We start from the raw sequence: 57,291 nt of genomic DNA, 5'->3' as shown, positions 1-57,291 counted from the left end.
AACAGCCTGACTTCACTCCAGCATCTCAACCGAACAGACGCCATACACAGCCAGTACCGCTCGGCCTCGTCCGTGGAATTATAGGCCCTTGGCGTGGTATCATTGCGCTTCAATCGTGAAGAACCTCACACCATTCTTTGAAACACCTGAAGCAACGTTAGCGCCCCGGTCACCGAGGACGCCGCTACAATTCGGTTTCGTTCCTTCTTTCGTAGCAGGTCACAGCCGCCGACGAGTAACGCCCGTCGCCGGAGAAGTTAATTCGTTTCAGGTCATTTTTTTTCGTCCTAAACGCCAACCACCTGCCAGATACCGCATAAGTAGCTGTGCCATGAAGAACACCGAAGAGCCCATCACACCGAAGCAAATCGAAGACATTCTGCAAGTTTCAAAAATCCAACACCGCCACTGGGAGAGGCTGTTGGGCCTGAAGCCATTGCAGCCCAGTTACGGCAAGGGTCTTACAACGCTCTACAGCCGGGAGAACCTCTTCTGCCTGCTGTTACTTCAGAGGCTGTTTCAGAAGTTCAGATTCACACTTCCGGCTGCTGTGGGGTTGGTGAAGCGGCTCCTGAACGAGGTTGGACTGGAGAGATTGCAGAGGCTGCCTTCGGTTACGGTCACGGTCTTCGCAACAGAAGAGACAAAGCAGTCAGTCACCAAGCCCGCATCAAAACCATCGGTTCTCGTCCGTGGAATTATAAGTCCAAGGCGTGGTACAATTGCGTCTTCAATCGTCGGAAGGCTGACGATTCCCCTAAAAGACTTGAAGGAGGCTGCGTATGGGTCCGTAACCTAAGACGACCGCTACAGGTGTATTCAATCTAACCGTTTTAACCCGTTTTCCAACAAGAGAGCCGCTTAGGAGGACTCCAAGGGAAAGCCACAACAAGAACAAATACAGGTGATGTTATGACTGCAAGTTTTGAAATCGAAGACCATTTGGATGAGTGCCGTAACGATGAGGGTGACGGTGACGGTGGTGACGGTGTTTTCGCAAACCTCTGGGAAGCTGCTCAGAGATACCGTGAACTGGGATACAGGACGTTCCCTGTTCCTCGTCGTAGTAAGGGCGCTGTAGAGTCGTGGAAGAAGTATCAGACTGAAGATCCAGATTCTGAAACCTTTGAAGGTTGGTTCAAGGACACCACCACCAACATCGGACTCCTGACCGGAGAAGCGAGTGGTGGAGTGGTGGATGTGGATTTGGATTGTTTGGAAGCTGTTTACCTAGCTCCCCACTTCCTTCCAGAGACAGGAATGATCCATGGAAGAGAAGGAAATCCAGAGAGTCACCACTACTTCAAAGTCTCTTCTGTACCTTCATATAAAGCGTACAAAGATGAAGATGGAAAGATGCTCATGGAACGTAGAGGAGACAAACACTACACCATAGTTCCTCCGAGTATCCATGAGGACACAGGAGAACAGATCACTTGGGTTTCTGATTCTGCCGTCACCAGCGTCACCACCGTCACCACTCAAGAGCTAGAAGAAGCAACGAACAATTTGGCTGCCTGTACCATTCTTTCAAGAGCGTGGCCCGCAAAAGGCTCCCGACACGACTTTGCTCTAGCTGTTGCAGGGTCGCTTTTGAGGGCAGGCAAGGACGAAGAGTTTATAAAGAAGATGATTCGTCTGGCAGCAGAGACCGCTGACGATGAAGAGGTAGAGGACAGGATCAGAGCCGTTGAAACTACAGCACAGTCGTTGAAGACAAACTCTCCAACGACCGGCTACACTACTTTGGTATCGCTGATGGGCCAGAAGAGAGCAGAGAAGTTCGCCGATTGGCTGGGTATGGAAACCACTTCCAATAAGACCAGCAGCAAGAGAGAAACCGCTGCAAACCAAGCAGAAGATCTACTACGACTGGTTGAAGACAAAGGCGTAGAACTCTTCCACAACCAGCAGCACGTTCCATATGCCAGCTATCAAAGTGCAAAAGGCTGGGAAACGTCACGGATTTCCGATGCCAGTTTCAGTCGCTGGCTAGGGCACGTCTTCTACAACTCCACAAACACCATCCCCAACACTGATGCTGTCAAGAAAGCCATTGCAACATTGGAAGGGATGTCTCTCTACGAAGGTGAAACGAAGAAGGTGTTCATCAGAGTCGGAGAGCATGATGGCAAGGTCTATCTAGATCTGGCCGATGAAACGGGACGTGTAGTCGAAGTAGATGCAGCGGGTTGGACCGTTCTCGATACAGCACCCATCAAATTTGAACGTCCGTTGGGAATGCTACCTCTGCCTGAACCCGAGCGTGGTGGTTCGGTAGAACTTCTTGGCGAGTGTCTCAACATCTGGGATGAAGTTTCTTTCAAACTGACTGTGGGCTGGCTTCTCGGCGCACTATCTCCCACGGGTCCGTATCCAATTGCGGTCTTCAGAGGGGAACACGGATCAGGGAAAAGCTGCAATACGAAGTTCACACGCAGACTGATCGATCCGTGCAGTCCTGATCTAGTCCCGGCTCCTAAGAACGAGCACAACCTGATGATCCAAGCGAGAAATTCCCACGTTCTTTGTTTCGACAATCTCTCCCGTATCACACCAGAAGTTTCTGACTTCCTGTGTCGTCTCTCAACGGGCGGCGGGTATCGGTCGAGAACGCTATACAAAGACGATCAAGAGTCATTGATTGACGCTACCCGGCCACAGATCCTGAACGGAATTGACGACATCGCTCGCCGTGGAGACCTCGTGGATCGCTGTATCGTCTTCGATCTTCCCCGGATTGAGGAACGGAAGACCGAGAAGGAACTGGAAGCAACGTTTCAGGCGATTCACGGGCCAGTGCTTGGTGCCTTACTGGATGCGGTCAGCGGCATCTTGGCCTGCGAAGATGACCCCGTGATTCCTGACATTCCACGCATGGCAGACTTCGTTACATGGGTATCCAAGGCAGAGGAAACACTCGGCTGGGAACCGGGATCGTTCGTAGAAGCGTACAGGGCCAACTCTTCAGCGGCGAACGATGCGGTTATCGAGGATTCCAATGTTGCGGCTGCGGTTCTTTGGTTCATGCAACTTCGCAAGCGGTCTTGGACAGGAACCTGTTCCGAACTACTGGATATCTTCAAGAAGCACAGGGACCAGATTGGGGCCAGTAGTGGTTGGTGGCCGGATACCCCCTCTATTCTTTACAGTGAATTGAGGCGTTTGGCTCCGAATCTTCTTGAGGCTGGAATCTCCATCGAGAAAGCTGGCCGCTCAAAAAAGGGCCGCAAACTCGTCATTGATCTGGTGAAGAACGGTGAAACTGAAAAGGGTAACAACATCCAACAGGCAGCGTAGTCGTAATACTTGGGGTGTCGTCGGATTGGATAGTTGGAGTGGGAAAACTTCCAGCTTCCTTCCGACTCGCCTCCGGCTTATTCCGAATCTATCCACAACCACGAACAACATCCCGCCGTCCATGAAGAGGCATCCGAATGCTCAATCAACAAGGATTGTCACCGGAAAGACTTGGCGGATCTGCTCGGCAAAAAATCGGCCAAACTTCTTGCGGACTGGCTAAATCTCACTCCCACCAATGCCCCTGCCGAATGCGACCGGAATCAGAATGAAACTGTGGATGAAGAGGCCATCGATCTGGAACTTCTTGAGGAAGGGGATTTTGACTGCCAAGGCGAACCACTCGAAGAATGCACGATGGACCAAGACTAATTCTCGAATCAACGTGAACCAGCAATGGGCCTTCAGAACTTTCAAGAGCGGGAGTGCGTCGCTTCAGAAATTTCATCGACAACACCATAGGTCGCAATCGTTAACGCTTTCCGAGTTGCATAATCACCATCGACGTTCTTCCTGCAACAACAAGGCGACGTTCATGACTGCAAAGTGCAAGCCTGATTTGTAGCTGGAAGGAATGCTGCACTCTTGGCTTGGTATTTGGGATGTTCGACGTGTTGTTCCGAGGATCGCCGGTACGAAGACAACAACATGAGCACCGAGAGTTTCTGAATGCTGGTCGATGGTCGAGTTGAAGGGCGTGACTGGGAGAGCGTTGGAAGATCGTCCGAGACGCCAGAGAACTGCCCGAACCCTTCCCTCGTCATCGCCCAAACCATCCCGATGATGCCAAAGGCCGGATCACGAATTCCAAAGGACCTGATTGGAAAATTTTGAAGCGACTCGCCCCGGACGATTTCCCGAGAGTTTCACAAGTTAGACGCCGCACCGCTTCAGAGTCCTCTCAGAGCGTCTTTTCGATAGATTTATGGAATAGCGCCTTTTCCCACATCTGTTTGCCCTGCCCTTGGATCGCCCTACCGTCCACGCCTCAGCCCTTCCAGAGATCCGCAGCGGCCTTTCTCAGATCTGGATGCTGAATTGGGGCCGAGGTTGTTGCGGGCTTGGATGGCAACTGTCTGGGTGGCTTCAGGACGGGTCTAGGACTGCTCGATCACACCCTTCCCGATTGGAACGAACCAAAGGCCCGCCATGACCAAATCAAAGAGATCGCATGGGAAAATCTGATCTGGCCGGGAAACGACTTCCTTCGGACCAGAAAACTCCGCTTTTTCAGTAGCTTAGGGGCATATTTTCGGGTCGGCGGTCCCAAACAAGAACGATCAAAATAGCTCTTGGATGCTTTTCGACCAGACCACCCCGGATTTCGCCAGAGCAGTCAATTTCGTCAAAAACTCACGGATATTCAGGAGGTTAGCGGGAAAACCAGTCGAAACTCGCCTGACAAAATTTCTATCATGGTTTTTTTATTGGCTCTGACCTGTTCCTTGCCTGCCGGATTTCCCTCCGCAGTTCCCAGAGCCCTCCAGACCGCCTTCCTTGGCCGTCTTTCCGATCTGGCTCTGGCGCTCTCCGTAACCGTCACCGGGATATTCCCCACTACCGAATTTCACCGCCATCGAACGAGTGAACTCCTGCTGACCATTCGAGCTTCCTGCCCACCAGAAGAACTCGTCATCAGATATTCGGAAACGCAGTCGTCGTGTTTCCAGATGTTCAGATCGTAGTTGAAATTCGGACGCCCCTCTTCACCGCCAACGATCTGCGGCATTTCAGATTCTGTAATTCTGTCTTTCTGACCTTCGCTTGTTCAAACAATCGCTTCGTTGGTTTCGGGGAGTCGGGAAAGCGCTCGGTTGAAACTTTGTAATTTTGAATAGGGTCACATTTGTCTTGACAGGATGTTGGCGGTTTGGTATTATAATAGGTGCGCCAGCATTATGACCTCAACACTTAACACGAAGGAGACCAGCCCATGCGAAGTTAGAATGTTTCACCGCAACCCATCACCGAGATTCACAATCATCCAACTACTAACCGAAGAGCACCGAAATGATGCGCCACGGGAGGGGAAGGAAACAACAGGTCCTAAAAGGGAAGCTACAATGAGCGTTGAAAGAAAGAGGAAAGAGAAGAGTGTTTCAAAGAACGTGACGGCCCAGTCCGCAAAGCGATGGGTGAAACTTGCCCACTACTGCAAGGAATCGGGCGACACTAAGGACGCTGTTCAGGCACGAAGAAAAAAGGGCGTCTGGCTGGATGGCGTGCAAACCTGCAAAGCCCCGAATGGGAAGATCTACGTGTGCCCTGAAGCGGCTTACCAGTGGGTTGAGAACGGAACGGGGGTGATGCAGTGAAGCTGCCTACTGGAATTCAGGTTCGTCCCAACAAGCATGGCGACAACCTCCTCATTTACTTCCGCTACAAAGGGGAGGATTGCCGGGAAATACTCAAGCAGAGACCGACGAAGTCGAACATTCGCTATGCGGAACGTCTCCGTGGAGAGATTTTGAATCGCATCGAACGAAAGACTTTCGACTATGCCGAGTACTTCCCTGACTCGCAGCGAGCCCGACGTTTTGGGCACAATCCTCAGAATAGGACCATCGAGGAATTGCTGACGGCTCAGCTTAAGATCTGGGAGAAGACCCTTCAGCCCAGCACCGTTCGTGGCTATCGCATCGCCATCGACGGTCACCTGATTCCGAAGTTCGGAGCGATGAGAGTGCAAGACCTTTCACCGGCGCTTCTCCGAGAATGGATCACAGGTCTCACCTGCACTGCGAAGCGAGTACGCAATATTCTCACACCATTGAAGACGGTGTTGGAAATTGCAGTGAATGACGACCTCATTCCCTTCAATCCTCTCGCAAAGGTTTTTGTGGACAGGCTGCTCAACAAGGACACACGAGAAAGTTCCTTCGTTGTGGACCCGTTTGATTCTGTAGAGGTGGAAGCGATCTTGGCAGCAGCTTCAGAGCCGCAGCATCGAAACCTCTTTCAGTTCGCATTCGCTACTGGGCTTCGCACGTCGGAACTGATCGCTCTTCGATGGTCGGCTATCAATTGGGATAAGAAGACAGCGCACGTCTCAGAAGCGTTCGTGGAAAAAGCCATGAAAGGCCCCAAAACCGAAGCCGGGATTCGTGACGTGGAGCTAACACCAGAAGCGATTGAAGCCTTGGAGCACCAGAAGGAATTCACACGGCTTCAAAACGACAGGATCTTCCATAATCCCCGGACGATGAAGCCGTGGGTAGATGACCGACAGATCCGTCGTCAGTGGACTCCTATCCTAGAAGAAGCGGATGTCCGGTACCGCAACCCGTACCAGACCCGGCACACCTTCGCCTCAACGCTTCTAAGTGCTGGCAGGAATCCATGGTGGGTCGCAAAGCAGATGGGCCACAAAACCGTGGAGATGATCTTCAAGCACTATGGCCGTTGGATTCCCGAAAGCCGGGACCGGGAGAGAACCCCATCGACGGACCCAGCTAAGGCCGTCTCAGGATCGCAAGCAGCGAACGGCTAGCTTCCAGTCTTCCTGATCGTCCTTAAGAGCCTGCCTCCCTGCTTGTAGCGATGGGAGGCGGGCTCTTATCGTTCGTCCTATGCCTAGCCCGCTCAACCGCCTCCTGCGGACACCGCCCCCCACTCTCCCTCCGTACCTCTCTGCTTAAGCCCCAGACCGTCGATTCGCCCAGCACCGTGGTGAACGGCTCGCCAGCAGTCTGGGCCACCGACTGCGGTAGGTGATTCGTGCAGAATTCGTGCAGGTCCGGAGACCCTCTCGGACCTCGGAGGACAACGCCCTCCGAAGCCCGGATCTTCTAACTAACTAATTATACTTGGTTTGCTGTGGTCTGCCGTAGTCTGGCGAAACCACCAAAAAGTGGAGGCGGGGGGAATCGAACCCCCGTCCGAAAGCAATCCACAGAAACCTCTACACGCTTAGCCTCGGATTTAATCTCATCCGGCGGAGCGCCCCGAAGCAGGCTCCCGACGGACCAGCCTTCTACTGTTTCGAGCCGGCCCCTGTAGACAAGAGGCCGGATCCCTATCCCGCATCATTACGCCCTGTTCCACACGGCGGGAGCGTGAGGGCAGGACGCCCGCGGCCTAATTAGGCCGCGAGAGCGTACTCGGTGTTATCCGCAGTTACGTTGTTTTTTACCGGATTAACGAGTCGGCAAAGCGCTCGGCGTGCAACTCCTGCTTCATGACCCTCGTCGAACCCAGATCGCCCCCATAGGGGAAGCCATCGAAGCGACGGCGAATATAAGGCCGCCGCGGCCGCACGGCAACCCCGCACCGGACCAGCCGTCCGCCCGCCCCTCCGCGCCCCCGGCTCGACACGCTTCGACCCGCACTGTACGCCGACACGTCAGTCCGGGAGGGACCCTCGTGCACCATCTCCGATTCCGCTGCGCCGCCTCGGTCTCAGCCGCCGTCATCCTCGCCCTGCCCTGGGCCGCTTCGGCAGCGCTAACCGGCACCCAGGCGTGCCTGATCGCCAAGCACAAGGCCACGGGAAAAGACCAGGCCTGCCTGCTGAAAGCCCTCGCGTCCGCGACGCTGAAGAGCACCACCTTCGACTCCACCACCTGCGACGGCTCCCTTCAGAAGGGATTCACGTCGGCCGAATACCGTTACACGGGCGACTGCCGCACCATTGGCGATGCGAGCACGCTGGCCTCGCGCGGCGCCGACCTCGCCTCCGCGCTCGAGACGCTGCTCGGCATCGGCAGCGCAGCGCCCGACCAGCTCGCGTGCATTGCCGCAAAGCTGCAGGCCGCAGGCCATTTCGCCTCGTGCATCGAAAAAGCCGAGACGCAGCTGATCGCGAAAGACCTTCTGTTCCTCGACGAGACGAAGTGCGCAGGGCAACTCGCCGCGGCCGTCACCAAGAGCGAAGCGGGCGGCACCTGCCCCGCCGGCGCCGATGCATTGAGCATCCGCGGGGCCGTCGATGCGGCGTTTCGCCAGGGCGAAGCCGATCTTGCCAATCTCGGGACGGCCGACTTTGCCGCCCTCGGACCGTTTCATACCAGCCAGCGCCTGCTGACGTTCGTCGATACGACGCGCTCCACGCCTGCCAACGGAAGCTACGCCGGCGCGCCCACTCGCACGCTCGACGTCGTCATCAACTACCCTGTCGTCGACAACGTGACGGCGTTTCCGCTGGTCGTGCGCGCGCACGGCTTCAGCGGCTTCAACGGCGATTCGACCGACCTGATGAAGCATCTCGCCAGCCGCGGGGCGATCGTCGTTTCGCCGAATTTCCCGCTGTCGAACCTGAACGCGCCCGGCGGAGTGACGCTGCTCGACCTCGACCAGCAGATCGTCGACGTCAGCTTCGTGATCGACAGCATGCTCGCGCTCGGCACGACCCCCGGCAACTTCTTCGAAGGAATGATCGATGCGTCGCGCATCGGCATCGTCGGCCACTCGCTCGGCGGCGCCACGGTGATCGGCACCGGCTATCATCCGACGCTGGCCGATCCGCGCGTCAAGGCGGTCGTCGCGCTCGCTCCGCTTGCATGCATGTACGAGCACCAGTTCTACACCGGCGGCACCGCGCCGCTGATGATCCTGTCGGGCACGGCCGATCTCGTGACGCTTCCGACCAGCAACCACCTCGCCGCCTACAACGACGCGAACCCGGAGAAGTACCTCGTCTCGCTGGACGGCGGCCTGCACATCGGCTTCTCCAACGACTTCGTCCAGAACGACAGCATCAACGCCGACGACTCGCTTGCCTGCCCGTCGCTGATTCCGCCCGGATCGCCGCGGCCGGTCGCGCTCACCGTCGACATTCCGCCCGGCTACCTCGGCGGCGCGGCCGACGGTTTCGACACTACCGCGTCGGCCTGCGAGCCGATCTGCCCGCTGCCCGGCCCCACGTGGATGGCCCACAACCGCCAGCGCGACATCGAGCTGGCCGCGACCTCCGCGATGCTGGAGAGAGTGTTCTGGTCGAGCGGCCCGGCCGACCGCATGCTGACGCAGAAGCTCGACAGCGAGAACGGCGACGTCGCGGTGACGTTCGCGCGGTGACGTTCGCGCGCGGTGACGTTCGCGCGCTGACGTTCGTCCGGTGACGTTCACGCAAGGAAGTTAGCACTCACGTTCACGCGCCGGCGTTCGTGCCGACGTTCGCGCGCTGACGGGCCGTCGTCGACGGCGCTGACGCAGCTACGCCGCCGCCTGCGCGCTCACGGAACGAGCTGCACGCCGAGAACCGCCGTCGGCACGCAGATCGTTCCCTGGTCCACCGTCTCCATGACTGCAGGTGCCGGGAACAGGTTCGCCGGAGCAGTCGCGACGGGGGTGTTGGAAAGATTGTTCGGCGCGAACGCCGGCTGCGGCGGCGTCAGCGTTGCGCCCACCGACTGGCCGATCAGCGCAGCAGCGCTCGCGCTGGTCAGTTTCGATGCGAGCTTGACGCCGTAGCACAACAGGCTGTCCTTGGCCGACGCCGTCGATCCCTGGATGACGGCGCTGGTGACGCGCGGCGGCGCGACCGCCGATTTGTTCATCGGATTGCACAGCAGCTTCGGCTTGCCGATGTCGAAGAGGCAGTTGCCCTCGACCGCAGTGCCGGCAAAGGTCGGGCCGCTGCTGTCGCTCAGCAACGCGCAATCGCGAAAGTAGGTGTCGACGAAGAAGGCCTGCAGATCCTTGCGGAAGGTGCCGCCGGGTGTCTGCGCGGTGTCGCTCTTTGCCGGTTTGACGGCATGGCACACGTAGTGCGTCGCGTCGGTGGGAGTGCCGGCAGAGCTTCCGGACGCACCGATGGATGCCGGTACGAGGATCGATGCCGTCTTCTTCGACAGCAGGTCGATGGTTCCCCACGTGTTCTGCAGGTGCCAGGAACGCGGCAGGCGCTTGACGGCCTTCGGGAACGAGCCGTCGGCGAGCTGCGCGCCGAATCCCTGCCTGGCGGGCACAACTGGATAGCGCAGGTACGACCGTCGCAGCTGGCTCGGCAAAAACGTGCCGTCCCTGTCGCCTGTCACCAGCACGGCCTGTCCCGCCTTGACGAGGTAGTTCTCGGGATCGTCGAGGTCGCCGTCGTCGATTTTCGTATCGTCGATCGTGACGACCCAGTCCTTCGGCCAGTCGTTGCCCACGATCGGAGTCTTGCTGAGGTCTTCCTTCGGTACGTCGGCACCGTACTGGAGCAACGGATCGGTGACGACGTCGCACGTTGCAGCACAGAAAGACGCGTCGCCGCCGTAGCTCCCGCCGGCAGCCGTGCACGCAGCGGAGTCCACTTCGATGCACGATTCGAAGCCGGTGGTGCATGCGCCGACGGTGCGCGGGCCGGGCACCAGCTCATAGACGTTGTTGCCGATGCCGAGGTAGTTGGCGCCGCGGGCAAGGCTCATGTAGCCGCCGCTTCCCCAACCTGTCCCGATCGAATTCCTGACGATCCAGAATGACGCGGTGTAACCGACTACTTCCACCCACTGCACCACCGTCGAGTCGGTCGCCGGCGCGGTGAAAGCTCCTGGTCCGAGGTAGGAGAGATACGACGGCAGCACGACACCGTTGACGCCGATCTCGAGGCGGGCGATGACGGGCGCGTAGCTCAGGGCGCCTGCAAGCGCCCCTTCACCTCGCAGCTTCACGGCCGTGAAGGTGGGAGTGAGGGCCGGTGTGCAGGCTTCGTTGCACGTGCCGACCGTGTCGGTGTACGGATACGAGCTCTCGCTGCACGCATCGTTGGAGGCGACGTAGGAGAGCGCGCAGGTGACCGGCGCGCAGTCGTCGGGGCAGGATCCTGGAGTCGGCGGATTGGTGCAGCCGCTGACGCAGTCCAGCAGTTGCTGCTCGGAGATCTTGTGCAGCCCCGCCCCCTGGATGGCGGCCGCCGATTCCCTCAGTGCCGCGACGGCGAAGGCCCACGAGTTGTTGCAGCCCGATCCCTGATTCTGGACGCCGCTTACCGCGCCCTTGCTGCGCCAATCGATGTCGGCGCGGGCGATCGAGCCCATGAGGACGACAAACGTCGAGGCCAGCAGCAGGACTCGCTGACGAGTCAGGTTTTTCATGATCTCCCCTGGGCCGCGTCCCGAAGGCGGGAGCGCGGTGAGCGAACTCGTAGCACAGAGTCGGTCCCGGACAGTAACGGATTCAGAACTTTCGAACCCGGAGCGCGTATGCCGAGGCCCGCCTCGGCCCAGCCCCGGCTCCGCCGCCAGCTCGGCCAGTCGCCCGTCCCGAGAATGGGGTCAGGCACCAGAGGAATAGTGCCTGACCCTATTCCTCTGGTGCCTGACCCTATTCCCCTGGTGCCTGACCCCCTTCCTCTGGTGCCTGACCCTATTCCTCTGGTGCCTGACCCTATTCGCTCACGCTGCGTCTTGTGCGAGATGCTTGTCGAGCTCGTCGGCGCTGCCGATGTGGGTGCCGCCGATGAAGACCTGCGGCACCGTGTCGCGCCCGGTCATCGCGCGGACGGCGTCGATACCGCCGATCGACGCGATCTCGATCTCGCGGTACCGCACGGACGCCGCCTCGAGAGCCTTTTTTGCGCGCGCGCAGTGACCGCAGCCCGAGCGCGTGAAGATCACGACGTCCGGTGCGGCGCGATGGCCAGGCGCAACGTACGCGAGCATCGTGTCGGCATCGGAAACCTCGTAGGGGTCTCCGTCGACGTCGGGCTCGACGAACATCTTTTCGATCACGCCATCGACGACCAGCATCGAGTAACGCCACGAGCGGTCGCCGAAACCGAGCCGGCTCTTGTCGGTCAGCATTCCCATCGCACGCGCGAACTCGCCGTTGCCGTCGGGGATCAGGCGCACATTTTTCGCATTCTGGTTTTCGCGCCACGCCTCCATCACGAAGCAGTCGTTGACCGACATGCAGACGATCTCGTCGATGCCGGCCTTGCGGAACTCGCCGGCCAGCTCTTCGTAGCGCGGCAGATGGCTGGCCGAGCACGTGGGCGTGAATGCACCGGGCAGCGCGAAGACGATGACTTTCCTGCCGGCGAACAACTCCTGGCTGGTGATGTCCTTCCAGGCTCCGGCCTCACGGGTATGGAACGTAATGTCGGGGACCCGGGTTCCTTCGGGTTTCACTCGGGGACCTCCGTTGGGTGGTGATGCATGCATCGCGTTTCTCCTTAGGCGACGACTCTGCGCCGCCCATGTTCATAGATCAAATTGATCTTTCTTCTAGTTGGGATAGTCTTTGTCTATGAATACCGTGCGGGCCCTGCCGTTGCCGACGCTGCGACAGCTCGAGTACGTCGTCGCCATCGCGGACGAGGCCTCTTTCGGTGGCGCCGCTGCGGCCTGCCACGTCTCCCAGCCGGGGCTCAGCGCCCAGGTGCAGGAGGTCGAGAAGCTGCTCGGCCTGCGCCTGTTCGAGCGCGACCGGCGCGGCGTCGTCGTGACGCCGGCCGGAGAGGAGATCGTCGAGCGCGCGCGAGTGCTGCTCGCCGGTGCCCGCGAGATGGCCGAGCTGGCGCGCCAGCGGAGCACGCCGCTGTCTGGCCCGCTTCGGCTCGGGGTCATCCCGACGATCGCGCCCTATCTGCTCCCTTCGTCGCTGGCCGCCGTCCGGCGCGACTTTCCGCGCCTTCGATTGATGCTGCGTGAAGACAAGACCGACGTGCTCGTCTCGCTGATCGCGCGCGGCAGGATCGACGCCGCCCTTCTCGCGCTGGACACGACGCTCGGCCCGGTGGACTCGGTAGCGATGTTCGAGGATGCGTTCCTGCTCGCGATGCCGTCGGGCCATCCGCTTGCGAAGAAGAAGCAGGTGACCGAGCACGATCTCGACGGAGAGCGAGTGCTGCTTCTCGAGGATGGCCACTGCCTTCGCGGACAGGTGCTGGCCGTGTGCGGCCGCTCGGGAGCCACCGAGGATGCCGATTTTCGCGCAACGAGCCTCGCAACGCTCGTGCAGATGGTGGCCGGCGGCGACGGAGTCACGCTGCTTCCGTCGATCGCGGTGCCGTTCGTGGTGACGGCCAATTCCGGCCTGATGGCAAGGCCGTTTCGCGCACCGGCACCGGGACGCACCATCGGGCTTGCGTGGAGGCGCGGCTCTTCGCGTGGGAACGAAATGCGAATGCTCGCCGAGAGCCTCGCGAAAGGTCGCGCGTGAACGTTCGCAGCGCGCGTTCCGGAAGGTGGAGCGTGAACGCGCTGGCGGCGCCGCTGGCTCGCGCATCACTCGCAATCGTCGCATTGCTGGCTGCAGCAAGTCCCGCCCGCGGCGACGACCCCGTGCGCGCTGCGCCGAGCGCAGCCGCGGACCCTGCCGCGCGCCTGCTGCCCGGATCCGATGCCGGCGAGCACTGGGATCTCACTGCCGATCTCGACGGCGGCTACCGGATCTTCGCGCGTTTCCAGATCCGCAACGGGATCCTCGGCGATCGAAGCGCCGCCGCTACCGGAGCAATCGTCGCGCCCGACGGACACGTGACGGAGTTCCACTACGCCAAGCGCAAGGACGACTGGAAGCTCGGCAGCGACGGGCTTCGTCTCGACATCGCGTCGGCCTCCCTCGATCTGCATCCGGCCGCACCACGCCTTGCGATCGACAGCAATTCGCACGGGATCAAGGTCTCCGTGGAGCTCGCCCAGCGCTGGTCGCACTCGTTGTTCGCGGAGCAGCCTTCGCTCGATCTTCTCGCGCTCGAGGTACCCGCAAAGGCGAAGGTCTGGCTGACCGGCATGGGCGATCCCGCGGAGATCGGCGGCACGGCGACGCTGACGCATTCCTGGGCGAGCGAGGCCGAAACGTCGCTCGTCCAGCGTCGCGTCGAGATTCTCAGCCGCTCAGGAGATGTTGCGCTGTATCTCCTCGACGTGACGACGCCGGCCGGATCGCATCATCGTCGCCTCGTCGTCGAGCGCAGCGGGAGCATCGTTACCGACGCGAACGATTTCGAGATCGAGGAACGACCGTCCACGACTGCCGACGCGAACGGCGGCTACCCGCTTCCCGGCGGCTTCGTGATTCACACGAACGGATGCAACCTGCGCGTTCGTACCGGCGCGCTGCTGCTGCGCAGCAATCCTTTGGATGCCGTGCCGCTGGCGTTCCGCCTGCTGCTGGAGACGAGAACGCAGCCGCAGCGTACGTGGAGCGACGCCGCAGCCGACATCGAGATGACAGGTGGGACAGAGGGGCAACCGACTCAGTTGCGGGCCCGCGGAATCGTCGCGATCGAATACTTCCAGCCGCTGCAACACTGACGGCGCAGGAGATCGCGCAGGAGATCGGGTCAGGCACCCGGTGCGGCGGCGGTCTCCTCCGTCCGTGAAATGACCGTTCCCACCGCACCGGGCTCGGGGTCCGGGCACCTGGTAGCAGGGACCCCGCGCTGTTGCGGACGCAGCAGCGAAGCAATTCTCGTCTTCCACTCTTCGAGAACCGCGATCGCGACGACGCGCATTTCGTTCGGAACCATCAGCAGCGACAACAGGTACTCGCGTGCGCGCGTGCGCGTGAACAGATGGTGCATCCTGCGAATACGGCCCGCCTTGGCTTTCGCGGTGTGGTCGCTGATGCTCGAGTTCTGCACGGCCACCATCGGGAAATAGGCGTAGGTCGCGAGGCGCGACGCGAATGCGGCGTCGATGCCGCGGCCGATGATCCGCGACCAGCGATGCGACACCTGGGACCGTCGGTACTCGTTGGCGGCGAGCCACGACATCGCCGAAGCGCTCGCGACGTAGGCGTGCGTGCAGCCGGACTGGGTCCTCAGCAGGCGCCGGGCGATTCTCTGCACGCGGATCGGCCAGTGCCCGAGGTAGAAAATGTCCCAACCGTCGGGAGCCGACGCGAGCGTCGCCGCAACGTCGCGCAGACGATCAGCATCCAGGCCGCGGCGGAACTTCACGTCGTCCTCGAGCACGAGAATTTTCTCGAAGCCGCGCGAAAGCGCATCCATTGCGATCGTGCGGTGAGACTCCCAGATGCCGGCGATCGGATCGCGAGGATGACGGGCCGGCCTGTAGAAGCGCGCGCGCCGGCAAAGCCCGACGCGATGGAGCTCCGCGCTCGCGCGCTCGAGGCGGTCCGGCCTCTCGATCAGGGAAATGCAGTAGACGGCATCGACGAAGGACCAGTCGAGCGAATTGCGCGTCTCTGTGCCGTTGCCGCAGCGTGCGCAGGAAGGGTCGATGGCGCAGGGCTCGAATGTCGGCGAAGCGACTGTGCCTTGACCGGCATCGCCTACGACGCGAAGAGGATTCGTCCGTGAAACGGAAATCATCCGGGGATGAAGACATCGTATCGCGTACGCGCGTGCGCGCGAATCGACGGAACGCAGAAAAATGCGTTTTTCCCTGCGAAATGTGCGGATTTCTGCAGGAAAGGCTTCATGCTTTCGTCAGAGTTCGCGATCCGGCGAGTGCGATCGCAGCTGAAAATACTGTCGTCGTTGCGCGAGCGGACGGTGTCGCGGCCGTTCATCGATTCTTCACGAAGATGCCGTGAAAGACTCCTGCATCGAGCGAATAGTCGCAGCTTTGCGCGGCGAGCGCGGCCGCAGGGCGGACTGCGAGTTGTCTTGCGATGCTGCCCGGCCGCCGAATCTGCAGGTTTCCACGCCTCCGGAGAGCCGCCGCCCGGCCTTTGACTCGGCCTTGCGTCGAACGGACAAGACCCGCCACCGGCGCAGCCGCGGCCGGCAAAGCACCGATGCAGCAGGCCCTTACCGTTCGCGCCGGCCCCGAGGCTCTCGAGACGATTCGCCGCGAAGGCTTTCGCGCGGACCTGTTCACGGTGCTGCTCGGCGCCTCCGGCGGGCCGAAATGGCTGGTGCTCGCATCGATCGATCAGGTGCTCGCGCGCCGCCTGGTCGCAGCGCGCAAAAGCCCGCTTCACGCATTCGGCACGTCGATCGGTGCGTTCCGACACAGCTGCCTCGCGCTCCCCGACCCCCTCGCGGCTCTCGGACGTTTCGAAGAGGCTTACGTCGCGCAGGCCTACGAGAAGAAACCGACGCCGGCCGAAGTCACTGCCGAGAGCCGGCGCATTCTGTCGGCTCTGCTCGGAAGCGACGGACATTCGACCGCTCTCGGGCATCCGCACGTTCGTCTTCATGTCGGCACGGTGCGCAGCCGCGGCGTCGCCGCGACGGACTCTCGCGTTCCGCTCGCGCTCGGGCTCGGTGCTGCGGCGACGGCCAATGCGATGTCCCGCAACCTGCTCGGCGCCTTCTTCGAGCGCGTCGTTTTTCATTCGACGCCGAAGCCGGCCTTCGTGTTCGCCGATGTCAGGACCACGAACGTTGCGCTCGATACCGCCAATTTCGTGGACGCCACGCTGGCCAGCGGGTCGATCCCGCTGGTGATGGAAGCGATCCGCGACGTTGCCGGAGCGCCGCGCGGCCTGCTGCGCGACGGCGGCATCACGGACTACCACTTCGCGATGGACTTCGACGCTCCGCCCGGCCTCGTGCTGTATCCGCACTTCTTCGACCGCATCGTGCCCGGCTGGTTCGACAAGCCGCTGACGTGGAGACGCCCGCGCGGCGCGCTGCTGTCGCGCACCGTATTCGTCGCGCCGTCGCGGGAATTCGTCGCGACGCTGCCTGGCGGCAAGGTGCCCGATCGCGACGACTTCGTGCGCTACTCGACTGCGGACCGTCATCGCACCTGGCACCAGGCGCTCGAGCAGTGCCGGCGGCTTGCCGACGAGCTCGAGGAATTGCTTGAAGGCGACCGCCTCGCGCAGGTCGCGCAGCCTTTCTGGAGCTGAGGGTCCCGCGCCCTCGGGCGAGATTCGCGACGGGCGCGGACGCGTTCCGATTCAGGCGCCAAGGTGAAATGGCGGTGGGCGGCGTTCGCGATAGAGGCTCGGCGCGAAGCAGGCGGTTCGAAGCGCGGCGGCTCGGAGCGGGGCGCTTCAAAGCGCGGCGGCTCGAAGCGGGGTGTTTCGAACCGCGGCGTCTCGAAGCGGGGCGTTTCGAAGCGCAGCGTTTCGAAGTGCGGCGGCCCGAAGCGCGGCGTCTCGAAGCGCGGCGTCTCGAAGCGCGGCGGAATGAGGCAGTGCGCCGGATCCGTCGCATCTCGGCTCGATGACAGCGGGGAATTATGACTCCCGTGTCATTGAGCAAGATCACAAATTTCGTTATCCGTTCGCCCCATGGAAGTCATTCATTCCGAGGATGGCGCGAGGTTTCGCACCTCTGGCGATCGCTCGCCCCCTGCGGACAAGCCGCTCGAGTTGCAGGAGCCCCGTTCCGGCAGACGGGCGTGCGCCTCGCTCCATCGCGCGCCGAACCGGCTCCAATCCGCGGAGCCCGGTGCGAGTGCGCACGCCGCCGAGCATCCTGATCGAAGACATGGCCTGACCGTACGCGTTTCACAGGCAGAAATGTCGCGAGAGTACGAGTGCAAACATGCGCGCATCGACGTTCGCGAATGCCTCAACACGGAGTGCAGATGTGCGCACAGGGACGCGCCGCCGCGCTCAAGCCGCGGGTGCAAATGTGTGCGCATCGGCGGTCGTCGTCTCCGCGACTGCGAGTGCAACTGCGTGCGCATCCCTGTCCATCACCGACGCCATCGGGAGTGCGAGTGTGCGCGCATCGGTGTTCGTCGCTTCCGCGATCCCGAGTGCAAATGCGTGCGCATCGACCTTCGTCGCTTCCGCGATCCCGAGTGCAGATGCGTGCGCATCGACCTTCATCGCTTCCGCGATCCCGAGTGCAGATGCGTGCGCATCGAGGCTCGTCGCCTCCACTATTCCGAGTGCAAACGCGTGCGCATGCCGGAAGCAGACCTGCCGGCCCGAACCCACAGGATAACGAGTGCAGATGCGTGCGCATCACCCGGCCCCGCCCGCGCTCCGCCGAGTGCAATCATGCGCGCATTTGTCGCCACCGCGCGCTTTTTCGGCGCGGGATCGAGTGCGAACGCGCGCGCATCGCCAGAGGTGTGGGCAGTTGCCCAGGCAGCGCGCTGCGCCGCGTTCAGCGCTGCGCCTTGCTCTCGCGCAGCACGAAACGAAGGCCGAGCCCGGTCTCGAGCGACATCGACTCCGACATGGCGTCTTCGATGACGTCGATCGTGATGTCTGCGTCCGCGTAGGGCTCGATCATCGCGGGCTGGAGGTAGACGGGCACCCCGTCGGCGTCCCCGGCATGCAGGGCCGCCGACGTGATGACCGCATCGTCGAACAGGTGCGGTGCGGCTCCTTCGCAGCAGCCGCCGTCGATCGTGAACGTCAGCGGCCCGCTGCGCTCCTCGGACCCGCCGCGCTCCTGGCGCACTCGCCCGAGCGCGGCGCAGGCCGCCGCCGTGATCCGCACCGTGGTCACTGCTCAGTTCAGCAGCATCTGGAAGTAGAACTTCCCTTCGGGCGGCGTGCTCTGCCCGACGTGGATGTGCTTGACCTCGTGGTACTCGGCCAGGCCCCACTTGCCGAGCTCGCGCCCGACGCCGCTCTGCTTATAGCCGCCGAACGGGAACCGCAGGTTGATCATGTGGTAGTCGTTGATCCACACCGTCCCGGTATCGATGCGACGTGCCACCGCAACGGCGTGGTCGGTGTTCTCGGACCAGACCGCGCCGCCGAGCCCGTACACCGAGTCGTTGGCAATGCGGATCGCCTCTTCCTCGTCCTTGTAACGGATCACCGAGACCACCGGTCCGAAGATCTCTTCCTGCGCGATGCGCATCTTGTTGTCGACGTCGTCGAAGACGGTCGGCTCGTAGTAATAGCCCTTGGCAAATCCGTCCGGACGCTTGCCGCCCGCCACGCAACGGGCGCCCTGCTCGTGCCCGAGCCCGACGTACTTCTCGACGGTCTCGCGCTGCGAGGCGCTGACGAGCGGGCCCATGCCGACGGTCGGGTCCATGGTGTCGCCGATCTTGATGCGCCCCATTCCCGCCAGCAGCTTCTCCATGAATTCGTCGTGGATCTTCTCGTGCACGAGGATGCGCGTGCCGGACTCGCAGATCTGGCCCTGGTGCATGAACGTCGCGAACAGCGAGCCGAGCGCCGCCGTGTCGAGGTTCGCATCCGGCAGGATGATGTTCGGCGACTTGCCGCCGAGCTCGAGCGTCACCTTTTTCAGCGTGCCGGCGCCGAGCTGCATCACGCGGCGGCCGACTTCGGTCGATCCGGTGAACGCGACCTTGCTGACGTCGGGATGGGTGGCCAGCTCCTCGCCGGCCGCGCCGCCGGGCCCTGAGATGACGTTGACGACTCCGGCAGGAACGCCCGCCTGCGTGCAGATCTCGCCGAGCAGCAGCGTCGAGACCGGCGTCACGGAAGCGGGCTTGATCACGACGCAGTTGCCCGCCGCGATGGCCGGCGCGATCTTCCACGCCCCCATGATCATCGGGAAGTTCCACGGCGTAATGCCGGCGCAGACGCCGATCGGCTCGCGCACCACGAGGTTCCTGCTCGGGATCGGTACGACCTCGTCGTACTCCTCCTGCAGCATCGTCTTGTACTCGTCGCCGGTAATGTAGGTGCCGAAATGGAAGAACGTCTGCGCGGCGCCGGGCACGTCCATGCTCATCGCCTTGCGCATCGTGCCGCCTCCGTCCTGCACTTCGGCGGCGGCCAGCTCGTCCTGGCGCTCGAACATCGCGGCAGCGACGCGCTGCATGATCTCGCCGCGCTCCTGCGGCGACTTGTTGCGCCACACTCCGCTGTCGTGCGCGGCCTTGGCGGCGGCGACCGCCTTGCGGACGTCTTCACGGTCGGCGACCGCGACGTTGCACCAGGCTTCTTCGGTGGCGGGATTGATCGACGGAGCCGTTTTGCCGCCCTTGGCGGACTCCCACTGGCCGTTGATGAAAAGGCCGTAATCCTTCATCGGTTCTCCTCCTTGTGACGTCCTCGTCGTGCCGGCGTCGCCAATGGATGGAAGACTCGGCGATGCGGCTGGGTCGGGGTGCGAGCTGCGTTCGAGGCGGAGCTTATCCGCGCGCTCCGGCTGTTCAAGAAAAGCGGCCGGCGGCGGGTTCGTGCCGAACCGGCTTGACGTAGGCCGGGCGGCCAAGTAACAACGTATCAGTCCCTGAATCTTCCCTTTGGACGCAGGCCGCGTCCCCTCCATCCTCCCGTGAGCGACGATCGCAGTTCCACGCCCTTCCCCGGTACCTACTGGGTAGTTCCCGGCACCCTGCTCGCCGGCGCCTGGCCAGGCGGCCAGGACGCCAAGACGACCGACCAGCGCATGCAGGCGCTGCTCGACTGCGGCGTCCGCTCGGTCATCAACCTGATGAGCGAGGAGGAAGCGTTCGACGGCTCGGCCGGCGCGCACTTCCATCCGTACGAAGACACTCTCGAGAAGATCGGGGAGACGCGCGGCATCGTCGTCGAGATCGAGCGCTACACGATCGAGGACGCCAATACGCTGACCGAGCAGGCGATGGAGCTGATCCTGGACGCGATCGACGCGGAGATCGAAGGACGCGACAGCCCAACTTTCGTGCACTGCTCCGACGGCGACGCGCGCACCGGCGTGGTCATCGGGTGCTACCTTGCCAGGCACGGCATCGCCACGGGCAAGTCGGCGCTCGAGCAGTTGCGCCAGCTTCGCTCCGGCGACCCGATCTTCCGCACCCGCAAATCGCCCGGCACGATGACAGAAGAAAAGTTCGTCCTGCGCTGGCGCGAATCGCGCTGACGCTCCTTCCCCGCTCTCCCGCCTTCCCCGCTTCCCCTGCCCGCCTCCCCGGCGGCTATCGCCCGCCTGCCCTTTCCTGCCGCCTGCCGGCGGAGTAAGGAGGATCGCCCCCGACACGCCTCGAGCCGGGGCGCAAGAGCATGACCGCCGCGCTGCTGCTGCTCTCGGCCTTGTGCCAGATCGCCGTCGCGTTCCTCGCGCTGAATGCCCCGAGGTCGCCGCGCACCCGCGTGGCGTGGTGGCTGCTGGCCGCTGCGCTGCTGCTGCTGGCCGCTGCGCTGCTGCTGATGGCCGCCCGCCGCCTCGTCGCGCTCGGCGGTATCCTCTACGGCGCTGACGCCGGGCACATCCGGCTGCTGGAAGAAACGTTCGCGACGACGACCTCGGTGCTCCTGCTGCTCGGAATCATCGGGATGCGGCGGCTCTGGACCGACGCCGATACCGCGATGCGGCAATCGTCCGAACGCGAAGGCGCGCTGCAGGAGAGCGAGACGCTCTGGCAAAGAGTGTTCGAATACGCGCCCGACGGCTACATCATGCTGAGCCTCGAGGGTCGCCTCGAGCGCATGAACCGTGCCGCTGCCGAGATTGCCGGCCTGACGCGCGAGTCCGCCGAAGGCCGACACATTTTCGAGAGCGGCCTGTTCGACGACGAAGGGATGGCGCAGGCGGCACGGAACCTCGGGCTGATGCAGCAGGGCGTCGATCCCGGACCTGCCGAGTACACGTTCCATCGCCCCGACGGCAGCGAGCGCCAGGTCGAAGTCATCGGCTACCTGATCGAGCTCGGTGGCCGGCCGCTGATGCTGACGATCGTGCACGACGTGACGCGCAGGCGCCGGAGCGAAGCGGAGCTTCGGCTGAGCCAGCTTCGCCTGGAAGAGGCGCAGCGTGCGGCCGGCGTCGTGTCGTTCGAGATCGATCTTCGCGACGCGACGATGTGGGTGAGCAACGACATGCGCGCAGGCGCAGCGGCCGGCGACGGTCGCCGCCAGATATCGCTCGAGGAAGGGTTCAGTTTCATCATTGCGGAGGATCGCGAACGCGTCGCGCAGGAGATGGCGCTGGCGACCCAGCGCGGCGGCACGGGCGAGATCGTCGTCGAGTACCGCCAGGCCAACCTGGCCACCGGACAAGTGGCCGTCGTGCGCTCGACCGCACGTCCGGAGCTCGACGAGGACGGCAACGTCTTTCGCCTGATCGGGGCGACGGTCGACCTGACCGAGATCCGCCGCGCGGAGCAGGAGATCCGCACGCTCAACGCGGCGCTCGAAGAACGAGTGCGCGCGCGCACCGCCGAGCTCGAGCGCGCGGTCGACGAGCTCGAGGCGTTCAGCTACTCGGTCTCGCACGACCTGCGCTCGCCGCTGCGCGCGATGGCGGGCTACAGCGAGCTGGTGCTCGAAGAGGACGGCGCGGCGCTCGGCCCGGCCTCGCGCGACCACCTCGAACGCATCCGCGCATCGTCGGTGCGCATGGCCGGCCTCATCGACGGCCTGCTGTCGCTGTCGCGCCTGGCGCGCGCGACTCGCAACGAAACAGAAGTGGATCTTTCGGAGATCGCGCGCGGCGTCGTCGCCGACCTCCGGAACTCCGATCCGTCGCGCGAAGTGGAAATCGTGATCCGCGAAGACCTGGAGGCGGTGGCCGACGCGGGAATGATGTCGCTGCTCGTCCAGAACCTGCTGGCCAACGCGTGGAAATTCACGCGCACCTGCCGCCAGGCGCGCATCGAGCTCGGAGCCGACGGCAACGGCTCGTTCTTCGTTCGCGACAACGGCGTTGGCTTCGACGCGTCACAGAAGTCGAAGCTGTTCCGTCCTTTCGAAAGGCTGCACCGCACCGATGAGTTCGAGGGCACCGGAATCGGATTGGCCACGGTAGGCCGCATCGTCCGGCATCACGGTGGAAAAGTCTGGGCCGAAGGATCGGTCGGCAAGGGCTCGACGTTCTGGTTCACGCTCGGACCAGCCGCGGGCGCGGCGCAAAAATCCGGCGCCTGAAACATCTGCAGCCCAGCGGGTGCATCTCGAAAATCGGCGCGTGAAGTCAGTTCAGCGGCCGCGACGCATCGCGCGCGCGATCTCGCGCTTGGCGTCCTTGTCACGCTCACTCGCGCGCTTGTCGTGCTGCTTCTTGCCGCGCGCCAGGCCGAGCTCGGCCTTGAGACGACCGGTCTTGTCGAAGTACACCCTGGTCACGACCAGCGCGAAGCCTTCGAGCTTGGTGCGGCCCGTCAGGCGATCGATCTGGCGGCGGTGCAGCAACAGTTTCTTCGGTCGGTCGGGGTCGTGGTTGTTCTGACCGGCGGGAGGATACGGAGCGAAACGGCATCCGATCAGCCACGCTTCGCCCTTGTCGATGCGCACGTAGGAATCGGTCAGGTTGACTCCGCCGTCGCGCGCGGAGCGCACCTCGGTGCCGGCCAGCACGAGCCCGGCCTCCGTCGTCTCCTCGATGAAATAGTTGTGGTAGACCTTGCGGTTCTCGGCGACGCGCCCGCTCGCCTCTTTCGCGGCTTTTACGCGCGCGGCGCCAGGTTTAACCATGATGGTGCATCAGCGGAGGCCGAAGCTCGCTGCTGCGCCTGCATGCTTGCCGCTCGCCGTTTTGCGGCTCACGGCGATCAGCCCCAGACCTTTTTCAGCAGGGCCTGGCCGCCGATTTCGTGCTTGCGACCAAGGTCGATCGGACGGTTCTTCGAATCGACGAATACGACGTTCGGCTTCCATTGGAGCGCTTCTTCGTCGGGCATCCAGCCGAACGCCGCGATGATGATGAGGTCGCCGACGTTCACCTTGTGTGCCGCCGCGCCGTTGACGCAAACGACGCCGGAGCCTGGCTGCCCTTCGATCGCGTACGTTTCGAACCGCTCGCCGTTGTTGACGTTCCAGATTGCCACCGCTTCGTTCTCGATGATCCCGGCCCCGCGAAGGAGGTCCGAGTCGATCGTCACGCTGCCCTCGTAATGAAGGTCGGCGCCGGTGATGGTGGCCCTGTGGATCTTTCCGCGAAGCATCTTGCGCATGGCTTGGGTCTCCCGGATTTCAGTTTGCCGCCGCGCTGCCCGCGGGAGCGGGAGCGCCGGTCGACGACCGTTCGAGGACTCGGACCGGACATTCGGAAAGGGTTTCGTTGTCGATCAGCCGCACCGATCCGAGCCACGCGGCAACGGCGAGCACCGAGCGCTCATCGACGCTGGCCACCGCCGTCACCGTCTCGGGGTCGACCAGCTCGAGGTACTCGACCTCGAGGGCGCTGCAGCCCTCGAGCACGCGCCGCGCCTCGGCAACGAGCGCCGCGGAGTCACGCTCGCCGGCTGCGTAAGCAGCCGCGGCCGAAACGATGGCGCGGTGAACGACAGGCGCCATCGCACGCTCGGCAGGCGAAAGGCGTGCGTTGCGCGAGCTCATCGCCAGCCCGTCGCGCTCGCGCACGGTGTCACCGTCGACGATGCGCACAGGCAGATGCAGGTCCCGCACCATGCGACGCACCATGCGCAGCTGCTGGAAGTCCTTGCGGCCGAACACGGCCACGTGCGGCTGCACGATGTTCAGCAGCGCGGCGACCACGGTGGCCACGCCGTCGAAGTGGCCGGGACGATGCGCCCCGCAAAGGCCGTCGGTAAGACCCGATACGCTCACGCGCGTCGCCGCACCACTCGGATAGATCTCGTCGCGCGTCGGCAGGAACAGCACGTCCACGCCTTCCTCTTCGAGCATCGCCGCGTCGGTCTTGTCGTCGCGCGGGTAGTTCTCGAAGTCCTCGGCGTTGTTGAACTGCGTCGGGTTGACGAAGATCGAAACGACGACGAGATCGGCCAGCTCCCGCGCCTTGCGCACCAGCGCGACGTGTCCGTCGTGCAGGTAGCCCATCGTCGGCACGAAGCCGATGCGAAGCGAGCCCGCACGCGCCTGCGCGGCGAGCTCCTGCATCTTGGCGGCCGACTGCACGATCTTCATCGCGTCGCTCCCCGCTCGCTGCGCTCAGGCTTCCCGTACCAGCGTCACGGCGCGCGGCGACGAGAACGAGTGGGCGGTCGTCGGGAACGCACCGCTTCGCACTTCGCCGACGTACTGCGAAAAAGCCTCGACGGCCGCGCCGGCGAGATCGCCGTAGCGTTTGACGAACTTCGGCGCGAGCCGCTCTTCGAGGCCGAGCAGGTCGTGCATCACGAGCACCTGGCCGTCGCAGCCGGCACCTGCACCGATGCCGATGGTCGGAATCGCAACGCTCGCAGTGATCTGCGCAGCCAGGTCGGCAGGCATTCCTTCGAGAACGATCGCGAACGCGCCGGCTTCTTCGAGGATCTGCGCGTCTTCGAGCAGGCGGTCGCGGCCACCTGCAGCGTGACCGCCGCGGCGGCCCTGCACCTTGTGGCCGCCCATGCGATGCACCGACTGAGGCGTCAGTCCGATGTGTCCCATCACCGGAATGTCGATGTCGCAAAGGCGGCGCACGACGTCGGCCATCGGCGCTCCGCCTTCGAGCTTGACCGCTTCGGCTCCGCCTTCCTTGACGAGGCGACCGGCATTGGCGACCGCGTCGGCGACCGAGACCTGGTACGACAGGAACGGAAGGTCCGTGACGACGAGCGAGCGCGTGCTGCCCCTGGCGACCATCGAGGAGTGATAGACCATGTGGTCCATCGTCACCCCGAGCGTGTTCGCCCGGCCCTGCACGACCATGCCGAGCGAGTCGCCGACCAGCAGAAGGTCGGCGCCGGCCCGGTCGGCCAGGCGCGCAAACGTGCAGTCGTAGGCCGTCACCATCGCGAGCTTGCGCTCGCCCTTGGAGGCCAGGACCGCGGGTACCGTTACCTTGGAATGTTCGAAGCCAGCAGCCGACGTCGACACTTTGAAACCTCCCGAAGCGAGAAGGAGTGTCGGTAGCTGCGGCGAGCCTTCGGCGCGCACCTGCAGGCGCTGCGCCTTCGTCGCCGGTTCACCTTCGACCTCCGTCTCGGTCCTGAGCGGTCCGGAATCCCCTCAGCAAGCATCGCCACAACGGCGACTCTCGACTTTCCCGGGGGCCGGGCCTCTCTGCAGGCATCGCCGTCCTGGCGATGCTCAACCGGATCCAAGCGGCACGTAAACCTGGACTCCCTGTCCCATCGATCCGATCTCCCGGACAAGGTCGACCAGGTGGCCGCCATTCTCGACGAAGTCGATGTCCGAGCAACTGACGATGAGAAGCGGGGTGTCCCTGTAGCCGTGGAAGAACCTCCTGTAGGCTTCCGCGACCTTCTCGATGTACGCCCGGCCGATCTTGCGCTCGTACGGCCGGTCTCTCTTCTTCAACCTTCTAAGCAGGACTTCGATTTCCGCATCGAGGAAAATCACGAGGTCCGGCTTTCGGATCCTGGCATCGAGCAGCCCGTAGATCCTCTCGTACAGGGCCAGCTCGTCGGTCCCCAGCGTCAATCCCGCGAAGATTCTGTCCTTCGCGAAAAGGTAGTCGCTGACCACCGACTGCTCGAACAGGTCCATCTGGACCAGCTCCTGCTGCTGGCGGTAGCGTTCCACCAGGAACGAAAGCTGCGCCGTCAGCGCGTAGCGCTCGGGCTCCTCGTAAAACCGCGGGAGAAACGGGTTCTCCTCGACGGGTTCCCCGACGAGCCGGGCGCCGTAGTGCTTGGCCAGAAGCCGCGCCAGCGAGGACTTTCCGACTCCGATCGCGCCCTCGACCGTAATATAGCGGGCTTCCTGCGGCACTCGCCCTTCTTGCACGCCGCCGTGCGTCGCCGGGGCCGTCGTCGCCCCCGGACCCGCTTCCGCTGCCTGCGCCGCGCCCGCCTACCACGCAGTTGGCAAAAGGTCCAAAGGCCCTGCGTCCGGGTCTGTGCCCGGTTCCGTGCCGGGTTCATGCCGAGTCCAAGGCGGCTCTGTCCGGCCTGCGAAGGCCGTGAACGTGCGCCGATTCCTGACCGTTGGCGGGCGCCGTGCTACCCTGCGTCGATCCGGACGGCGGGGGTGGCAGGGTGGCCAAGGCGGCGGCGGCAAAAGCGGGAATTTCGGCGGGCGACCTGCTGATCATCGGCCTTCCTGGCCCGACTCTGGACGCGGAGGCTGCCTCGCTCATGGCCGAGGTCCGCCCCCTCGGCGTCATCCTGTTCCGGCGCAACATCACGAGCGTCTCCCAGCTCCGCGAGCTGACCTCCGCGCTTCGCCGCGAGCGGCCCGACCTCCTCATCGCGATCGATCATGAGGGCGGCCGCGTGCACCGGATGCCGTCCGACTTCACGCATTTTCCGCCGTCGCTCGTGATGGCGCGCAACGGCTCGCCCGGCCTGCTCAGGGAAGTCGCGGTTGCCCATGCCCGCGAGCTTCGCGATGCGGGCTTCAACCTGACGTTCTCGCCGGTGCTCGACGTGCACACCAATCCGGCCAATCCGGTGATCGGCGACCGCGCGTTCGGCACTACGCCCGAAGAAGTGATCCACAACGCGCTGCCGTACATGCAGGGCCTCGTCGAAGGCGGCATTCTTTCGTGCGGCAAGCATTTTCCCGGCCACGGCGACACCGCGGTCGATTCGCACCTCGAGCTGCCGGTGCTGCCGGCTTCGACGCACGGCACTGACCGTCTTCGCAGCCTCGAGTTCCGTCCTTTCGCGCGCGCGATCTCGCAGGGCGTGCCGATGATCATGACTGCGCACGTCGTCTGCGAAGCGCTCGATCGAGACAGGCCGGCCACGCTGAGCCCTCTCGCCATCGACGGTTGCCTGCGGCGCGAGCTCGGCTTCGACGGCTACGTGGTCTCCGACGATCTCGAGATGAAGGCGATCGCATCGCACTACAGTGTCGGCCGCGCCGCCGTGCTGTCGATCCTCGCAGGCTGCGACGGCTGCCTCGTGTGCGCGACTCCGTCGCTGATCCGCGAGGCTCACGAGGCGCTCCGCGCCGCAATCGAGAATGCGGAAATTACGCCGGTGATGCTGGCGACCATCACGCGCCGCCGCGACCGGATCCTCGACAAGGTCCGCCGGCTCGGACGCGTTCCGGTTCCGGAGCACTCGATCGGCGCGCCCGAGCACCTCGCACTGTGCGAACGGCTTCGCGAGCTGCCGCAGGCTGCGGCGGCCAAGGCCTGAGCAGTGACGATCGTTCGCACCGCTGCACGGGCTGCAGCCGCCGGATTCCTGCTGCTCGGTGCAGCAGCCGTTGCGCGCGCGGACGAATCCACCGGTGCCCAGCGTTACGAAGTCACGATCACGCCGCCCAAACGCGGTGGGACGGGCGCAGCGACGGAAGTGCCGGATGACTCGAGCACGACGGCGACGAGGGCAGCCGTCGGGAAGGTAAGCGACGATTCCGCTCGTGGTACGGCGGCGCCGGATTCGGCGGCTAGTTCCGGCGCGGCAGCGGACTCTTCGGCGCACGCGGGCAGTTCCGCTTCGCCGGGCACTGCCGTGGCGTCGCCGGCCGCTTCTGCCGGGTCTGCTTCCGCTGCTTCCGCTTCCGCTTCGTCCGCTGCATCCGCGGGGCCGCTGCACACGCTGCAGGTCGCGGCGTTTCGCCAGAAGAAAAGCGCAACGTCGCTGCGTGACGAGCTCTTGTCGGCGAGCTTCGCCGACGTCGCCGTGGTCGAGATCCAGTCGGGTGGCGAGTCGCTCTATCGCGTCAACGTCGGACGCCTTGCGCACGGGCCGGCTCTCGACGAGGTAAGAAAAAAACTGGTCGCAGCCGGGCATCCGGCCTTCGAGGTCGCGCTGCCGTCAGCGGACAACTGAGCGGCGGCCTTTCGCGCGCGAATCCTGCTTGGCGCCTCTCGCTTTGCGTGCGCTCCGCACGGCCTTGGCCAGGCCTTTTTCGTAGTTGCCGCGCACCACGCCGCTTTCCGTGAAAAACGCGCTGACGAGCTCGGCCGGCGTCACGTCGAACGCGGGATGGAACACCGACACTCCGCGCGCGGCAATGCGCCGGTCGCCGATGTGGGTCACTTCGCGCTCCCCTCGTTGTTCGATCGGGATGAGCTTGCCGCTGGCGCAGTCGAGATCGATCGACGACGTCGGAGCGGCGACAAAGAACGGAACGCGGTGGCGATGCGCAAGCACGGCGATCTGGTAAGTGCCGACCTTGTTGGCAACGTCGCCGTTGGCCGCCGTGCGATCGGTGCCGACGACGACCGAGCCGATCTTGCCGGCCGACATCAGCGCACCGACCATTCCGTCGGTGACCAGCGTGACGGGAATCCCCAGCTTGACCAGCTCCCACGACGTCAGGCGGGCACCCTGCAGGAAAGGCCGCGTTTCGGTGGCATAGACGCGAAATCGGCGCCCGCTTTCCCACGCCGCGCGGATCACGCCCAGCGCGGTGCCATAGCCGGCCGTCGCCAGCGCGCCGGCGTTGCAGTGCGTGAGCACGTCGCCGCGAAGCAGCGGAGCGCCGGCCTTTCCGAGCGCGCGATTGGCCGCGACGTCTTCGGCGTACATCGTCTCGGCGGTCGCGCGAAGCACCCTGGCCGCTTCGGCGCGCGACGCGCTGCGACCGTCGTGGCCCGCCGCCAGCAGGGCAGTGCGCTGGCGATCGATGGCCCACGCAAGGTTTACCGCCGTCGGTCTCGCGGCCTGCAACGTCGCAGCAGCGCGTTCGAAATCCTCGACGATGCGGCCCTCGCGAAAACGCCGCGCCGCAAGGGCGAGTCCGAAAGCAGCCGTCACGCCGATTGCAGGCGCACCGCGCACGACCATGTCGCGAATCGCCGCTGCCGTGTCGGCCGCTCCTTCGAGCCTCAGCCACACTTCGCGATCGGGAAGCTTTCGCTGGTCGAGAAGAGAAAGCCTTCCCGCTTTCCAGCGAATGGGCTCGACCGACGCACTACCGGGAGATCTGGCCACCGAAACACTCCTCGATCGTTCGCTCGGCGCGAAATCCGAGCAATACCGTCGCACGACTTCCGTCGGCGAGATTCCTCCAGCGAAGGTGCGCCTCGTCGAACGTGCCGGTCACCATCCATCCCGCCAGCGGCCCCGGTACCGGAATCGCGAGCACTCCGGCGAGCGCGAGCAGCCGCGACAGCGGAACGACCTCGTTCCCGACGATGTTGAGCACTTCGGCGCAGCGAGCGTCGACCGCGAGCACGATCGCACGCACGAGATCGTCGTAGTGCACCACCTGGCACGGCGGGTCGAAGCCGAGCACGCGGATGGCGGTGCGTGCAGCCACGTACGCTCCGAGAGGGCTGTCCATCGGTCCGCCAAAAACGCTCGCGCAGCGCAGCACCCCGACTCGCTGCCCGTTGGTCACTGCCCAAAGGACCAGCGCTTTTTCGGCTGCACGAAGCCCCTGGGCCCAGCGTGCGAGCGCCGATTCGAACACGTTCTGGCGCGGCAGCGCGTGTCGCTCATCGAAGACCAGCGGCGATCCCTGTGCAACGCCGTAGACCGCGGTCGACGACAGCAGGAGAAGCGCAGGAACGGCGCTGCCGTGCTGGAGACAGCGGTCCAGCGCCGAGGTCACCATCGAGGCGATCGACGGGTCCGACAGCCATGGCTGCTCCGGCGTGCGCGCCGATTCCGAAAGGGCGAGCACGACCAGCGTATCGGGTTTCGTCTCGGCGACGATCGCGGCAAGCTCGCGCGAGGCAATCGCCGACGACGGATCGATGCGCATCGCGGTGCTCGCTGCGCGCGGCGCGCCGATGCCTACGATCGCAATGCGGCGCTCGGGCGACGCCAGCGCGCGGGCGACGTCATCGGCAAGAGGGCCGCGCCCGATGACGAGCACCGAGTCTTTCGCTTCGCCGCCGGCCACGCGCTCGCATAGCGCCACAGCTTCTTTGACAAGTCGACAGCGGATCCGTAGCCTCGCGGCCCGTGGAATCCAGGTCACACACCGAGGTGATCCGCGCGCCGATCGAGCTGTGCTTCGACACGCTCGTCGACTTTGCCGAGTACCCGTCCTGGTTCCGCGTGATCCGCGCCGCGAAGATCGAAGAAGCCGATGCGGCAGCCGGAAAGTGGCGGGTGCGTTTCGAGCTGGATGCGGTCCTGAAAACCATCACCTACACGCTGGCCTACGAGGGCCGCCGCCCCGGCGAGCTCGTGTGGAAAATGACCGGCGGCGACTTGAAGGCCATCGAGGGGCGCTACGAGCTGATCGAGCTCGAGCCCGGCCTTACCGAGGCCACCTGCACCCAGGCCATCGACGTCGGGATGTGGGTGCCCGGCATCGTGCGGCGGGCCTTCGAAAGCTCGGCGGTCGCCGATTCGGTGCGCGAGCTGAAGGCTGCCGCCGAGGCGCGCGCCGAGGCCTGACGAGATCCTGTTTCGCAGAACTGCGATCGCTCGCGCAGGGCCGGCGCGAACATCGCCCGCGATCGGTGACTGCGGCCACAGGATGCGACGCAGCGCTCCCGCAAAAAAAGAAACGCCGGCGGCCTTTCGGCAGCCGGCGCAGTCCGCGCAGCAGTGATTATTGGTGGAGACGAGCGGGATCGAACCGCCGACCTCCTGAATGCCATTCAGGCGCTCTCCCAGCTGAGCTACGTCCCCGTGAGCGCGGAGGCCGGGATCCTAGACGGGATCGCTGCGGGGAACAACCGGCGAAGTGGCCGCCTGCAGGCCACGGGAGCAGCCGTTGCCGGCCTGCAAAGTGCGTGGACTGTCCGGTGCTTCGACCATAAACTCCTGAGCCCGCTTTCGCTTGTTCTGGAAGGAGACGCCCGTGCCCACTCTCGCCCTCGTCCGCCATGGCCAGTCCCAGTGGAACCTCGAGAACCGCTTCACCGGCTGGATCGACGTCCCGCTGACCGAACAGGGCCGCAGCGAGGCCATGCGCGCGGGTGAGCTGCTGAAGCACGCGGGGCTGCACTTCGACGTCGCATTCACGTCCGATCTCGTGCGAGCGCAGGAGACTCTGCGCATCATTCTCGACGGCCTCGGGCAGAACGCAGTGCCGACGACGCGCGACAAGGCGCTCAACGAACGGCACTACGGCGCGCTGCAGGGCCTGAACAAGCAGGAGACGGCCGACAAGTACGGCGCCGAGCAGGTCCACCAGTGGCGCCGCAGCTACGACATCGCGCCGCCAGAAGGCGAGAGCCTCAAGGACACCGCCGCGCGCACGCTGCCGTACTTCGACGCGACGATCCTGCCCGAGCTCAAGGCCGGTCGCGACGTCATCGTCGCTGCCCACGGCAACAGCCTGCGTTCGATCGTCATGCAGCTCGACAAGCTCACGCGCGAGCAGGTGCTCGAGCTGAACCTCGATACCGGTGTCCCTCTCGTCTACGAGTTCGATCGCGACGGAAACGTCGCTTCGAAGAAAATCCTGAGGCCATGAGAGGGGGGCGCGCCATCGTCAAGGTGACGGTCGGCACGGGCATCGGTGCTTTCTGCCTGTGGCTCGCGCTGCGCCAGGTTGCCCTGTCGGAGGTGATCGACGCCCTCGACCGCTTCGACCATCGCTGGCTCGTCGCTGCGTTCGCGGTGAGCCTGGCCATCCAGGTGTTGCGCGCGTGGCGGTGGCAGCTGGAGCTGACCCCGCTTGCGCGACTTCCGTACGGACTGCTGTGGAAGTGCGTGTCGGTGGCCTACATGATGATCAACGTGCTGCCGTTCCGGCTGGGGGAGCCGGTACGGCCGTTGTTGTTGTCGTGGAAAACGGGGCTCGCGATCCCTGCGATCGTCGGCAACTGGATTTTCGAGAAGATGATGGACACCGCGGTGATGGTGCTGCTCGTGCACGCGACGCTGCTGATGACCGACCTTCCCCCGTGGGCCCGCAAGGCTTCGACCGGAAGCCTCGTGATGTTCCTGTCCTTGCTCTTCCTCGTGGTCGGTTTCTGGCTGCGCGGCGAGAAATTCTTCGACCGTACGGTGGCCCGGGCGCTTCCGGAGCACTCGTGCGCGAAAGTGCGTCACGTGTTGCAGCACGCGCGTGAGGGCCTGCAGATCCTGCCCGACAAGCGGCTGGTCGCCGCCGTCTTCGGCGTGACGCTGCTGCTCTGGCTGCTGCCGATCTTCTCGAGCTGGCTGCTGATCCAGGGCTTCGGCTTCCAGGTTCCGCCGTCGGCAGCGTTCTGCGTGTTCCTCTGCGTCGGCGTCGGCACGGCGCTGCCGAATCCGCCGGGGATGGTGGGGATCTTCCAGATCGCCTCGGTCGTCGCGCTCGGCCTGTACGGCGTGCCGCGCTCGGATGCCGTGGCCTACGGGATCGTGCTCAACGCCTTGCAACTCTTCTCACTGGTCCTGCAGGGCGTGATCGCAATGCCGCTGCTCGGAGTCGGCATCTCGCGGCTTACTCACGCGGCGGTCGAGAGCCACCACCAGGCAAAGCCGTGTCCGGCCGCGCCCCAGCATTGAGTGCGCCGGACATGGCCAAGTCGCGGCAGCGCTCCCTTTTCGACGATTCCCCGGAAGGTGCGCCCGAAGAAGCGCACGAGGCTGCGCACGGGCGAGGCCGCGCACGCGAGAGCACCGGCGCACGCGAGGATGATGGCGCGACCTCCGCTCCCGACCGCTCCCAAATCCCGCTTGCCGAACGAATGCGTCCGGCCGGCGTCGACGAGATCGCCGGCCACCAGGCCCTGGTTGCGCCGGGCACTTTCCTCGGCGGCCTGCTTCGCGGCACGACACCGCCGCGCTCGCTGCTGATCTGGGGCCCGCCCGGCAGCGGCAAGACGACGATCGCAAGGCTGTTGGCCCAGCGCGCCGGCTACGAGCTGGTCGCGATGTCGGCCGTGCTCGGCAGCATCAAGGAGCTGCGCGAAATTCTTGCCGAGGCGCGCGAGCGGCGGCGCCTGGCGCGCAAGGGAACGATCCTGTTCGTCGACGAGATCCACCGCTTCAACAAGGCGCAGCAGGACGCCTTTTTGCCGCACGTCGAGAGCGGCGACATCGTGCTCGTCGGCGCCACCACCGAAAATCCGTCGTTCGAGGTCATCGCTCCGCTGCTGTCGCGCTGCCGGCTGGTCGTGCTGCCCGAGCTGCCCGAATCGGAAATCGCAGTCGTCATTTCCCGCGCCCTCGCCGACCGCGAGCGCGGACTTGGCGAGTCCGGACTCGCGATCGACGACGATGCGCGACACTTCCTGGCCTCGATGGCCCACGGCGACGCGCGCTCCGCGCTCGGAGCGCTCGAAGCTGCGGCCGACCTGGCCGTCGCGGCGGGCACGGCCAGGATCGACCGCCGCCTGGCCGAAGAGGCCCTGCAGCGAAAAGCGCTGCGCTACGACGCTTCGGGCGAAGAGCACTACAACGTCATCTCGGCGTTCATCAAGAGCATGCGGGGCAGCGACGTCGATGCGACCGTCTACTGGCTTGCGCGCCTGATCGAGGCCGGCGAGGATCCGCTGTTCATCGCGCGCCGAATGGTGATCTTCGCGAGCGAGGATGTCGGCATTGCCGATCCCGCGGCGCTGCCGCTGGCGATCGCGGCGCGCGATGCCGTGCACTTCGTCGGCATGCCCGAAGGACGCATCCCGCTGGCCCACGCCGCCGTGCACCTTGCGAGGGCGCCCAAATCGAACCACGCCTACACGGCCATCGGCGCCGCCCTCGACGAAGCGCGCGCGAGCGGAGCGCTGCCGGTGCCGCTGCACCTTCGCAATGCCCCGACCGGAATGATGAAAGGGCTCGGCTACGGACGCGGGTACGCGTACCCGCACAGCGATTCGGGCAAAGCCAGGGGGCAGCAGTACCTCCCGGATGCGATCAGGGAAAAGAAGTTCTTCCGCGATCCCGAAAAAGACGACTGACCAGCAGGTTGCGGGTAAACCCCGGAGCCTGCTAGCCTCGGGACTGCTGCGGATAGTCCACGCGCACCAGCACGAGCCCCGCTGCCGGCGCCGTCTGCCCCGCTTGTGTGCGGCTTCCGCCGTCGATCAGCCTCGCGAACGTCGCCTCCGGCAGCTTGCCGGTCGAGACGTCGACCATCGAGCCGACCAGCGCGCGCACCATCTGCTTGAGAAAGGCCGTGGCCGAAATCCGGTACACGAGGACGTGGCCGTCGCGAAGCCACACGCTTTCGCTCACGCGGCGGCGCGTGCTCGGCGACTCGCAATCGGCAGCGCGAAAGGCCGAGAAATCGTGCTCTCCGACCAGCATCGACGCCTGTCTCTGCAAATGCTCGATGTCCAGCGGCGCGTGCAGGTGCCAGCTGCGGCCCGCCAGAAACGGCGACGGCGGCCGCGCGTTGACGATCGTGTACTCGTAGGTGCGCGAGACGGCGTGGCGGCGCGGATCGAACGATGCCGCGACGGGAACCAGCTCGACGATCGTGATGCTCGGATCGGTCAGCGCATTGATCGATCGCGTGAGCCGGTCCAAATCCACGTCGTCATCGAGCTCGAACGCGATCACCTGCCCGCTGGCATGAACCCCGGCATCGGTTCGTCCGGCAGCATGGATGCGCACCGGCCGCCGCGTCACGACCGCCAGCGCTTTTTCGATCTCGCCCTGGATCGTCGGCGCGCCTGTCTGGAGCTGCCAGCCGGCCCAACTCGTGCCGATGTATTCGACGGTGCCGCGGACGCGCATCGCTTTTTCCCGGGGAAACAGGCCCGCAGGACGCGCGAGAACGCGTCCTGCGGGCACGCCGTTTACGGCCCGACGCTCGCCGCTGCGGCAGTCGAGTCGCCGCGCAGCCTCGTGCGACGCGCCTCGAGCCGGTTCAGCGCGTCGATGAACGCAAGGGCACTGGCCATCACGACGTCGGTGTGCGCGCCGTGGCCTCGCACGCCGACTCCGTCCTCGCGCACGAAGCAGCTCACGTCGCCGATCGCGTCGGTGCCGCCGGTGATGCCCTTGACCTGGTAGCTTTCGAGCTTGGGATCGATGCCGGTCGCGTCCTTGATCGCGCGGTAGCACGCATCGACGATGCCGTCGCCTTCGGCCGTGCAGCGGCGTACGACGCCGGCAACCGATACTTCGACGGTCGCGCGAGGCCCGCCGTGCAGCGTCGAGGCGACCTCGACGTTGCGCAGCTCGAACCGTCCCTCGTCGATGCTGTCGTCCGCGCAGATCGCGTACAGGTCCTCGTCGAACACGTCCTTCTTCTTGTCGGCCAGATCCTTGAAGCGCGCGAACGCATCGTTGACGTCGACGCGGCCGAGGTCGATGCCGAGCTCGCGCAGTCGGTCGACGAACGCGTGGCGCCCCGAGTGCTTGCCGAGCACGATCGAGTTGCTCAGGCGCCCGACCGACTCGGGCCGCATGATCTCGTACGTGAGCTTGTTCTTCATGACGCCGTCCTGGTGGATGCCCGCCTCGTGGGCGAACGCGTTGGCTCCCACCACCGGCTTGGTCGGCGCAATGGCCACTCCGATCGTCTTCGACAGCGCCTGGCTGGCCGGGTAGATGTGCTTCGTCTTCACGCGCGTCGTGACGCCGAAGTGGTCGCGGCGCGTGTCCAGCGCCATCACGACCTCTTCCATCGACGTGTTGCCGGCCCTCTCGCCGATGCCGTTGATCGTGCATTCCACCTGGCGCGCACCGCCCTCGATGGCGCCGAGCGAATTGGCGACCGCCAGGCCGAGGTCGTTGTGGTTGTGCGTGCTCCAGATGACGCGGTCGCCGCCGGGCGTGCGCGTGCGCAGCGTGCGGAACAGGTCGCGCAGCTGGGCCGGGACCGCATAGCCCGTCGTGTCGGGCACGTTGCAGACGACGGCGCCGGCGCGGATGACCTCGCCGAAGACGGTGACGAGGTAATCGATGTCGCTGCGCGAGGCGTCTTCGGCCGAGAACTCGATGTAGTCGACGTGCCGCTTGGCCCTTTCGACGGCCCATACCGCGGCATCGACGACTTCCTGGCGGCTCATGTTGAGCTTGTGCTCCAGGTGCAGGTCGGAGGTCGCAATGAAGATGTGGATGCCGGGATTCTCCGCGCAATCGACGGCTTCGAGCGCGCTGTCGATGTCGCCTTCGCGCGGGCGCGCCAGGCTGAGCACGACCGGGCCGCGCACACTGCTCGCTACCGCGCGCACGGCGTCGAAATCGCCGGGCGAGGCCGCGGCGAAACCGGCCTCGATGACATCGACGCCGAGAGCCTCGAGCTGGCGCGCGATGACGAGCTTCTCGTCGACGTTCATCGTGCAGCCGGGAGACTGCTCGCCGTCTCTCAAGGTCGTGTCGAAGATCCTTACCCAGTCGTTCTGGTCGCTCATCGTCCCTCTCCATTCCGGGGCGGCCGCGCCGAGTCGGCGTCCGCTGCTTCCGGGGCGGCCGCCTCGAGTCGGCGTCCGCTGCTTGTGGCGCGGGTCCCGGAAATGCAAAAGCCGCGGGACCCGCGGCTTTTCTTTTCGACGCCGCGCGATTTTCATCGCGCGCGATAATCGAATCGCTGCGGGTGGTTTTGGATTTGCCCGTCCGCAGCTCTCAGGGATGTGGCCGAAGCTACACCGCCGCCTGAGCCCCGGACGGGCCTCTAAGGAGCAGCAGCGAAGCAAGCGTGTCGGCCGCGAAGAACATCGGACAACCAAGGTAGCGGCGTCAGGGGGGCCCTGTCAACCGCAACGTCGGGAGCCTGCCGCAGGCATTCCCCCCTCAGGCGTGGTCGAGGTGCTCGACCCCTCAGGCGTGGTCGAGATGCTCGACCTTGCGCGGTCCCTCTTCGTCCTCGCCGAGAGCCTCGCCGAACGGCTTTTCCCCGCGGCGCAGCGCCATCAGCGCCATCCACGGGCCCGACAGCACGTACAGCGAGATGCCGGTGAAGATGAACGGCTTGTACGCCGCGACTGCGAAGCTGAGCAGCAGCACCGCGATGACGAAGCTCGACAGCGGCTGGCGCCCGTGGAGCTTGAGGTTCTTGAAGCTCGTGTAGCGCACGGTGCTGACCATCAGCAGCGCCAGCGCGTACGTGAGCAGCAGCAGCGCGATGTGCTTGGGCGGAAGACCCGAGCGCCCGACGTACTGGTACATCATCACGACCGACGACAGCATCAGCGCCGAGCCCGGCACCGGAAGCCCGAGGAAGAAACCCGGATCGCTGCGGCCGACGAGAAGATTGAAGCGCGCAAGGCGGATCGCCGAGCAGATCACGTACAGGCCGACCGCCGACCAGCCCCACACTCCCCACGGCACCAGCGCCCACTTGTAGATCAACAGGCCCGGCGCAACGCCGAACGACACGAGGTCGCACAGCGAGTCGTACTCGATGCCGAAGCGGCTTGTCGAGTTCGTCAGCCGCGCGATCCTTCCGTCGAGGCTGTCGAAGATCTGCGCGGCGACCACGGCAAGGGCCGCGATGGTGTAGCTGCCCTGCATCGTCTGCACGAGCGAGTAGATGCCGCAGAACAGCCCGACCGACGTGATCAGGTTCGGGAGAAGATAGATCCCGCGCCGCGGGACCGAATCCTGCAGCAGGGCCAGGCGGGCCCTGCGTGCTTCGCGTCGCACTTCACGCCGCCTTGGGTTCATCGATGGCTCCCGCTGTCGCATCCAGCCACGCAAGCGTCGTCTGGCCGGCCCGGACAGTCTCGCCGGGCCTTACCGCAAGCCGTGCCTGGGGCGGCAGGTAAACGTCGACCCTGGACCCGAACATGATGAGCCCGAACCGCTCCGCACGCGAGAGCTGGGCCCTCGGCCGCATCCGGTTGACGATGCGCCGCGCCAGGAAGCCGGCGATCTGCACGACGACGACCTCGGCGCCTGCAGCGGTGCGCAGCAGCATCGAGCTCGACTCGTTGATCGCGTCGGCATCCGACTTGTAGGCCGCGCCGAAGCGCCCCGGCTTGTGCTCGATCTTCTCGACGGTGGCTGCCAGCGGCGAGCGGTTCACGTGCACGTCCAGCGGCGACATGAAAATGGCCACCTTGACGGTCGACCCGGGCGCGAAGCGGTGCGGCGACGCGCCGGTTTCGGCAAATACGACGCGACCGTCGGCGGGACTCACGACGGCGGCAGGATCCTGCGGCGCTTGACGCTCGGGATCGCGAAAGAACAGCAGCACACCGAGGGCGAGCGCCGCCGCAATGCCGAAGACGACGGCGCCGAACAACAGCCCCGCGACGACGGCCACGGCCGCGGCGATGCCGGCGACCATCGTGCCTTCGCTTGCGAACTTCACCGCGGCTCCACCACCATTCGGGCCGCTGTCGGTCTCGCGCCTGGGTCCGGCATCAGTTGCGTGCGCGATCGACGAGCCGGTCCTTTTGCAGCCACGGCATCAGCGCGCGCAGCTTGGAGCCGACCTTCTCGATCTGGTGGTTCTCGCCTTCCTTTTGAAGCTCGTGAAAGTGGGGAAGACCGCACTTGTACTCGGTGATCCACTCGTCGGCGAACTTGCCCGACTGGATCTCGGCGAGCACCTGCTTCATCGCCTTGCGCGTCTCTTCGCCGACCACGCGCTTGCCGCGCGTAAGGTCGCCGTACTCGGCCGTGTTGCTGATCGAGTAGCGCATGTTGGCGATGCCGCCTTCGTAGAGAAGGTCGACGATCAGCTTGGTCTCGTGCAGGCACTCGAAGTACGCCATTTCGGGCGCGTAACCGGCCTCGACGAGCGTCTCGAAGCCGGCGCGGATCAGCTCGGTGAGGCCCCCGCACAGGACGGCCTGCTCGCCGAACAGGTCGGTCTCGGTCTCTTCGCGGAACGTCGTGCCGATCACCGCCGCGCGCGTCCCGCCGATGGCGGCTGCGTACGCGAGAGCGACGGCCTCGGTGTCGCCTGGGCCGTCCTGATGCACCGCCAGCAGGCACGGCACTCCCATGCCCTTGGCGAACTCGCTGCGCACGAGATGGCCCGGTCCCTTCGGCGCGACCATGAACACGCCTGCATCGGCCGGCGGCACGATCTTCTTGAAATGGATGTTGAATCCGTGCGCGACGGCGAAGTACGCGCCCTTCTTCAGATTCGGTCCGATCTCGGCGGCGTACAGCTCGCCGGCCAGCTCGTCGGGAACGAGCATCATCACGACGTCGGCCTTGGCCACGGCTTCGGCAACCGCCAGCACTTCGAAACCGGCGGCGCGCGCCTTGGTCGCCGAGCCTCCGTCCGGGCGCAGCCCGACGATCACCTTGACGCCGCTGTCGCGAAGATTCATCGCGTGGGCGTGGCCCTGGCTGCCGTAGCCGATCACGGCCACGGTCTTGCCGGTGATGTTCTCCGGCCTGGCTTCGTTCCTGTCGTAGATCTTCATCCGAGGTTCTCCTTGGCGCCGTCGGCGGGCGCGCTTGCCGGGCTCTCCGGTGCGAGGAGTCTCTCCCCGCGGTAGAGCGCCGCGCTGCCCGTGCGGGCGATTTCCTTGATCCCGATCGGCTCCAGCAGGCGGACCATCGCATCGATCTTTTCCTGCGCTCCGGTGATCTCGATGATGCAGGCGCTGGTGCCCACATCGATCACGCTGGCGCGAAAGATGTTGACGATGTTCATCACCTCGGCGCGCGTGGACGGCTCGAAGACGACCTTGACCAGCGCGAGCTCGCGGTCCACGTACTCGCCCTGGCGGAAGTCGACGACGTTCATGACGGCGACCATCTTGTAGAGTTGCTTCGTCACCTGCTCGAGCACGGACGCGTCGCCGCGCACGGTCATCGTGATGCGCGAGACCGTCGCATCGAGCGTCTCGGCAACCGACAGGCTTTCGATGTTGTAGCCGCGCCCGCTGAACATCGCCGCTACGCGCGACAGCACTCCGAACTCGTTCTCGACGAGAATGGAGATGGTGTGCTTCGGCAGCGTGCTCATCGGTCGCCTCCTCTGGTGGGAATCCGCGCGTTCGGGATCCCGTCTGGACAAAATGCGCCCTCGAGGCCGGCCCGCTGGCCGGTCGGGGGCGCTGCTCACATGGAAAAGCGGCCCGGAAGCGGCCGCAAACTCATGCCTCCGAAGAGGCCTCCCCGCGACGGGCTTCGCCGAGCATGCGCATCAGGCGATCCTTCTCCGCGAGCTTCTCTTTCTGCAGCTCGCGGCGGTGAAGCTCTTCGTCGGTCGTCAGGTGCGGGCGCGCCGACAACTCCTCTACCTCGGCCTTCAGCTTGGCGTGTCGCTCGTACGACCTGCGAAGCCCGGGGTGTTCCGGAGCCAGTTGCTTCACCAGTTCTTCGTCATGTGTGTCCATGGTGATCTCCTGGGTGATCTCCTCGGTGATGTTGCGCGCGGATCGCCGCGAGGGATCCGCGACAGCGGGCGCGAACGTTACTGCCGACGTGCGCGGTTGTCAAATCCTTCGCGCACCGAAATGTCAGCATTTTCAACGGGTTACTCGGCGACCGCAGCCGGCGCAACGCGGTTGCGGTTGGGTCGCGCCGCGGCCTGCCCGACGTAAACCGGCAACAATTCATCGACTTCGACGAGCTTGCCCCTTGCCGCGCGCGATGCGACCAGGGCGGCCAGCGCTTCCAGTGCGTTTCCAGAAAGCACGCAAAGATCCGCAGCCGCTCCAGTCGCTTGCTGCAGCGCGGCCAGCGCCGCCTGCGGCGCCGCGACGACGAAACCGCTTTCCGTCGCGTCCTCGCTGAGGGCCGCGCAGTCTTCGAGCGCGATGACGTGCGGCGCGACGAGCTCGTCGACGTCGTCGTCTACGCGGCGGTACTTCGCGGCGATGACGGTGCCGGCGGATGCGGAGTAAAGCGCGACGACACTCTGCCCGGGGGAGGCAGCGCGCAACGCCAGCAATTCGAGGCTGCCGACGGACACCGCTCGGCAGGGCGCGCCGAAGGCCAGCCCGCGCAGGAACGCCAGACCGGAGCGAAGGCCGGTGTAGGAGCCGGGACCGACGACGGCCCCGAGGATCCCGACCGCGGACAGCGCTGCGCCGCGCGCGGCCAGCAGCGAGCCTGCTACTGACGCGAGGTCTTCGGTGCGCGCAGCACCGCTGCCGGCAGTCTCCAGCAACGCCGTATCGCAGCGCCCCACCGAGGCGAGCGCGACGCCGGCATCAGGCCCGGAGGTATCGATCGCAAGCACGAGCGCACGCTGCGCGTCCGCGCCGTCGCGGTCCGCGCCCGGCAAGGAATTGGTTTTTGTGCTCACCCGCCGACGATGCGAACGAGGTCGTGGAACACGACGAACAGCATCAGCGTGCCGATCAGCACCATGCCGAAGCCGAGCGCGTATTCCCGCACGCGAAGCGAAAGAGGCCGCCCGCGCACGGCTTCGAAGCCCATGAACGCGAGGTGGCCGCCGTCGAGCACGGGGATGGGCAGAAGGTTGACGACGCCCAGGTTGACGCTGATCAGCGCCATGAAGAGCAGCAGCGGCTGCAGGCCCGACTGCGCATGACGGCTCGCTTCGGCGACGACGAGAATCGGTCCGCCGAGGTCGCTGGCCGAGACACGGCCCTCGACGAGGCGCACGAACGTCTGGACGATCATCCACGAGTCGCGCCACGTGCGATCCAGAGCCGTGAGCATCGCTCCAGCGGGCCCGATCGGAACGAGGTCAACGCCACGGCTCACGCCGATCTGCCACACCGGCGCGAGCGCTTCCCCGAAAGGGTCGCGCTGGTCGGCGAGCTTCGGCGTCACGTCGACGTTTCGCCGCTCGCCCTTTTCGTCGGCGATATCCATGTGCAATACGCGCCCGTTGCTCGCAACGATGGCGGCGACCATCTCGTCCCAGTTGGCGATAGTCTTGCCGTCGATGGCGACGACGGTGTCGCCGTGACGCAGACCCACCTGCTCGGCCGGCCTTCCCGTTGCGACGCCGTCGATCGTCGGCTTGTCCGACGCTACGCCGACGCCGTACGCCAGGGCGCACCCGAACAGCACGAGCACTGCGAACAAAAGGTTGACGGCGGGGCCGGCGACGATGATCGCCGCACGCTGCCACAGCGACTTGGCGGTAAACCCGCGCGAGGGGTCGGCCGGGATATCCTCGGGATCGCCGCCTTCTTCCTCGTATCCGGCCATGCGCACGTAGCCGCCGAGCGGGATCATCGCGATGCGATAGACCGTCTCTCCGACTTGGCGCGCGAACAGCGTCGGGCCGAAACCCATCGAAAACACACGGACCTCGACGTCGCAGAGCTTGCCGACCAGGAAGTGGCCGAGCTCGTGGACGAAGATGACGACCGCCAGCACGAGAATCGCGGCGGCGAGGCTGCCTGCTTGCATGGCGCTTACTTTACACCCGCCCCGGTGCGGCCCGAAACGAGGTTTTCAGCGCGCCGGAGGGATTTGGACGCGCGGATTTCGCAAAAAGTTCCGGATGCGCCGAGCACGTTTTTTGCGCAGCCGGCGGTCAGGTCCACGTGAGGCTCGCGTAGTAGTAGGTGAACACGATCGGCAGGACCATGCTGTCGGTGCGATCGAGCACTCCCCCGTGACCGGGGATGATCCAGCCCGAATCCTTGGCGTCGAACGCCCTTTTGATCATCGATTCCGACAAGTCGCCGATCTGCGCGAGCAGCGAAAGTATTGCCGTCACGAGCACCGACTCGAGGAATCCGAAGCGTCCGACCAGCGCCCACTGGAAGAAGCCGCCGATGACGACCGCGGCGGCCACCGATCCGGCGGCGCCTTCGACGGTCTTCTTCGGGCTGACGGTGGGCCACAGCTTGCGCTTGCCCCAGGCGCGCCCGGCAAAGAAGCCGCCGGCATCGCTGGCCATCGACGTCGCGATCACGAAAAACACGAGGCCCGGCCCGTGCTCGAGCGCGCGCAGCCAGATCAGGTGAGGCAGCAGCAGGCCGCCGTACAACGCGGCGAACAGGATCTGCCCGGCGCCGGTGACGCTGCGCTGCATGTCCTCGGCAGTGGCCAGCGTCCCGAGCATCACGCCGATCAGCGCGACGACGATGCCGGCCGACAGCGTGGCGCCGGTGGCGTCCACCCACATCGACAGTGCGATCGCCATGCCCGCGCCGACCGTCAGCGGCGCCGAGCCGGTGACGGCCACCCTCTGCATCGCGGCCATCTCCATCAGCGACAGGAACGTGAATGCGAGAACGACGGCGGAAAAAATCACGTTGGGTCCGGCCAGGATCAGCCAGATCAGCAGCGGAATGGCGATCGCGGCAGTGGCCAGTCGCTGGCGCAGCATTCAGGCCTCGGCGGCGAGTTGCTCGGCGGTAAGGCCGAAGCGCCGCTCGCGGCGGCGGTAGTCCTCGAGGGCAGCGAGGAACTGGGGGCGGCGGAAATCCGGCCACAGCGCATCAGTCACGTACAGCTCGCTGTAGGCGACCTGCCACAGCAGGAAGTTGGAAAGACGCATCTCGCCGCTGGTGCGGATCAGCAGGTCGGGATCGGGAAGCCCCGCGGTCATCAGCGACTCCGAGAACGAATCCTCGTCGATGTCCTCGGGCGCGATCTCGCCGTCGCGCACGCGGCGCGCAAGGCGCCTGGCGGCAGCGACGATCTCTTCGCGCGCGCCGTAGCTGACGGCGAGCTGCACGGTCATCGACGTGTTGTTGCGCGTGGTGTGCTCGGCCGAACGAAGATCGGCGAGCACGTCGCGAGGCAGGCGCCGGAGATTGCCGATCGCGCGCAGCCGGATGCCGTGCTTCATCATGCGGCCGAGCTCGCTGCGCACGTAGCGGCGCAGCAGGCGCATCAGCGCACCGACTTCGCGCTCGGGCCGTTCCCAGTTCTCGGTCGAGAACGCGTAAAGCGTCAGCACCTCGATGCCGATCTCGCGGGCTACCTCGACGATCTCCTTGACGGAATCCTTGCCGCGGCGATGGCCCTGGATGCGGCTGAGCCCGCGCCGCGTCGCCCAGCGACCGTTGCCGTCCATGATGATCGCCACGTGACGCGGCAATCCGGTTCGATCCGTGGTTTCCACCGCGCCCGTCCGCTCAGACCGAAAGGATCTCGTGCTCCTTGGTCTTTACGATCTCGTCGATCTGCGCAATCGTCTCGTCGGTAAGCTTCTGGACTCTCTCGCTGGCGCCGCGGTGCTCGTCCTGCGTGATTTCCTTCTCGGTCTCGGCTTCTTTCAGCAGCTCGTTGGCATCGCGGCGGTGGGTGCGCGCCGACACCCGGTGGTGCTCGGCGTCCTTGCGCAGCTGCTTGACGAGGTCTTTGCGCCGCTCTTCGTTCAGCTCGGGGATCGGCAGCCTCAGGATGATTCCGTCGCTGACCGGCGACAGTCCGAGCTCGGCCATGCGGATCGCCCTGTCGATCGACTGCAGCGTGCTCTTGTCGAACGGTTGCACGACGAGAAGCCGCGCCTCGGGAGCCGAGACCGTCGCGAGCTTGTTGAGGGGAGTGGAAGAACCGTAGTAGTCGACGAAAACGTGGTCCAGCAGCGCCGGCGTGGCGCGCCCGGCGCGAATGCGGGCCAGGTCGCGGCGCAGCGAGACCAGCGTCTCGTGCATCTGGCCGCGAAGCTCCTTGAGGATGTCTTCGATCATCGTTTCACCCACGAACCGGGCGCGCCGCCCGCTGCGGCGTCACCCTGCGACCAGCGTGCCGATGCCGTCGCCCGCCACCGCCCGCACGATGTTGCCTTCGCGCGTCATGTCGAAGACGAGGATCGGCATGCGGTTGTCCATGCACAGCGAAATGGCAGTCGTGTCCATCACCTTCAGGCTCTTCTGAAGCACCTCGAAGTGGGTCACCTTCTCGAATCGCTCCGCCAGGGGATCCTTTTCCGGATCCGCCGAGTAGACGCCATCGACGCGCGTGCCCTTCATGATGATGTCGGCCCCGACCTCGACGGCCCTCAGGCTGGCGGCGGTGTCCGTCGTGAAGAAAGGGTTGCCGGTGCCGGCAGCGAAGATGACGACGCGGCCTTTTTCGAGGTGGCGGGTGGCGCGGCGGCGGATGTACGGCTCGGCCACCTCGCGGATCTCCAGGGCGCTCTGCACCCGGGTCGGGACGCCGAGCTTTTCGAGCGCATCCTGCAGCGCCAGGCTGTTCAGGACGGTGGCCAGCATGCCCATGTAGTCGCCGGTGGCGCGGTCCATGCCCATTTCGGCGGCCTTGAGGCCGCGAAAGATGTTGCCGCCGCCGACGACGACGGCCATCTGGCAGTCGAGCGCGCGCGCGTCACGGATTTCGCGGGCGATGCGCGAGACGACGAGCGGGGCGATCCCCGATTCGCCGTCGCCGGCAAGCGACTCTCCACTGATTTTGAGAAGGACGCGCCGGTAGCGGGACGGCTTGGCTCCAGCGTCAGCCATGGTGGGGGCGCTCCGCGCTCAGGCGCTCTGACCGATGGTTTGGGCGACCTCGTCAGCCAGGTTGGACTGCTTCTTCTCGATGCCCTCGCCGAGCTGGAATCGCGCGAAGCGGGAAACCGACAGGCTCGCGCCCGTCTCCTTCGCGGACTGCGCGACCAGCTTGTCGACGCGCAGATCGCTGTCGCGCACGTACTCCTGCTCGAGCAGGCAGATCTCCGAGTAGAACTTCTCGATCTTGCCGTCGACGATGCGGTCGACGATCTTTTCGGGCTTGCCCGAAGACAGTGCCTGCTGTCGGTAGATCTCGCGCTCGGCGGCAAGATCGCCTGCGGCGATCTCGTCGCGCGAGACGCAGCGCGGGAACGCCGCGGCTACCTGCATGGCCAGCGACCTGGCCAGCTCGATGTGGCGCGAGTCGCCGCCGGCAATCTCCACGAGCACACCGATCTTTCCGCCGGCGTGCACGTAGCTGCCGACCACACCGTTCTTGCTCGCGAAGCGCGAGAAGCGGCGCAGCCCGATGTTTTCGCCGATCTGCGCGATGCTTTCGGTCAGCAGCGCAGCGATCGTCTTGCCGCCTTCGACCTTGAGGCCGCTGACGGTGTCGCCGCTGCCTTCGGTGACGTCGGCCGCCAGCAGGGCGGCGCCGAGCGTCTGCAGCAGCGCGCGGAACGCGTCGGTCTTGGCGACGAAGTCGGTTTCGCAGTTGAGCTCGAAGACGACGGCGCTCTTCGAATCAGGGCTCGAGAGCACGCCGACCAGCCCGTCGGCGGCCACCCGGCCGGCCTTCTTGGACGCGCCGGCGAGGCCCTTTTCGCGCAGCACGGCGACTGCCTTCTCGATGTCGCCGGCCGTGTCGGCCAGCGCCTTCTTGCAGTCCATCATGCCCGCGCCGGTACGCTCGCGCAGGTCCTTGACGAGCTTGGCGTCGATGTTCATTCGGCGGGGCTCGTGTCGAAGTCGGAAGTGGCAAAGGAGCCGGGCTCGAACGATGCCGCGCCGCCCATGGCCTCTTCGCCGGCCGCGCCGATGACGTCGGCGAAGCTGCCGCCGTAGGAGGTGCCGTCACCCTTTTCGGCGACCGTGCCGCGGGCTTCGCTCTCGGCCAGGCCCTCGAGGCAGGAGTCGGCGATCGCGCCGCAGAACAGGCGGATCGCGCGGATCGCGTCGTCGTTGCCCGGCACGCAGTACGCGATCCGGTCGGGGTCGCAGTTGCTGTCGACGACGGCGACGACGGGGATTTTCAGGCGATTGGCCTCGGCCACCGCGATCTGCTCGCGGTCCGGGTCGATGACGAACAGCGCGTCGGGAGGACGCTTCATCTCGCGGATGCCGGAAAGGTTGATCATGAGCTTATCGAGCTCGCGCTGCATCAGCAGGCGCTCTTTCTTCTTGAACAGCTGCGCGCTGGCCGGATCCGCCAAGGTGTCCTCGATGCGACGCATGCGGTCGATCGACTTCTTGATGGTCTGGAAGTTCGTCAGCGTTCCGCCGAGCCAGCGGTTGTTGACGTAGTACTGCTTGCCGCGTTCGGACTCCGACTTGATCGCTTCCTGGGCCTGCTTCTTGGTGCCGACGAACAGCACGGTGCCGCCGCGGGCGGCGACTTCGCGGACGAAGTCGCAGGCTTCCCGAAAGAGATTGACGGTCTGCTGGAGGTCGATGATGTGAATCCCGTTTCGCGCGCCGAAAATGTAGGGGCGCATCTTGGGGTTCCACCTGCTGGTCTGGTGGCCGAAGTGAACGCCGGCCTCCAGGAGCTGCTTCATCGTGACTTGGCTCATCCGCACCTGTTCCTGCACACCGCGAGCGCGGTGCGTCGTTGTCTGCAATACCGCCCGTTTTGCGGGGCGTAACCCCGGCCCAATATCCGACGATGGGGCCGGATGCAATGGTGCCGGGTCTGGAGCCTCCATCTGACCGCGTGGGCATCGGGCACCACGGATCAGCGCCGCGTGGGGTCAGGCACCAGCGATCATCGGGGCGTTTGGGGTCGAACTGGACGGCTCGGCATGACCCCACGCACTGGTGCCAGACCCCTAGAGTCCCTATTGGCTCATGGAGTCGAGGAAGTCCTTGTTGCTCTTGGTTCCCTTCATTTTGCCGAGCAGGAACTCCATGGCTTCGACCTGGTTCAGCTGGGTCAGGAGCTTGCGCAGCAGGAAGACGCGGGTGAGGGCGTCCTTTTCCATCAGCAGGTCTTCCTTTCGGGTGCCTGACTTGAGGATGTCGATGGTCGGGAACACGCGGCGGTCCATCAGGCGGCGCTCGAGGTGGATCTCGCAGTTCCCGGTGCCCTTGAACTCTTCGAAAATGACCTCGTCCATGCGGCTGCCGGTATCGACCAGCGCGGTGCCGATGATCGTCAGGCTGCCTCCGTCCTCGATGTTGCGCGCAGCGCCGAAGAACTTCTTCGGACCACGCAGCGCATTCGAGTCGACGCCGCCTGACAGGATCTTGCCGCTCGGTGGCACGGTCGCGTTGTAGGCGCGCGCCAGGCGCGTGATCGAGTCGAGCAGGATCACGACGTCGCGGCCGTGCTCGACGAGGCGCTTGGCCTTCTCGATCACCATCTCGGCCACCTGCACGTGACGGGTCGGCGGCTCGTCGAACGTCGACGACACGACCTCGCCCTTGACCGAGCGCTGCATGTCGGTGACTTCCTCGGGCCGCTCGTCGATCAACAGGACGATGAGGATGACTTCCTTGTTGTTCTCCGCGATGCCGTGCGCGATGTGCTGCAGCATCACCGTCTTTCCGGTGCGCGGTGCCGCGACGATCAGCGCCCTCTGGCCTTTTCCGATCGGCACGAGGAGGTCGATGACGCGGGTGGTGAACTCGGCAGGATCGTGGGACAGCCGAAGCGGCGCGTCGGGGTAGAGCGGCGTCAGGTTGTCGAAAAGGACCTTGTCGCGCACGCGATCGGGAGCGTCGTAGTTGATCGCCGAGACCTTGAGCAGCGCGAAGTAACGTTCGCCTTCCTTCGGCGAGCGGATCAGGCCCGAGACGACGTCGCCGGTGCGAAGCCCGAAGCGGCGCACCTGGCTCGGCGAGATGTAGATGTCGTCGGGACCGGGAAGGTAGTTCGAATCCGGAGCGCGAAGGAAACCGAACCCGTCGGGCAGGATCTCGAGGACCCCCTCGCCGTAGACGTTGCCGTTCTTGGCAGTCTGGGCCTCGAGGAGCTTGAAGATCAGCTCCTGCTTGCGCATCGCCGCGACGCCTTCGACGCCGAGCTCGCGCGCCACGTCGGCCAGCTCGCGGACCGTCTTCTTCTTCAGCTCGGTAAGGTCGAGGGTCGGAGTGGTCGAGGCTTCGGCTGCCGCGATCTGGGCTTCGTCGGCAGCGAGGTCTTCCTTCGGGAGCCGTCCGGGGCGGTCGTGGTTCTGGCCTCCACCACCGCCTCCGCCTTGGCCGCCGCCTCCCTGGCCTCGTCCCCGGCCATGGGATTTGCCGCCGTCGCGATGACCGCGACCGGACCGTTCGTCCCCGCTCTTTCTTTCCCTGGCAGTTTCAGTGCCGCGTTCTGACATCGGACTCGCTTATGGTTGGTTGGGTCGGGGGCGCTTTGCCTCCGGGATGGAGGCAGGAGAGCCCGCCGAGGGTCGGCCGCCACCGGCCGAAAGGGTTCGTCGGGTCGCACCGCGGTCGGGTGGCCGGTGCCTGAGCACCTGGGCTACCCGCCCTTCAGGTCGAGGATCCGCTTGCAGCGGCGTCGCTTTGCCGGAAGGCGGCGGAAACGGAGAAGGTTCCCGGGCGGTGTAACCGAAGGCTAAATCATGGGTTGCCGGGTGTCAACCGCGGTCCCGGCCGCCCTGCCCCTTCCCGCCCCGGTCGGCGGAGGCCCTCAGCCAGGCCAGCAGGTCCTCCAGATCTCGCGGAAGCGGGGCTTCGATGCGCAAATGCCCGCCGCCGGCCGGATGGGCCAGCTCGATGGCGGAGGCATGCAGCGCATGGCGCTTGAGCCCGCCGATCGTGCGGCCTCCGTAAACCGGGTCACTGACGATCGGGAAGCCTGCCGCCGAAAGATGCACGCGGATCTGGTGGGTTCGGCCGGTGCGAGGGTGCACCTCGAGCAGCGTGGCCGGTCCCACTCTCTCGAGCGGCCGGTAGTCGGTCGTCGATGCGCGCGCGGGGCGGCCTCGCACGGACATTTTCGTGCGCTCGGTCGGATGGCGCCCGATCGCAAGATCGATGTGGCCCGGCTCCTTCACTGCGCCATGCACGATCGCGAGGTAGGTCTTGCGGATCGTGCGGTCGCGGAACTGTCGCGACAGCGCTTCGTGGGCCGCCACTGTCTTTGCAACGAGGATCACGCCCGAGGTCTCGCGATCGAGGCGATGGACGATGCCGGCGCGGCTCGCGTCTCCCGGCCACGCTCGCGAAGGCTCACGCGCACGAAGCGCATCGACCAGAGTGCCCGCAGGATTGCCCGCCCCCGGATGCACGACGAGCCCGGCCGGCTTGTCGATGGCGAGGAACCATTCGTCCTCGTGGAGCACGACGAGGTCGATCGCATCGCCACTGGATGGCGGCGGCAGCGGCGCAGGCTCGGCCTCGAGGAGCGTGACGCTCTCGCCTTCGCGCAGACGGTGCGATGCGCGCACGGGCTTGCCGTCGATCGTCAACCTGTCGTCATCGGCGGCGGCCTTGATCTGCGAGCGCGTCGGCGCGCCGTCCTGGCGCGCGAGCCAGCTATCGAGGCGCTCGCCGGCGTACTGCGGCGCTACAAAAAATGTAGCGCTCCTGGCGGCGCGGGCGGCTTCGCCGCGCGAAGTGGCAGCGGCTTCCTGCAGCGCCGCGCCGGCCTTTTTCCGCGGCGGCGCGCTCGTGCCCGGCAGCCGCGACGCGCTCATGCGCGGCTGTGCGAGGCCAGCACTGCCTTGGCGCGCGCGACGTCGGTACCGATCTGCGCGGCCAGTGCGCCGGTCGTCTCGAATTTTTTCTGGTCGCGCAGTTTCTCGAGGAACTCGAGCATGAGCGGACGACCGTAGAGGTCGCCGAGCTCGACGAGCAGGTGGGCCTCGATGGCCGTCTCGGTGCCGCCGAACGTCGGCGTGCTGCCGATCGACGTCACGCTGTCGATGCGGCGGCGGCCGAGGCGCGACAGCGTGACGAACACACCGTCGCCCGGCACCAGCGGCGTCTGAGGTTTCAGGTTGGCGGTTGCGAAGCCGAGCCCGCGTCCCCTGCCCGCACCGTGCTCGACGCGGCCGCGCACGAAGTGAGGGCGGCCGAGCAGTCGCGCCGCGGCAACGACGTCACCGTCGCGCACCAGCGAGCGGATGACACTGGATCTCGCGACGACCCCGTCGACCTCCACCGGAGGAATCACTTCGACGGCGAAGTCGTAGCGCCTGCCCGAGCGCTCCAGCGAAGCGACGTTGCCGCCGCGGTCGCGCCCGAAGTTGAGGTCGTCACCGACCAGCACGAGCTGGCAGCGAAGCGTCTCGACGAGGAAGCGCCGCACGAACTCGTCGGCCTCGATGGCCGCGAAGCTCTTCGAGAAGCGCTGGACGACGACGAGGTCGGGCCTCTCGACCTTCAGCGCGTCGAGCCGGTCGTGCAGCGTCATGATCGCCGGCGGCGCCGCTTCGGGGCGCACGACCGAGATCGGATGCGGATCGAACGTGAGGACGACGGCGGCCGCGCCGCGCGCATCGGCCTCGCGGCGAAGGCGCTGCAGGATGACCTGGTGGCCGCGGTGCACACCGTCGAAATTGCCGATGGTCACCACCGCACGGCCGGGAAGGCCGCGCGCACTCTTCAGACTGCGGAGGACCCTCATTGGCGACCCGCGGTCGATGCTAGCAGGGGATGGTTCGGGTCCGAATCGGCCGGAGGTAGTTCGCTTCGTTGAAGCGCTTGGATCTCGCCGCTCGCTGGCTCGCGGCTCGCGATCACCCGCCGGTTCCGAGCTCCGACAGCATTTTGGAGGCCTTGGCTGCCTCGCCGGTGCCGGGATAGCGGCCGATGACTTTCTGCAGGCTCAGCTTGGCATCGACGCGGTCGCCGACGATCTTGAACGCATCGGCCTGGCGCAGCAGCGCCGCGGGAGCCTTGTCGCCCGATCCGTAGTTGATCGACACCTGGTTGAACTCGATGATCGCGCGGTGGTACTGCCCTTTGCGGAAGTACGCCTCGCCGATCCAGAACTGCGCGTCGTCGGCGTACGGTGAGGTCGCGTTGTCGTGCAGGAAATTGCGGAACGACTGGATCGCTTCGTCCTGGTCGCCTTCGGCGAGCTGGCGCATCGCCGAGTCGTACGCGGTGCCGACCAGCTCGGAAGGCACCTGGCCTTTCTCCGGCTCGCTCGACGGGCTCGGTGCCGGCGGGGCGGGTGCAACGGGCACCGGGGTGGTCGGCGGACTGCCGGCGCTCGCCGTCGCGTTGGACGCAGGCCCGGTCTGGTCTTCGGTCATCGGCGCGGTCGGCCTCTGCCAGTAGTCGTCGGTGGCGCTGCCGGGACCGCCTGGACCGCCTGGACCGATCGGATGGCCCGGGCGATGCCCGTACTGCATCTGGTCGATTGCCGCGCGCACCAGCTCCTGCTCGTGGCGAAGGTCTTCGATGGCGCGGCGCTGCTCGAGCACCATGCTGCGAAGATCGTCGTAGCGGCGGTCCGAGCTGCCGTCCATTGCGCTGCAGCCGGCGACGAGCGACGCAACCGGCAGCAGGGCAATCCAGACGGACAGGTTCGAACGCATACTCCGGTGGGTCCTACTCGGTCAGGTCGACGAGGTGGGCGCGCCGGTTGCGGTGCCAGCAGTCCTCGTTCTGCTCGTGGCAGACGGGGAGTTCCTCGCCGTAGCTGACCGTGGAGAGGCGACCGGCCTTGATGCCGGCGCCGACCAGCGCGTCGCGAACGGTCTTGGCGCGGCGGGCGCCGAGCGCAAGGTTGTATTGTGCGGTACCACGCTCGTCGCAGTGGCCTTCGATCTCGACTTTGCCGCTCTCCTTGCGCAGGAGGTCGGCATCGGCGCGCACTGCCTGGTTGCCTGAGCCGTCGAGGTCGGCCGAGTCGTACGCGAAGTACACGGTCTCGAAGCGGCCGCCTTCACTCGAGGAGCCGGTCTTCTCGAACTGGCCGAGGCTGCCCTTGCCCCCGAGGCTGTCGTCGGTAAGGCTGCCCGTGTCCTCGCCGGACTTCTTGGCCGAGCAACCGCTCGTCACGACGAGCGCGAGCCCGGTCCCCACCACCACGCCCAGCACGCTGAGCTTCCGCATCCACACCGCAAGTCCGAGACTCATGCTCTTCCTCTCTTGCGCCCTGTGAAGGGCGACTCTTGCGCCCTGTGAAGGGCGACTCTTGCGCCCCGTGAAGGGCGACCCTGATTTTGATTCCGAATCGAAGGCGCTGGAAGGCTGGTCAGCGCCTAATCTAGCCGCTTCGACCAACTTGGGGAACTATCATCCCCCTTGCCGGTGGTCAATTCTCGCTCCCATCTGCCTGTGAGGTCCACGAGGTAAAGCTTGCGGTCTCCACCCGCTTCGCGCGCGAACACGACGTAGCGCGAGTCGGGAGACCAGGTCGGATCCTCGTTCGAGCCGGTGAAAGTGAGCTGCCTCGGCTCTCCTCCGGTGGCCGGAACGATGAAGATGTGGAAGTCGCGGCCGACGCGACCGGCGTACGCGATCCAGTGGCCGTCGGGCGACCACGACGGCGCGCAGTTGTAGCTTCCGCCGAAAGTGATGCGTGTCGCTTCGCTGCCGGGCGACGGCGCCATCGTGTAGACCTGCGGCGTACCGCCTCGCGAAGAGCAGAACGCCAGGCGGGAGCCGTCCGGGTTCCACGCGGGATCGACGTCGATGCCCCAGTGGTCGGTCAGCCTCTTCTGCTCCTGGCTGGCGAAGTTCAGCAGGTAGATGTCGGTGTTGCCGCCCTCCTCGCGGGCCAGCGCCAGCGAGCTGCCGTCGGGCTTCCAGGCCCCGCCGACGTTGACGCCCATCTTGGTCGCAAGCTGCTTCTCGGCCCGGCCCGCCAGCGTGACGCTGTACAGCGACGGTGCTCCCCCGCGAAAGCTCGTGAAGACGATCGAGCCCGAGTCGACCGACCACGACGGGGCCATCGTCACCGTGTGGTGGTTGGTCACCCTGGTGATCTCGCCGTCGAACGTGAAGACGTTGATCTCCTTGGCAAAGCCGCCGCGGTTGGAGACGAACGCGATGCGCGAGTCGAAGGGACCGGGGGTGCCGGTCGTGAACTCCATGACGGCGTCGGCGGTACGGTGCGCCATGCGCGCGACGTCGGAGGCGGGGCCGCGAAAGCGCTTGCCGCCGACCATCGAATGGGCGCCGACGTCGAGGTAGGCGACTTCGACCGCAAGGTCACTGCCGGTCTTCTCGTAGTGACCGAGAACTACGCCGCGCGCGCCGACGGCCTGCCAGTTGAGGAAGTTGACGTGTTCGGGACCGAGAGGCCCCGGAGGAACTCCTTCGATGTAGGACGCGGGGTCGACGACCTTGTAGAGGCCGGAGATCTCGAGGTCGTCGGCAACGATGCGCCGGAATTCCTCTTCGAGCGCAGGCTCGGGAGCCGAGATCGGCGCGAGGCGCACGACGGCGATCGGCGTGCGGTTGGACCCGGCGCCGGAGATCTCGCCGTGCAGCGGAGCCGCGTGCAGTGACCGGGGAATCGCGAAAAGTACCGCGGCAAGGGCGACGGAAGCCGCCGTAGAAAGCCTGCGCGAGCTGCTGGGTTCCATCTCCGCCACGTCCTCACCCTCCATCTCGGACCGCCCCGACTGCCCCGACCGCTTCACTGCATCATCTCGGCACCGCGGAAGACGAACTCGACGTCCTCGAAATCCGCGCGGACGTTCGGTGGAGGTGGAGTCAGGGTTCCCGTCGCCCGAACGGCGTTGACTGCCGACTCATCGTACTGCGCACTGCGGGAGCGATCCGTGATGCGCACGTCGGTGATGCTGCCGTCAGCAAGTATACTGAATCGAACCGTGGTCGCCAAAGTCGGGTCGGGATCGCCGGGCCATACCCACTGGGCTTTCAGCGTTCGATACAGGTAGCCGAAGTACGCGTAGAACTCGGGGCTGCGATTGCCCGGCCCACCGCCTCCGCCATTCGGATCGCCTGAACGGCCCGTTTCCGTCTCGTGTGCGGCGCCGGGCGCACCGGCGCCGGTCGTCGAAGCTTGCGATCCCTTCGCCGGTTCCGTTTTCGGCGCGCTCTTCGGCGTCTCCGCTGCGGGCTCGGTTTTCTTCGGCGGCTCGGGTTTTTCGGCAGCCTTCGGAGTCTCCGGTTTCTTCGCAGGCTCGGGCTTCTTCGGCGGCTCCGCTTTCTTCGCAGGCTCCGGCTTCGGCTCGGGCTTTTTCGGCGGCTCCGGTTTCTTCGGCTCCGGTTTCGGCTCGGGCTTGGGCGGCACGACCTTCGGGGGCTCGGGCTTCTTCGGCTCCGGGATCGCGTCCTTCTTGGGAGGAGGAGGCTCGGGTTTCGGCTCGACTTTGGGCGGCTCGGGCGGCTTTACCGGCTCCGGTTTTGCCGGCTCGGGTTTCGGTTCGACCTTCGGCGGCTCCGCCTTCGGCGGCGCCGGTGGCTGCTCGACCTTGGGAGGCTCCGGCTTCGGCTGCGGCGTCGCCTGGCGGCTCGACGGCTTGGCGAGAGGCCCGATTTTCAGCAGCGGCGAGTCGCCGCGCGGAACGGCAAGGTCGACGACCGGCCCTCCTTCGCCCTCGAAACGCGTCGGCTCGGGCGCGTACAGCGCAACGACGATGACGACGAGGACGATGAGGATGTGGCCGGCGAACGACCAGCCGAAGTCCCTCAGCAGGCGAGGATCGAAGTGCCCCGCCCGCGCGGCGCCGGGCCGCTCGCGGACGCCGGCGCCCACTTACTTCGCCCCCGGCGGCTCGGTGATCAGGCCGAGCTTGTCGACGCCCGCCGCCTTCAGTGAGGAGATGACCTGCACCACTTTGCCGTAATCGGCGCCCTTGTCGCCGCGCACGTAGACGACGCGGCGGGGCTCCTCCTTCAAGTTGGCAGCAACCGTGGACGTGAGCTTGTCGAGCTCCATCTGCTTGTCGTTGAGGTAGACCTTGTTGTCGCCGGTCACGGAGACGACGAGCGCCACGTCTTCGCCCTCGACCGCCTGGCCGCCGGCCTGGGGAAGCTGCACGTTGACACCCTGCTGGATGATCGGCGCAGTGACCATGAAGATCACCAGCAGCACCAGCATCACGTCGACCAGCGGCGTGACGTTGATTCCCGCTACCGTCCCGCCTTCGTAGTCGTCGCCGCCGCCCACTTTCTACCTGTTGGCGCCCATCCGTGTCAGTTGAGGAAGTGACGTTCGGCGATGTTGAGGAATTCCGAGATGAAGCTGTCCATCTCGCCGGCGACGAGGCGCGCCGCCCTGGCGTAGTGGTTGTACGCCACGAGGGCGGGGATGGCCGCGGCCAACCCGGCTGCGGTCGCGATCAGTGCTTCGGAAATGCCCGGCGCCACCGCCTGGATGCTCGACGGCCCTCCCATCGACAGGCCGCGAAACGAATTCATGATGCCCCAGACCGTGCCGAAAAGGCCGATGAACGGCGCGGTGCTCGACGTGGTCGCGAGGAAGGTCAGCAGTTTTTCGAGCTCGGTCCTTTCGCGCAAGGCGGCCCGCCGCATCGCGCGCTCGACGTTGGCGATGCCGCCGAGCTCGGTGCTGAAACCTTCTTCGGCGTTCGCCTTCTTGCGCGTGCGAAGGCGCAGGAGCTCCTCGTAGCCGGCAGCGAACACGGCGGCCAGGGGGTTGGGCCCGAGCTGCACGCAGGCCCGCGAGACTTCGGCCAGGTTGCGGGTATCCCAGAAGAGCTTCTGGAACTCCTCGGCGCCGTGGCGGGCCAGGCGCATCTGCCGGGCCTTGAAGATGACGATGCCCCAGCTCGCGACCGACGCCGCGATCAGCGTCCACAGGACCACGAGCACCACCGGTCCGGAGCCGGTGAGCATGGACATCACGGAATGTTCAGGTTGAGGAGTCACTTAACCGACCACCGCACGACCGCACCACAACAACGGGCGAAGGTATTCTCGCTTGCCCAGGCTGTCAATTTTACGACGTGCGCCAGCGTGACGTGCTCCGCAACAGCGCGCGATTCGCACGATGAGCAGGCGGCCACGCCCAAGCAGCCGCGCGGGGCAGACACGCGCAGCGCCCTGGCGCGCGCGATTGACTTGGTGCCCCTCCCGTGGGAAACGCCCTCTCCTTTTCCTTGCGAATCCGGCGTCTTGCCGGATTGTCTTTGCCCGAGCCGGAGCCCGGAAGGACGAGGATTCAAGGGGGACCTGCAATGGCCATTCGCGTCGGCGTCAACGGCTTCGGAAGAATCGGGCGCAACATGCTGCGCGCCGCGCGCGGTCGCAGCGACTTCGAGATCGTCGCCGTCAACGACCTGACCGACGCGGCGACT

General features: G+C 65.4%; 55 protein-coding genes, 1 tRNA gene, 1 other RNA gene and 1 pseudogene (1 of these 58 cut by a window edge). 18 read left to right on the top strand and 40 right to left on the bottom strand.

Going from position 1 to position 57,291, the window contains the following annotated elements:
* Positions 1–331 precede the first annotated feature (331 nt).
* The 5 genes from VGK20_08620 (at position 332) to VGK20_08600 (ending at position 6,790) form a co-directional block, all read left to right on the top strand.
* Complete coding sequence (locus VGK20_08620; GenBank protein HEY2774100.1) at positions 332–799, top strand: hypothetical protein; 468 nt, start codon at positions 332–334, stop codon at positions 797–799.
* A gap of 113 nt (positions 800–912) precedes the next feature.
* Positions 913–3,300 carry a bifunctional DNA primase/polymerase gene (locus VGK20_08615; protein ID HEY2774099.1) on the top strand — a complete coding sequence of 796 codons (2,388 nt, stop codon included), beginning with the start codon at positions 913–915 and terminating at the stop codon, positions 3,298–3,300.
* Positions 3,301–3,333: 33 nt separating this feature from the next.
* Positions 3,334–3,672: a hypothetical protein gene (locus tag VGK20_08610; protein ID HEY2774098.1), complete on the top strand. Its 339-nt coding sequence runs from the start codon at positions 3,334–3,336 to the stop codon at positions 3,670–3,672.
* A 1,691-nt stretch (positions 3,673–5,363) separates the two neighbouring features.
* Positions 5,364–5,615, top strand: coding sequence for an excisionase (locus VGK20_08605; protein ID HEY2774097.1), 252 nt, complete (start codon positions 5,364–5,366; stop codon positions 5,613–5,615).
* Positions 5,612–6,790 carry a site-specific integrase gene (locus VGK20_08600; GenBank protein HEY2774096.1) on the top strand — a complete coding sequence of 393 codons (1,179 nt, stop codon included), beginning with the start codon at positions 5,612–5,614 and terminating at the stop codon, positions 6,788–6,790. Before VGK20_08605 ends, VGK20_08600 begins: the two co-directional genes overlap by 4 nt.
* Positions 6,791–7,148: 358 nt before the next feature.
* Here VGK20_08600 and ssrA read toward each other — a convergent pair.
* Positions 7,149–7,506: a transfer-messenger RNA gene (gene ssrA, locus VGK20_08595) on the bottom strand.
* A 156-nt stretch (positions 7,507–7,662) separates the two neighbouring features.
* Here ssrA and VGK20_08590 point away from each other — a divergent pair.
* Complete coding sequence (locus VGK20_08590; protein ID HEY2774095.1) at positions 7,663–9,315, top strand: hypothetical protein; 1,653 nt, start codon at positions 7,663–7,665, stop codon at positions 9,313–9,315.
* A 158-nt stretch (positions 9,316–9,473) separates the two neighbouring features.
* Here the strand turns inward: VGK20_08590 and VGK20_08585 are convergent, their stop codons facing one another.
* Positions 9,474–11,315, bottom strand: coding sequence for a C1 family peptidase (locus VGK20_08585; GenBank protein ID HEY2774094.1), 1,842 nt, complete (start codon positions 11,313–11,315; stop codon positions 9,474–9,476).
* 300 nt (positions 11,316–11,615) lie between these two features.
* Positions 11,616–12,350: a glutathione peroxidase gene (locus tag VGK20_08580; protein ID HEY2774093.1), complete on the bottom strand. Its 735-nt coding sequence runs from the start codon at positions 12,348–12,350 to the stop codon at positions 11,616–11,618.
* 118 nt (positions 12,351–12,468) lie between these two features.
* Here VGK20_08580 and VGK20_08575 point away from each other — a divergent pair, with 118 nt between their 5' ends.
* Together VGK20_08575 and VGK20_08570 are read left to right on the top strand one after the other, a co-directional pair.
* Complete coding sequence (locus VGK20_08575) at positions 12,469–13,383, top strand: hydrogen peroxide-inducible genes activator (protein ID HEY2774092.1); 915 nt, start codon at positions 12,469–12,471, stop codon at positions 13,381–13,383.
* Positions 13,384–13,415: 32 nt separating this feature from the next.
* Positions 13,416–14,480: a hypothetical protein gene (locus VGK20_08570; GenBank protein HEY2774091.1), complete on the top strand. Its 1,065-nt coding sequence runs from the start codon at positions 13,416–13,418 to the stop codon at positions 14,478–14,480.
* Positions 14,481–14,509: 29 nt separating this feature from the next.
* Here the strand turns inward: VGK20_08570 and VGK20_08565 are convergent, their stop codons facing one another.
* Entirely contained in the window at positions 14,510–15,502 is a 993-nt protein-coding gene (locus VGK20_08565) for a hypothetical protein (protein HEY2774090.1), read from the bottom strand.
* The gene (locus VGK20_08560) at positions 15,499–15,702 is read right to left on the bottom strand and encodes a hypothetical protein (GenBank protein ID HEY2774089.1); all 204 of its coding nucleotides are present in this window, start codon (positions 15,700–15,702) and stop codon (positions 15,499–15,501) included. Before VGK20_08560 ends, VGK20_08565 begins: the two co-directional genes overlap by 4 nt.
* 228 nt (positions 15,703–15,930) lie before the next feature.
* On the opposite strand from VGK20_08560, the gene VGK20_08555 reads away from it, so the two are divergent.
* Entirely contained in the window at positions 15,931–16,992 is a 1,062-nt protein-coding gene (locus VGK20_08555) for a patatin-like phospholipase family protein (GenBank protein ID HEY2774088.1), read from the top strand.
* 714 nt (positions 16,993–17,706) lie between these two features.
* Here the strand turns inward: VGK20_08555 and VGK20_08550 are convergent.
* From VGK20_08550 to VGK20_08540, 3 genes are all read right to left on the bottom strand, one after another.
* The gene (locus tag VGK20_08550; protein ID HEY2774087.1) at positions 17,707–17,979 is read right to left on the bottom strand and encodes a hypothetical protein; all 273 of its coding nucleotides are present in this window, start codon (positions 17,977–17,979) and stop codon (positions 17,707–17,709) included.
* A 229-nt stretch (positions 17,980–18,208) separates the two neighbouring features.
* On the bottom strand, positions 18,209–18,556 hold the full coding sequence (locus VGK20_08545; GenBank protein ID HEY2774086.1) for a DUF779 domain-containing protein: 348 nt from the start codon (positions 18,554–18,556) through the stop codon (positions 18,209–18,211).
* A gap of 3 nt (positions 18,557–18,559) precedes the next feature.
* Positions 18,560–20,065, bottom strand: coding sequence for an aldehyde dehydrogenase family protein (locus tag VGK20_08540; protein ID HEY2774085.1), 1,506 nt, complete (start codon positions 20,063–20,065; stop codon positions 18,560–18,562).
* Between the two features lie 249 nt (positions 20,066–20,314).
* Here VGK20_08540 and VGK20_08535 point away from each other — a divergent pair, with 249 nt between their 5' ends.
* Together VGK20_08535 and VGK20_08530 are read left to right on the top strand one after the other, a co-directional pair.
* Positions 20,315–20,881, top strand: coding sequence for a tyrosine-protein phosphatase (locus VGK20_08535; protein HEY2774084.1), 567 nt, complete (start codon positions 20,315–20,317; stop codon positions 20,879–20,881).
* 140 nt (positions 20,882–21,021) lie between these two features.
* A complete protein-coding gene (locus VGK20_08530) occupies positions 21,022–22,884 on the top strand; it encodes a PAS domain S-box protein (GenBank protein ID HEY2774083.1) in 1,863 nt (620 codons plus the stop codon).
* Positions 22,885–22,935: 51 nt separating this feature from the next.
* Here the strand turns inward: VGK20_08530 and smpB are convergent, their stop codons facing one another.
* The 5 genes from smpB to VGK20_08505 all read right to left on the bottom strand — a co-directional run bounded on the left by smpB (position 22,936) and on the right by VGK20_08505 (position 26,595).
* Positions 22,936–23,430, bottom strand: coding sequence for an SsrA-binding protein SmpB (gene smpB / locus VGK20_08525; protein HEY2774082.1), 495 nt, complete (start codon positions 23,428–23,430; stop codon positions 22,936–22,938).
* Positions 23,431–23,507: 77 nt separating this feature from the next.
* Complete coding sequence (gene panD, locus VGK20_08520) at positions 23,508–23,909, bottom strand: aspartate 1-decarboxylase (GenBank protein HEY2774081.1); 402 nt, start codon at positions 23,907–23,909, stop codon at positions 23,508–23,510.
* A 19-nt stretch (positions 23,910–23,928) separates the two neighbouring features.
* Positions 23,929–24,843 (bottom strand): pantoate--beta-alanine ligase, encoded by a 915-nt coding sequence (gene panC, locus VGK20_08515; protein HEY2774080.1) that lies wholly within the window; start codon positions 24,841–24,843, stop codon positions 23,929–23,931.
* Between the two features lie 24 nt (positions 24,844–24,867).
* Positions 24,868–25,737 carry a 3-methyl-2-oxobutanoate hydroxymethyltransferase gene (panB, locus tag VGK20_08510; protein ID HEY2774079.1) on the bottom strand — a complete coding sequence of 290 codons (870 nt, stop codon included), beginning with the start codon at positions 25,735–25,737 and terminating at the stop codon, positions 24,868–24,870.
* A gap of 213 nt (positions 25,738–25,950) precedes the next feature.
* Positions 25,951–26,595, bottom strand: coding sequence for a deoxynucleoside kinase (locus VGK20_08505; GenBank protein HEY2774078.1), 645 nt, complete (start codon positions 26,593–26,595; stop codon positions 25,951–25,953).
* Positions 26,596–26,861: 266 nt separating this feature from the next.
* On the opposite strand from VGK20_08505, the gene nagZ reads away from it, so the two are divergent.
* Positions 26,862–27,971 (top strand): beta-N-acetylhexosaminidase, encoded by a 1,110-nt coding sequence (nagZ, locus tag VGK20_08500; protein HEY2774077.1) that lies wholly within the window; start codon positions 26,862–26,864, stop codon positions 27,969–27,971.
* A 3-nt stretch (positions 27,972–27,974) separates the two neighbouring features.
* On the top strand, positions 27,975–28,610 hold the full coding sequence (locus tag VGK20_08495; GenBank protein ID HEY2774076.1) for an SPOR domain-containing protein: 636 nt from the start codon (positions 27,975–27,977) through the stop codon (positions 28,608–28,610).
* Here the strand turns inward: VGK20_08495 and mtnA are convergent.
* Both mtnA and VGK20_08485 read right to left on the bottom strand, forming a co-directional pair.
* A complete protein-coding gene (gene mtnA, locus VGK20_08490; protein ID HEY2774075.1) occupies positions 28,596–29,717 on the bottom strand; it encodes an S-methyl-5-thioribose-1-phosphate isomerase in 1,122 nt (373 codons plus the stop codon). The genes VGK20_08495 and mtnA overlap by 15 nt on opposite strands.
* Positions 29,698–30,651, bottom strand: coding sequence for an NAD-dependent epimerase/dehydratase family protein (locus tag VGK20_08485; protein HEY2774074.1), 954 nt, complete (start codon positions 30,649–30,651; stop codon positions 29,698–29,700). Before VGK20_08485 ends, mtnA begins: the two co-directional genes overlap by 20 nt.
* A gap of 44 nt (positions 30,652–30,695) precedes the next feature.
* Between VGK20_08485 and VGK20_08480 the strand changes: the two genes are divergently transcribed.
* Positions 30,696–31,136 (top strand): SRPBCC family protein, encoded by a 441-nt coding sequence (locus VGK20_08480; protein ID HEY2774073.1) that lies wholly within the window; start codon positions 30,696–30,698, stop codon positions 31,134–31,136.
* A 161-nt stretch (positions 31,137–31,297) separates the two neighbouring features.
* Here VGK20_08480 and VGK20_08475 read toward each other — a convergent pair.
* Positions 31,298–31,373, bottom strand: a tRNA-Ala gene (locus VGK20_08475).
* Between the two features lie 172 nt (positions 31,374–31,545).
* On the opposite strand from VGK20_08475, the gene VGK20_08470 reads away from it, so the two are divergent.
* The 3 genes from VGK20_08470 to VGK20_08460 are packed head-to-tail and all read left to right on the top strand — an operon-like array spanning position 31,546 to position 34,579.
* Positions 31,546–32,163, top strand: a complete 618-nt coding sequence (locus tag VGK20_08470; protein ID HEY2774072.1) for a 2,3-diphosphoglycerate-dependent phosphoglycerate mutase — start codon at positions 31,546–31,548, stop codon at positions 32,161–32,163.
* Entirely contained in the window at positions 32,160–33,185 is a 1,026-nt protein-coding gene (locus VGK20_08465; protein HEY2774071.1) for a lysylphosphatidylglycerol synthase transmembrane domain-containing protein, read from the top strand. The genes VGK20_08470 and VGK20_08465 overlap by 4 nt, the downstream gene beginning before the upstream one ends.
* Positions 33,182–34,579, top strand: coding sequence for a replication-associated recombination protein A (locus VGK20_08460; GenBank protein ID HEY2774070.1), 1,398 nt, complete (start codon positions 33,182–33,184; stop codon positions 34,577–34,579). The genes VGK20_08465 and VGK20_08460 overlap by 4 nt, the downstream gene beginning before the upstream one ends.
* Positions 34,580–34,610: 31 nt before the next feature.
* On the opposite strand, the gene truA is transcribed toward VGK20_08460, so the two are convergent.
* The 24 genes and pseudogenes from truA to VGK20_08340 all read right to left on the bottom strand — a co-directional run bounded on the left by truA (position 34,611) and on the right by VGK20_08340 (position 56,836).
* Positions 34,611–35,360, bottom strand: a complete 750-nt coding sequence (truA, locus tag VGK20_08455; protein ID HEY2774069.1) for a tRNA pseudouridine(38-40) synthase TruA — start codon at positions 35,358–35,360, stop codon at positions 34,611–34,613.
* Positions 35,361–35,422: 62 nt separating this feature from the next.
* A complete protein-coding gene (locus VGK20_08450; GenBank protein ID HEY2774068.1) occupies positions 35,423–36,985 on the bottom strand; it encodes a 2-isopropylmalate synthase in 1,563 nt (520 codons plus the stop codon).
* Positions 36,986–37,391: 406 nt separating this feature from the next.
* Positions 37,392–38,237 carry a CDP-diacylglycerol--serine O-phosphatidyltransferase gene (gene pssA / locus VGK20_08445; protein HEY2774067.1) on the bottom strand — a complete coding sequence of 282 codons (846 nt, stop codon included), beginning with the start codon at positions 38,235–38,237 and terminating at the stop codon, positions 37,392–37,394.
* A complete protein-coding gene (locus tag VGK20_08440; GenBank protein ID HEY2774066.1) occupies positions 38,218–38,886 on the bottom strand; it encodes a phosphatidylserine decarboxylase in 669 nt (222 codons plus the stop codon). The genes pssA and VGK20_08440 overlap by 20 nt, the downstream gene beginning before the upstream one ends.
* A gap of 52 nt (positions 38,887–38,938) precedes the next feature.
* Complete coding sequence (gene ilvC / locus VGK20_08435; GenBank protein ID HEY2774065.1) at positions 38,939–39,955, bottom strand: ketol-acid reductoisomerase; 1,017 nt, start codon at positions 39,953–39,955, stop codon at positions 38,939–38,941.
* Positions 39,952–40,503, bottom strand: coding sequence for an acetolactate synthase small subunit (ilvN, locus tag VGK20_08430; protein HEY2774064.1), 552 nt, complete (start codon positions 40,501–40,503; stop codon positions 39,952–39,954). Before ilvN ends, ilvC begins: the two co-directional genes overlap by 4 nt.
* Before the next feature lie 130 nt (positions 40,504–40,633).
* A complete protein-coding gene (locus tag VGK20_08425; protein HEY2774063.1) occupies positions 40,634–40,876 on the bottom strand; it encodes a YdcH family protein in 243 nt (80 codons plus the stop codon).
* 140 nt (positions 40,877–41,016) lie between these two features.
* Positions 41,017–41,790, bottom strand: coding sequence for a tRNA (adenosine(37)-N6)-threonylcarbamoyltransferase complex dimerization subunit type 1 TsaB (gene tsaB, locus VGK20_08420; protein ID HEY2774062.1), 774 nt, complete (start codon positions 41,788–41,790; stop codon positions 41,017–41,019).
* The gene (gene rseP / locus VGK20_08415; protein HEY2774061.1) at positions 41,787–42,872 is read right to left on the bottom strand and encodes an RIP metalloprotease RseP; all 1,086 of its coding nucleotides are present in this window, start codon (positions 42,870–42,872) and stop codon (positions 41,787–41,789) included. The genes tsaB and rseP overlap by 4 nt, the downstream gene beginning before the upstream one ends.
* 127 nt (positions 42,873–42,999) lie before the next feature.
* On the bottom strand, positions 43,000–43,800 hold the full coding sequence (locus VGK20_08410) for a phosphatidate cytidylyltransferase (GenBank protein HEY2774060.1): 801 nt from the start codon (positions 43,798–43,800) through the stop codon (positions 43,000–43,002).
* Positions 43,801–44,580: pseudogene (locus VGK20_08405) on the bottom strand (isoprenyl transferase).
* Positions 44,555–45,112 (bottom strand): ribosome recycling factor, encoded by a 558-nt coding sequence (gene frr / locus VGK20_08400; protein HEY2774059.1) that lies wholly within the window; start codon positions 45,110–45,112, stop codon positions 44,555–44,557. Before frr ends, VGK20_08405 begins: the two are co-directional and overlap by 26 nt.
* 39 nt (positions 45,113–45,151) lie before the next feature.
* Positions 45,152–45,883 carry a UMP kinase gene (pyrH, locus tag VGK20_08395; GenBank protein HEY2774058.1) on the bottom strand — a complete coding sequence of 244 codons (732 nt, stop codon included), beginning with the start codon at positions 45,881–45,883 and terminating at the stop codon, positions 45,152–45,154.
* A gap of 18 nt (positions 45,884–45,901) precedes the next feature.
* Positions 45,902–46,822 carry a translation elongation factor Ts gene (gene tsf / locus VGK20_08390; protein HEY2774057.1) on the bottom strand — a complete coding sequence of 307 codons (921 nt, stop codon included), beginning with the start codon at positions 46,820–46,822 and terminating at the stop codon, positions 45,902–45,904.
* Positions 46,819–47,667 (bottom strand): 30S ribosomal protein S2, encoded by an 849-nt coding sequence (gene rpsB, locus VGK20_08385; protein ID HEY2774056.1) that lies wholly within the window; start codon positions 47,665–47,667, stop codon positions 46,819–46,821. Before rpsB ends, tsf begins: the two co-directional genes overlap by 4 nt.
* 264 nt (positions 47,668–47,931) lie before the next feature.
* Entirely contained in the window at positions 47,932–49,416 is a 1,485-nt protein-coding gene (rho, locus tag VGK20_08380) for a transcription termination factor Rho (protein ID HEY2774055.1), read from the bottom strand.
* A 261-nt stretch (positions 49,417–49,677) separates the two neighbouring features.
* Positions 49,678–50,739 carry an RluA family pseudouridine synthase gene (locus tag VGK20_08375; GenBank protein HEY2774054.1) on the bottom strand — a complete coding sequence of 354 codons (1,062 nt, stop codon included), beginning with the start codon at positions 50,737–50,739 and terminating at the stop codon, positions 49,678–49,680.
* Positions 50,736–51,671 (bottom strand): bifunctional riboflavin kinase/FAD synthetase, encoded by a 936-nt coding sequence (locus VGK20_08370; protein HEY2774053.1) that lies wholly within the window; start codon positions 51,669–51,671, stop codon positions 50,736–50,738. The genes VGK20_08375 and VGK20_08370 overlap by 4 nt, the downstream gene beginning before the upstream one ends.
* Positions 51,672–51,783: 112 nt before the next feature.
* Positions 51,784–52,590 (bottom strand): tol-pal system protein YbgF, encoded by an 807-nt coding sequence (gene ybgF / locus VGK20_08365; protein ID HEY2774052.1) that lies wholly within the window; start codon positions 52,588–52,590, stop codon positions 51,784–51,786.
* A 13-nt stretch (positions 52,591–52,603) separates the two neighbouring features.
* A complete protein-coding gene (locus VGK20_08360) occupies positions 52,604–53,134 on the bottom strand; it encodes an OmpA family protein (GenBank protein ID HEY2774051.1) in 531 nt (176 codons plus the stop codon).
* Between the two features lie 125 nt (positions 53,135–53,259).
* The gene (tolB, locus tag VGK20_08355) at positions 53,260–54,588 is read right to left on the bottom strand and encodes a Tol-Pal system beta propeller repeat protein TolB (GenBank protein ID HEY2774050.1); all 1,329 of its coding nucleotides are present in this window, start codon (positions 54,586–54,588) and stop codon (positions 53,260–53,262) included.
* A gap of 53 nt (positions 54,589–54,641) precedes the next feature.
* Entirely contained in the window at positions 54,642–55,727 is a 1,086-nt protein-coding gene (locus VGK20_08350; protein HEY2774049.1) for an energy transducer TonB, read from the bottom strand.
* Positions 55,728–56,141, bottom strand: a complete 414-nt coding sequence (tolR, locus tag VGK20_08345; protein ID HEY2774048.1) for a protein TolR — start codon at positions 56,139–56,141, stop codon at positions 55,728–55,730.
* A 26-nt stretch (positions 56,142–56,167) separates the two neighbouring features.
* Positions 56,168–56,836 carry a MotA/TolQ/ExbB proton channel family protein gene (locus VGK20_08340; GenBank protein ID HEY2774047.1) on the bottom strand — a complete coding sequence of 223 codons (669 nt, stop codon included), beginning with the start codon at positions 56,834–56,836 and terminating at the stop codon, positions 56,168–56,170.
* Between the two features lie 335 nt (positions 56,837–57,171).
* Between VGK20_08340 and gap the strand changes: the two genes are divergently transcribed.
* Positions 57,172–57,291 carry the start of a type I glyceraldehyde-3-phosphate dehydrogenase gene (gap, locus tag VGK20_08335; GenBank protein HEY2774046.1) on the top strand. 885 nt of this gene lie beyond the right edge of the window, so 120 of the gene's 1,005 nt are visible here — the first part of the coding sequence; it begins with the start codon at positions 57,172–57,174; the stop codon falls past the right edge of the window.

Source organism: Candidatus Binatia bacterium (genome assembly GCA_036493895.1).
Taxonomy (GTDB): Bacteria; Desulfobacterota; Binatia; order UBA1149; family CAITLU01; genus DATNBU01.
The sequence above is the reverse complement of the archived record's forward strand: the minus strand, read 5'-3'. Positions and strand labels throughout refer to the sequence as shown.

Coding starts and splice junctions, on each gene's coding strand:
- VGK20_08620 (HEY2774100.1), top strand. CDS start 332: ATGAAGAACACCGAAGAGCCCATCACACCGAAGCAAATCGAAGACATT.
- VGK20_08615 (HEY2774099.1), top strand. CDS start 913: ATGACTGCAAGTTTTGAAATCGAAGACCATTTGGATGAGTGCCGTAAC.
- VGK20_08605 (HEY2774097.1), top strand. CDS start 5,364: ATGAGCGTTGAAAGAAAGAGGAAAGAGAAGAGTGTTTCAAAGAACGTG.
- VGK20_08585 (HEY2774094.1), bottom strand. CDS start 11,315: ATGAAAAACCTGACTCGTCAGCGAGTCCTGCTGCTGGCCTCGACGTTT.
- VGK20_08575 (HEY2774092.1), top strand. CDS start 12,469: ATGAATACCGTGCGGGCCCTGCCGTTGCCGACGCTGCGACAGCTCGAG.
- VGK20_08565 (HEY2774090.1), bottom strand. CDS start 15,502: ATGATTTCCGTTTCACGGACGAATCCTCTTCGCGTCGTAGGCGATGCC.
- VGK20_08560 (HEY2774089.1), bottom strand. CDS start 15,702: ATGAACGGCCGCGACACCGTCCGCTCGCGCAACGACGACAGTATTTTC.
- VGK20_08555 (HEY2774088.1), top strand. CDS start 15,931: ATGCAGCAGGCCCTTACCGTTCGCGCCGGCCCCGAGGCTCTCGAGACG.
- VGK20_08540 (HEY2774085.1), bottom strand. CDS start 20,065: ATGAAGGATTACGGCCTTTTCATCAACGGCCAGTGGGAGTCCGCCAAG.
- VGK20_08530 (HEY2774083.1), top strand. CDS start 21,022: ATGACCGCCGCGCTGCTGCTGCTCTCGGCCTTGTGCCAGATCGCCGTC.
- smpB (HEY2774082.1), bottom strand. CDS start 23,430: ATGGTTAAACCTGGCGCCGCGCGCGTAAAAGCCGCGAAAGAGGCGAGC.
- panD (HEY2774081.1), bottom strand. CDS start 23,909: ATGCGCAAGATGCTTCGCGGAAAGATCCACAGGGCCACCATCACCGGC.
- panC (HEY2774080.1), bottom strand. CDS start 24,843: ATGAAGATCGTGCAGTCGGCCGCCAAGATGCAGGAGCTCGCCGCGCAG.
- VGK20_08465 (HEY2774071.1), top strand. CDS start 32,160: ATGAGAGGGGGGCGCGCCATCGTCAAGGTGACGGTCGGCACGGGCATC.
- truA (HEY2774069.1), bottom strand. CDS start 35,360: ATGCGCGTCCGCGGCACCGTCGAATACATCGGCACGAGTTGGGCCGGC.
- VGK20_08450 (HEY2774068.1), bottom strand. CDS start 36,985: ATGAGCGACCAGAACGACTGGGTAAGGATCTTCGACACGACCTTGAGA.
- pssA (HEY2774067.1), bottom strand. CDS start 38,237: ATGAACCCAAGGCGGCGTGAAGTGCGACGCGAAGCACGCAGGGCCCGC.
- ilvC (HEY2774065.1), bottom strand. CDS start 39,955: ATGAAGATCTACGACAGGAACGAAGCCAGGCCGGAGAACATCACCGGC.
- ilvN (HEY2774064.1), bottom strand. CDS start 40,503: ATGAGCACGCTGCCGAAGCACACCATCTCCATTCTCGTCGAGAACGAG.
- VGK20_08425 (HEY2774063.1), bottom strand. CDS start 40,876: ATGGACACACATGACGAAGAACTGGTGAAGCAACTGGCTCCGGAACAC.
- rseP (HEY2774061.1), bottom strand. CDS start 42,872: ATGCAAGCAGGCAGCCTCGCCGCCGCGATTCTCGTGCTGGCGGTCGTC.
- VGK20_08410 (HEY2774060.1), bottom strand. CDS start 43,800: ATGCTGCGCCAGCGACTGGCCACTGCCGCGATCGCCATTCCGCTGCTG.
- frr (HEY2774059.1), bottom strand. CDS start 45,112: ATGATCGAAGACATCCTCAAGGAGCTTCGCGGCCAGATGCACGAGACG.
- pyrH (HEY2774058.1), bottom strand. CDS start 45,883: ATGGCTGACGCTGGAGCCAAGCCGTCCCGCTACCGGCGCGTCCTTCTC.
- tsf (HEY2774057.1), bottom strand. CDS start 46,822: ATGAACATCGACGCCAAGCTCGTCAAGGACCTGCGCGAGCGTACCGGC.
- rpsB (HEY2774056.1), bottom strand. CDS start 47,667: ATGAGCCAAGTCACGATGAAGCAGCTCCTGGAGGCCGGCGTTCACTTC.
- rho (HEY2774055.1), bottom strand. CDS start 49,416: ATGTCAGAACGCGGCACTGAAACTGCCAGGGAAAGAAAGAGCGGGGAC.
- VGK20_08375 (HEY2774054.1), bottom strand. CDS start 50,739: ATGAGCGCGTCGCGGCTGCCGGGCACGAGCGCGCCGCCGCGGAAAAAG.
- VGK20_08370 (HEY2774053.1), bottom strand. CDS start 51,671: ATGAGGGTCCTCCGCAGTCTGAAGAGTGCGCGCGGCCTTCCCGGCCGT.
- ybgF (HEY2774052.1), bottom strand. CDS start 52,590: ATGCGTTCGAACCTGTCCGTCTGGATTGCCCTGCTGCCGGTTGCGTCG.
- VGK20_08360 (HEY2774051.1), bottom strand. CDS start 53,134: ATGAGTCTCGGACTTGCGGTGTGGATGCGGAAGCTCAGCGTGCTGGGC.
- tolB (HEY2774050.1), bottom strand. CDS start 54,588: ATGGAACCCAGCAGCTCGCGCAGGCTTTCTACGGCGGCTTCCGTCGCC.
- VGK20_08340 (HEY2774047.1), bottom strand. CDS start 56,836: ATGTCCATGCTCACCGGCTCCGGACCGGTGGTGCTCGTGGTCCTGTGG.